Here is a 54,999-nt window from a genome sequence, read left to right on the forward strand (position 1 = left end):
GATCGCTGGCAAGTCCAGCTCCCACAGACCCGCGATGAGGGCCTCAGAAACTCACAGAAGCCGAAACCCGCGCTGTCCGTGGCGCCCCCTGAAACAGATAACCATCCCCCAGATACTCGCCGGCATCGCGCCAGTAGCGCTTGTCGAAGACGTTATCCACCATCAGCCGCAGCACCGTGTCATAGCCGCCAACCTTGGTGCTGTAGCGGCTCCCCAGATCGACAACCGCATAGCTGCCGACCTCCACCGTACCGGCCTGGTTGGCGTATTTGCTGGCGCTGTAGCGGGCGCCTCCGAGCAGGGCCAGGCCCGGGATCGGCAGGCTGTAGTCGGCCTGAATGGCGGCGCGAAAATTCGGCACGTTCAGCGCCTGATGGTCTTCGTAGTCAGCCGTGCCGCTGTTCTTGACCCGTGCACGGATTGCCGCAGCGCTGGCATTGATCTGCAGGTTGGAGGTGAGCCAACCGCTGGCGCCCAGTTCCAGGCCGATGTTCTTTTGCTGGCCTTGCTGTACATAAGTGAAGTTGCCTGCGCCGTCAGGTTGCGAATACTGGTAGGCCTGACGCAGCTGGAACAAGGCTGCGCTCAGGCTCAGGCGTTGCCAGTCGCGCTTGATGCCGACTTCCAGTTGGTGGGACAGGGTCGGCGCAAGAATCTCGGCAGTGTTTGTGGCGAACCACGGCGCCGTGCCACCGGATGACAGGCCCTTGCTATAGCTGGTGTACAGGGAGATATCCGGGCGCGGCTTGTAGATCAGCGCGGCATTGGGCAGCAGTTGATAGTCGCGGGTATGGCGGCCTGGGCTGCCATCTTCGGCAAAGGTCTTCTCATCCAGACGCACCAGGCGCGCGCCCAGCACGGTCTGCCATTGTTCGTTGAAGCTGATCCGGTCGCTGGCGAATATCCCATACTGGCGGCTGTCGAGCCTGCGGGTGCTGTGGCCCGGGGTCTTCTCGGACGGCTCCAGCGCCGGCGTTTGTTGATAGATGTTGCCGCTGCCGATCCACTCGTTGAAGTAAGGGCGCTGGTCGAGCGTACGGCGCTGGGCGCTGGCGCCGATGGTCAGCTCATGCCCCATGCCCAGGGTATCGAAGCGGCCATTGAGCGCCCCCTGTGCCTCATCTGTGCGGCGGGTATCGTCAGGGCTGCGGTAGTCGTAGATGTCATAGTCGCCTGCCTCGCTGAAGTAGGCGCCTTCGCTGGAGCCCCAGGCAAACGAACTGTAGTCATCGATCACCACCTTGCTGCGCGAAGCACTGACGCTGCCCGTCCAGTTGTCGCTGAAGCGATACTCGAAGCGCCCGCCAAGGTTCAGCGAGTCGATCGTTACCGGGTTGGCCCAGTGCTGGTAGGCCAGGCGGTCATGCGGGTCGATGCCGTGGGGCAGGCTGTTGCCACCCAGCAACTGATAGCCCGGCACCGAACGCTGTTCACGCTGCTGGTACTCGGCATCCAGTTGCAGCACCGCATCGGGGTTGATTTGCCAGTCGAAGGCCAGGGACGCGAAGTCGCGCTTGCCGTCAGCGTGATCGACGTAGGAGCGGATGTCTTCGTGGGCCAGGTTGGCGCGCAGGCCGAACTGGCGTTCGCTGCCGAACCAGCCGCCCAGGTCGGTCGCAATGTAGCGTTCACCCTGCTCGTTGCTCGACACCGTGACCGTGCGCACATCCTCCGGGCGCTTGGTCACGTAGTTGATCAGCCCGCCCGGTTCCGACACGCCGCTCTGCAAGCCCGAGAGGCCCTTGAGCAACTCGACCTGCTGCTTGTTCTCCAGTGCCACGTTCTGCTCACCGGCGATGGTCTGGCCGTTGATCTTGTAGCTGCTGGCGGCATTGAGTTCAAAGCCGCGTACATTGAAGTTCTCGTAGTAGCCGATCGGTGCGTAGCTTTCGCCCACCGAGGCATCGCTTTGCAGCACTTCGCTGAGCTTGCGCACCTGACGATCAGCCAGCAATTGCTCGCTGAACACTGCAATCGATGCCGGAGTATCCAGGAGCGGCGCTGGCTGCCAGCCGCCGACCGCGGCTTCCCGGGCCTGATAGCCCTCGCTGTAGGCCTCCGATACCTGCACCGGCGCCAGGGTGATGCTGTCCTGGGCCAGGCTGTGCAAGGCCGGCATTGCCAGGCTCAGGCCGAGCAGGTGCAGGGACAGGCGAGGGCGGGGCAAGGTCATGCAGGAGCTCCTTGAAGGCGAACGCGGACGCGCCGTTATTGATCGGCTGCTGTCCGATAGGGCTTTTTGCCCGATGGGTAGAGGGGGACTAGCCCGGGCACTGGTAACCCGCCCGGTATTGCGCCGGGCAGGCGGGGGCGCAATCTTAGCAGGGGCGACCGGCTGGCGGTGCCCCTGTTTTCAATCGGCTTCTACTGCTCTGTACGAGCGAGGGCGGCGCGGATTCACCCGTTCGCCGCCGTCTGGGCGTGTCGCCGCCAGTTGCCGTCGATTTTCGACCAGGTCTTCTTGTCGGTGATGGCCATCAGCTTGCGACCATCTTTGAACGTGGCCAGGAAGGTCACCTCTTCTTCCTTGCCACCTAGCCAGAGGCCGGCGATCAGTCCGACCGGACCCGCCACCAGGGCGCCGGCCATGCCCCAGCCAAGCGCACTGCTGAGGCTGCGACTGGATTCCTGATTGGCAACGATCAGATCGGAAATGCGGGTAAGGGCGATCTTCTCGCCGGGTGAAGGGCTGCGGGCGGTCTTGAGTGTGAGCGATCCGTTGCGGTACTCGCCTTCACCTTGCAAGAAATCGCCGGATTGAACCGTGAGTCTTGTCATAGTGGCGTCCAGGTTGAAAGGGCTATTGACCAATCCCTACTCAGCGCCAGGGTTCGGCACAAGTCAATGGCCAGGCGACGGAGGGTCACCGCCGAGTTGTCGCAAAAAAGTAAAGACGTAGATCCGCTGAAGGATAACGGAATGTCGCATTCTTATAATTAAAGTTCGGTTTCTCAACTAAAGCTGCTCGGTCGATTTTCGTCTATGGGCGCGATTTTAGTTGGGCTCGATATATCACCGTTTGCGCAAATTGTTGCGGAGGGCGCTAAATCAAGGCTTCTGAATTGTAGGACAATAAACAAGTAGTGTTATTGAAAATTGGCGTCAAAAAAAGCTGGACAGTTCAATTCCTGGTGTGTCAGTTTTTCCCCGCCTCATTCAGGCGAGTGATGGGACGATCTCGCCGCGGGAGCGTCCTGTCGGACAACAACTGCTTTTTTGTAAACAAGGAAGTGTCTGTATGTCGAAAGTCAAAGAAAGCGCTATTGTTTCAGCTGGCTCTGTATTGCAACCGCACGGTGCAAGTTCCGCTTACAGCCTGATCAATAGTTTCGGCCATCAATATGATCGCGGCGGCAGTGCGACAGTCAATGGCAAACCTTCGTTCTCGGTCGACCAGGCCGCTACCCAGTTGCTGCGCGATGGCGCCGCCTGGAAGGACCTGAACAAGGACGGCACCATCAACCTGACCTATACCTTCCTGACCAAGGCACCTGTTGGCTTCGACAGTCAGGAACTGGGCTCGTTCAGCGCCTTTTCCGGCCAGCAGAAGGCTCAGGCCAAACTGTCCATGCAGTCCTGGGCAGACGTGGCCAAGGTGACCTTCAAGGAAGGTGCGTCAGGCGGCGACGGTCACATGACCTTCGGCAACTACAGCGACGGCAGCACCGGTGGCGCGGCATTTGCCTATCTGCCGTTCGACCGCCCGGGTTCGCACAAGGGTGAATCCTGGTACCTGATCAACAACCAGTACCAGGCCAACGTCAACCCGGAGAACGGCAACTACGGCCGCCAGACCCTGACCCACGAGATCGGCCACGTGCTCGGTCTGTCCCACCCGGGCGACTACAACGCCGGGGAAGGCTACCCAACCTACGCCGATGCAACCTACGGCCAGGATACCCGTGGCTACAGCGTCATGAGCTACTGGGGCGAGAGCAACACCAGCCAGAACTTCACCAAGGGCGGCGTGCAGGTGTACTCCTCGGCGCCACTGATGGATGACATCGCGGCGATCCAGAAACTCTACGGTGCCAACTACGCGACCCGCTCCGGCGATACCGTATACGGCTTCAACTCCACCGCCGACCGCGATTTCTACTCGGCCACCTCGGCCTCGTCGAAAATCGTCTTCTCGGTGTGGGACGGTGGCGGCAACGATACCCTGGACTTCTCCGGTTTTACCCAAAACCAGAAGATCAACCTCAATGACGCGTCGTTCTCCGACGTTGGCGGCATGATTGGCAACATTTCCATTGCCAAGGGCGCGATTGTCGAGAACGCCATCGGCGGTTCGGGCAATGACCTGCTGATCGGCAACGCCGTGGCCAACGAGCTCAAGGGTGGTGCCGGCAACGACATCATCTACGGCGCCGGTGGTGGCGACAAACTCTGGGGTGGTGCCGGTTCCGACACCTTCGTCTTCGCTGCCAGCAGCGATTCGACCCCGAGCAATCCCGACCGGATCATGGATTTTGTCAGCGGTCAGGACAAGATCGATCTGTCGGCCATCTCGGCCTTTGCTGTCAACAAGCTGCCGCTGCAGTTCGTTGATGCCTTTACCGGGCATGCCGGCGAGGCGGTACTGAGCTTCGATCAGGCAAGCAACCTCGGTAGCCTGTCGATCGACTTCACCGGCAACAGCCTGTCTGATTTCCTGGTGACTACTGTAGGTCAGGCAGTCGCCACGGATATCGTGGTCTGATAGCAACCTGAAAGGGCGGCGCTCATGCGCCGCTTTTTCTGAGGCGGGCAGATGATGGCTTTCAAGCGAATGATCGCGCTCGGCGCGATTCCCCTGATGTTGATGACCGAGGTCGGTATGGCAAGCAGCCTGATACTCCCCACTCCTGCGCAACTGGCCGGTGAATGGACGCTTTACCCCGAAGCAGATCCGGCAGCGGGTTGCGAGCTGCACCTGGAAGAAACGCAAACCTTGCACGGCGATCTGGATTGCGTGGAAGGGCTGATCGGCGCGCGTCCCGGCGGCTGGCTGCCGACTCCCGATACCCTGGCCTTGATGGGCGGCAGCGGCACTGCATTGGTGCACTTCAACCGTTATAAGCCCGGTATCTTCAAATGGACTTCAGCGAGCGGAAAGACACTGTTATTGGAACGTAAGAATAAATAATAAAACCTTGTAGGCAATTGCCGATTTTTCAGGGATAGAAAGGCGGACAATGAACAGGCCGACTAATAAGGCCGGTGCGCCCTTGTGGGCAGCACTGGCAGATCACAAGTCCACGCTTCTGAGTGTGGGTTGTTTTACCGCGTTGATTAATCTCCTCATGCTGGTGCCCTCGATTTATATGCTGCAAGTGTATGATCGGGTACTTTCTTCGCAAAACGAAACAACCCTGTGGATGCTGACCTTGATGGTGGTCGGTTTCTTTGTGTTTATTGGTGCGCTGGAAGCAATCCGCAGTTTCATTGTTATCCGTGTTGGCAACCAGCTGGAACAGGGCTTCAACCTGAACGTGTACCGGGCCGCCTTCGAGCGCAACTTGCGTCAGGGCGATGGCCAGGCAGGGCAAGCACTTAACGACCTGACCCAGGTGAGGCAATTTGTCACCGGCCCGGCGTTGTTCGCCTTCTTTGACGCGCCCTGGTTTCCGATTTATCTGGCGGTGATTTTTCTGTTCAACGTCTGGCTGGGCGTCATGGCCTGTGCCGGGGCGTTGCTGTTGATTGCCCTGGCGGTGCTCAACGAACGCCTGACCCACAAGCCGCTGGTCGAAGCCAGCGGTTTCCAGCAGCAGTCCACACACCTGGCCAGCAGCCAGTTGCACAACGCCGAGAGCATCCAGGCCATGGGCATGCTCGGTGCCTTGCGCCAGCGCTGGTTCGCCTTGCATTCGCGCTTTCTGACCTTGCAGAACCAGGCCAGCGATACGTCGGCAGTGATCACCGCGGTCAGCAAGTCGCTGCGCCTGTGCCTGCAATCGCTGGTGCTGGGGCTGGGCGCCTTGCTGGTGATCGAGGGGCAGATGACCCCGGGCATGATGATCGCCGGCTCTATCCTCATGGGGCGGGTACTTAGCCCGATCGATCAGTTGATTGCGGTGTGGAAGCAGTGGAGCGGGGCGCACATGGCCTATCAGCGTCTCGATGGTCTGTTGCGCGAGTTTCCTGAACCGCCAGCACCGATGGCCTTGCCGGCGCCAAGCGGGCGCCTGGGTTTCGAGCAGGTCAGCGCCGGGCCGCCCGGCAAGCGTGTGGCCACCTTGCAGCAGATCAGTTTCAACCTTGGCGCCGGGGAAGTGCTCGGCGTTTTGGGAACCTCCGGCTCGGGCAAGTCGACCCTGGCCAAGGTGCTGGTTGGCGTCTGGCCGACCCTGGGCGGTACCGTGCGCCTGGACGGCGCCGACCTGCACCGCTGGGATCGCGAGGCCCTGGGCCCGCATATCGGTTACCTGCCACAGAACATCGAACTGCTGCGCGGCAGCATTGCCGAGAACATTGCCCGGTTTGCCGATCTGGATGGCCACAAGGTGGTCGAGGCCGCGCGCCAGGCCGGCGTGCATGAGCTGATCCTGCGCCTGCCGCAAGGCTATGACACGCGTCTGGGCGAAGACGGCGGCGACCTGTCCGGCGGGCAGAAACAGCGCATCGCCCTGGCCCGAGCCCTCTACGGCGGGCCGAGCCTGATCGTGCTCGACGAACCCAATTCCAACCTCGACACCAGTGGCGAGGCGGCGCTGGCCACCGCCATTGCGCAGATGAAAGCCCAGGGCCGCACCGTGGTACTGGTCACCCACCGCTCGGCAGCCCTTGCCCAGGCCGACAAGCTGCTGGTGCTCAGCGAGGGGCGGATGCAGGCCTTTGGGCCGGCGCATGACGTGATGCAGGCCCTGAGCCGCGCCCAGGAACAGGCCCAACGTCAACCCGCCAATGCCGCGTTGGCAACCGGAGGTGGCGTATGAGTCAGGTAGATAAAGGCCGCGGCGCGCGTTTTTACGTGCGACTGGGCTGGCTGCTGACCCTGGTCGGCTTTGGCGGTTTCATTGCCTGGGCAACCCTGGCACCGCTCGATCAAGGCATCGCCGTGCAGGGCACGGTGGTGGTATCCGGCAAGCGCAAGGCGGTGCAGTCCCTGGCCGGTGGCGTGGTCAGCCGCATCCTGGTCAGTGAAGGCCAGATTGTTAAGCAGGGGCAGCCGCTGTTTCGCCTCGACCAGACCCAGGTCCAGGCCGATGTGCAATCGCTGCAGGCCCAGTACCGACTGGCCTGGGCCAGCCTGGCGCGCTGGCAGAGCGAGCGCGATAACCTCGGCGAAATCGTCTTCCCGGCCGAGCTCAGCAACAATCCCGACCCGCAGTTGAGCCTGGTGTTGGAGAGCCAGCGTCAGCTATTCAGCAGCCGCCGTGATGCCCTGGCCCGCGAACAGGCGGGGCTGACCGCGAGTATCGACGGTGCAGTCGCCCAGTTGGCCGGCATGCGCCGCGCCCGTGGCGACCTGCAGGCCCAGGCCGATTCATTGCGTGAGCAACTGGAGAACCTCAAGCCGCTGGCCAGCCAGGGTTACATTCCGCGCAACCGCTTGCTGGAGTATCAGCGGCAGTTGTCCCAGGTCCAGCGTGACCTGGCGCAGAACAGCGGCGATAGCGCACGGCTTGAGCAGGGCATCGTCGAGTCGCGGCTCAACCTGCAGCAACGCCGCGAGGAATACCAGAAAGAGGTGCGCAGCCAGCTGGCCGAGGCGCAACTGAAAAGCGTGACCTTGGAGCAGCAACTGACCTCGGCTGGTTTCGACCTGCAGCACAGCGAGATTCTTGCCCCGGCCGACGGCATCGCGGTCAACCTCGGCGTGCATACCGAGGGCGCAGTGGTGCGCGCCGGTGAAACCTTGCTTGAGGTGGTCCCCCAGGGCACTGCCCTGGAAGTCGAAGGGCGCCTGCCGGTCAACCTTGTGGATAAAGTCGCGGTGCAGCTGCCTGTGGATATCCTCTTCACCGCCTTCAACCAGAGCAGCACGCCGCGGGTAGCGGGCGAGGTGGCGCTGATTTCCGCCGACCAGCTGCTCGACGACAAGACCGGCCAGCCGTACTACGTCCTGCGCAGCACGGTCAGCGAACAGGCACTGGCGCGCCTCAACGGCTTGGTAATCAAACCGGGCATGCCCGCCGAACTGTTCGTGCGTACCGGCGAGCGCTCGATGCTCAATTACCTGTTCAAACCCCTGCTCGACCGGGCAGGCACCGCGTTGACCGAACAATAAGGAAGCCCGTGCATGAAAAGCTTGATGACCGGGCTGCTGGCGGCGTTCGCCCTGACAACAGGGGCGGGCGCGCAGGCCATGGGACCGTTTCAGGTGTATGAACAAGCGCTGCGCAAGGACCCGGTGTTCCTCGGTGCGCTCAAGGCCCGCGAAGCCGGGCAGGAAAACCGCGCCATCGGCCGCGCCGGCTTGCTGCCGAGCCTGTCGTACAACTACAACAAGGGCCGCAACGACTCCAAGGCTCGCTATCTGGGCGATTCGCGGCGCGAGGATGAAGACCGCCACTACAACAGCTACGGTTCCACCTTCATCCTCCAGCAGCCGTTGCTCGACTACGAGGCCTATGCCAGTTACCGCAAGGGGGTGGCCCAGGCGCTGTTTGCCGATGAGGAGTTTCGTGGCAAAAGCCAGGAGCTGCTGGTCCGGGTGATGACCAGTTATACCCAGGCGCTGTTCGCCGAAGACCAGATCAGCATCAGCGTGGCCAGCAAGCAGGCCTATCAACAGCAGTTCCAGCAGAACCAGCAACTGTTCCAGCAGGGTGAGGGCACCCGTACCGATATTCTCGAAGCCCAGGCCCGCTTTGAGCTGGCCGACGCCGAGGAGATCCAGGCACGCAACGATCAGGATGCGGCCCTGCGCGAGTTGGGTGCGCTGATTGGCGAGCCATCAGCGCGCATCGACGAACTGGCGCCGCTCAACGACGGTTTTGCCCTGTTGACGCTGCAACCGGCGACCTATGAGGCTTGGCATGAGCTGGCCCTGGCCAACAACCCGCAACTGGCGTCCCAGCGTCAGGCCCTGGAAGTGGCCGAGTATGAAGTGGAGCGCAACCGCGCCGGGCATCTGCCCAAGGTGACGGCCTACGCCACGTCGCGACAAATGCAGTCCGACAGTGGCAACACCTACAACCAGCGCTACGACACCAACACCATCGGCATCGAAGTCAGCCTGCCGTTGTTTGCCGGCGGCGGGGTGTCGGCGGCCACCCGTCAGGCCAGCCGCAACCTGGAGCAGGCCGAGTACGAACTGGACGGCAACACCCGGACAACCCTGATCGAGCTGCGCCGTCAGTACAACGCCTGTCAGTCCGGCGTCAGCCGCCTGCGTGCCTATCAGCGGGCGCTGACATCGGCCGAGGCGCTGGTGCAATCGACCCGCCAGAGTGTGCTCGGTGGCGAACGGGTCAACCTCGATGTGCTCAATGCCGAGCAGCAACTGGCGACCACCCGCCGCGACCTGGCCCAGGCCCGCTACGACTACCTGCTGGCCTGGATCAAACTGCATTACTACGCCGGGACCTTGCGCGAAGAGCACCTGGCCCGGGTCGATGAAGCGTTCGTCCGCCGTTAGGCGGTGCGCAGGCGCAAGACGCGCTGGCGTTCTGCCAGGCCCCAGACCAGCAGGGCCAGGGCGCCGATGCTCAGGCCGGCGATGACGATGCCGTCCCAGCCATGACGCTGGAACAGTTGCGTACCGAGCAGCGAGCCAAGGGCGCCGCCGATGAAATAGCAGGTGATATAGCCGGCATTCAGGCGGTTGCGGGCTTCCGGGCGCAGGACAATCACGGCGTTCTGGTTGCTCACGTGCACCAGTTGAACTGCCAGGTCGAGCAACAGGACGCCGATCAGCAATGCCGCCAGCGAAGACTGGGCGTAAGCCAGCGGCACCCACGACAGCAGCAGTGCCAGCAAACCGACCGTGGTACCCAGCGGGCCTTTGCCCCGATCGGCCAGGCGCCCGGCCCAGTTGGCCGCCAGGGCACCGGCGGCGCCGGCCAGGCCGAACAGGCCGATCACCGCATCGGAGTAGTGGTATGGCTCGACTGACAGCAGGAAGGCCAGCGGCGTCCAGAACAAGGCGAACAGGCTGAAGGACAACAGGCCCAGCAACGAGCGCAGGCGCAGGATCGGCTCGTCCACGAACAGGCGGAACACCGAACCGAGCAGCGCCGGATAGCTGAGCCCGGCATGCTGATGACGCTCGGGCAGGGCGCGGAACAAGGCGATCGCCGACAGCCCCATCAGTGCCGCTGCCAGCAGGTAGATGCTGCGCCAGCTGCCGAGCTCGGCCATGAACCCGGCGGCGGTGCGCGCCAGCAGGATGCCCAGCAGCAATCCGCTCATCAGGGTGCCAACCACCCGCCCTCGTTGCGACGGCTCGCTGAGGCCTGCAGCCATGGGCACCAGCACCTGGGCGACTACCGAGAACAGGCCGGTGAGGGTGGTACCGATCAGCAGCCACGCCAGGTTTGGCGAAAACGCGCTGATCAGCAGGCCCAGGGTGCTGATGGCAATCATGCTGACGATCAGTTTGCGTTGTTCGAACAGGTCGCCCAGTGGTGCCAGCAGCAACAGGCCGGCGCCATAGCTCAGTTGTGCAGCGATGACGATGGCCCCGGCGCTGGCGGTGGTCAGGCCAAAATGTTCGGCGATGCTGTGCAGCAAGGGTTGTGCGTAGTAGTTGCTGGCGACGGCAAGGCCCGTGGCGGTCGCCATCAGCAGAATCAGGCCGCGGCTCAGGGAATGGGTGGCAGAGGTCATGGACCGTCTCGATCAGTGGCAGTTGGGAAGTGACAGTATCGGAAATGCGCTAGCATGACGCCAATGCATCGTTTTCATTCTATCCATCTTGAAAATAGATCAACCCATGAACCTCAAGCAGATTGAGTATGCCCTGGCGGTGGTCGACACCGGCAGCTTCACCCGAGCCGCCGAACGCTGCCATGTGGTGCAGTCGGCCTTGAGTCATCAGATTGCCCGGCTGGAAGAGACCCTCGGCGTCAGCCTGTTCGAGCGCAGTTCGCGGCGCGTGCGCCTGACGCCGGCTGGCGAAGCTTTCGTGCAGAGCGCTCGGCCAGCACTGGAGGCCACCCGGCGAATTGCCGAAGATGTTGCCGCGGCCTGTGGTGAAGTGCGGGGGCAATTGTCCATCGGCGAGATCACCTCGCTGACCGAGTTGGACCTGGTCGACCTGCTGGCCGATTTTCATGCTCAGCACCCGTCGGTGGATATCCGCTGGCTGATGGCCAAGAGCGAATTGCTGACTGCCGATGTGCGCGAGCGGCGGCTGGACGTAGGATTTATCGGAGTCTGGCCGGGCGAGCGGCTGGAGGGCGTTGAGTACCGCCTGCTGGCCGAAGAAGAGCTGGTGGCGGTCATGGCCGTCGAGCATCCGTTGGCGGGCGCGGCGCGCGTGTCCCTGGCCGATCTCGAAGCGCAGCCGCTGGTGGATTTCCCGGCTGGTAGCGGCGCCCGCCGGCAAACCGACGAGGCCTTTGCCGCTGCAGGGGTGCGCCATCGGGTGCAGTTTGAAGTGACCAATATTCGCCTGGTGGAAAAGTTCGCCAAGCGCGGCCTGGCGGTTGGCCTGGTGCCGGCGCGGATCGCCCGCTGCTTCAACGGCGTGGTGTCGGTGGCGGTCGAGGATGCGCCGGTGCGTCACGTGTATGCGATCTGGTCGACGCACCCGACCCCGGCCGCCAAGGCCTTTGTCCAGTTGATTGAGCAGCGCCTGGCGGGCAGGGACAGTCATTGACGTGCCTCAGGCGGCAAAGCCGCCATCGATGCTCAGGCTGGCGCCGGTAATGTAGGCCGCCTCCGGGCCGGCCAGGTAGGCGACGAAGCTGGCGATTTCGTCGACGTGGCCATAACGACCCACCGCCATGAAGCCCATCAGGCTTTCGGCGAACTCGCCCTGGGCCGGGTTCATATCGGTATCCACCGGGCCAGGCTGGACGTTGTTGATGGTGATGCCCAGTGGCCCCAGGTCACGGGCCAGGCCCCGGGTCAGGCCAACCAGCGCCGACTTGCTCATGGCATAGGGGCCGCCGCCGGCGAAGGGCATGCGCTCGGCATTGGTGCTGCCGATGTTGATGATCCGCCCGCCCTGGCCCATGTGCCGCGCGGCCGCTTGCGTGGCAACGAAGACGCTGCGCACGTTCACCGCCAGGGTGCGGTCGAAGTCCTCCAGGCTGAACTCCGCAAGCGGCCCCACCGCCAGTACTCCGGCGTTGTTGACCAGGATGTCCAGGCCACCGAAGGCTTCTGCAGTGCTTTGCACCGCCTGCTGCACGGCGCTGGCATCGGCGCTGTCGGCCTTGATGGCCAGGGCCTTGCCGCCGGCGGCGATGATGCTTTGCTGCAGGGCTTCGGCCTGGGCCGTGGCGTTGGCGTAGGTGAAGGCGACACTGGCGCCTTCGGCGGCCAGGCGTTTGACGATGGCCGCGCCGATACCGCGGGAACCGCCCTGGATCAGGGCTACTTTGCCGTGGAGGCTGGATTGGGTCGACATGCTGTGCTCCCGAAAGAACAAGGCCGGATGCCTTGGATGGGCTTCAGTATCGGCCGCTGATTACCCTGTCGGTAGCCAGTAATCGCTATAGTCTGTGTAAACCAGAAGTATGGAATCAACGGTATGGAATCCTTCAGCAGCATCGAGTGTTTTGTCCGCAGCGCCGAAGTCGGCAGCTTCGCCGAAGCGGCGCGGCGCCTGAGCCTGACCCCGGCGGCGGTGGGCAAGAACGTCGCGCGGCTGGAGGCGCGCCTGGGCGTGCGCTTGTTCCAGCGCAGCACCCGACGCCTGACCCTGACTGAGGCCGGGCAGCGTTTTCTTGAAGAGGTGGCGGCGAGTTTCCAGACCATCCAGTATGCCGTGGCTAACCTGGCCAGTGCCGAAGGGCAACCGGCCGGCACCCTGAAAGTGAGCATGGGCACGGTGTTCGGTCGCCTGTATGTCGTGCCGCTGTTGGCCGAGTTCTTGCGGCGCTACCCGGCGATCAGCCCCGATTGGCATTTCGATAACCGTCAGGTCGACCTGATCGGCCAGGGTTTCGATGCCGCCATTGGTGGCGGCTTCGATCTGCCCCAGGGCGTGGTGGCGCGCAAGCTGACCCCTGCGCACCGGATTCTGGTGGCGGCGCCGACGTATCTGCAGCAGCATCGGCCAATCACCCAGCCTGCCGATTTGCACGAGCTGGATGGCATTCTTATTCGTTCACCGCAGACCGGGCGCGTGCGCTCCTGGCCGCTGACCAGTCGCGAGCAAGAGCAGAGCCCGTTGGACCTGCGCTTGCGCATGACCATGAGTGATTCGGAGGCAGCCTGCGCGGCAGCGGAGCAGGGCCTGGGCGTAGCGCTGGTGAGCATGCCGTTTGCCGTGCCGTACCTGCAGGCCGGCCGGCTGTTGCGGGTGTTGCCGGACTGGTACGTGGATGACGGCAATATTTCGCTGTACTACGCCGAACACAAGTTGCTGCCGGGCAAGACACGGGTGTTTGTCGATTTTGTCATCGAGCAGTTTGCCCGGCAGGGGTTGGCGCAGCGCTTTGATGCGTTGGGCGCTTTATGAGGGGGCTGCTGTGCAGCCCATCGCCGGCAAGGCCGGCTCCCACAGTAAGGGCTCCTGCAGACCCCACACTGGATCAGGGCACGCCGAACCTGTGGGAGCTGGCCTTGCCAGCGATGGAAGGCGCAGCCTTCCTGATCACAGAACCTTGAGGATGGAGTAATTCTGGGGTACCCCGCCAAGCACCAGGCTGACCTCATCCTCTTCAACCTTGCCGAGCAAACACTGACCCAGTGGCGAGCGCGGGGTGATCACCGTTACCAGTTGCTCGCCCTGGCCAATTTTCAGCCCCGCGCCTTCCGGGCCGAGGAACAACTGCTGGCAACTGCCGTTCTCAGCCTCGAGGGTCACCAGGTTGCTGACCTGAATGCCGCGTTGCGGGTCATAGTCGCGCAGCAACAACTGCTGGTACGCCGCCCGCGCCTGGCGGATTTCCTCCATGCGCCGGGCTTGCCCGGTGGCCAGGTACGAAGCTTCGAGGCCCAGGGTGTCGTACTTGTTCTCGGCGATGTTCTCTTCGGCGGTGGCCGCCTCATAGGCGGTTTGCGCCGCGCGCTGGGCGACGTCCAGGTCAAAGCTCAGTGTGTCGATGATGCGTTGCAGCAGGTCGGCTTTGGTCATGGGTTCAGTTACAGAATTCGAGAACGAGGGCGCGGCTTTTTTCTGTCGGCGCGGTGCGGTTCTGTTGCAGCCAGAACTGGCACTTGGGGTTGGACAGGTTGCGCAGGCTGCCTTGCGCCTGCTCTTCGGCCTGCTGTACTTCCTGGTTACGAAGGATTTGTTTGTATTGTTCGAACATCTGGTTTTGCGGGTCTGCCGTCGCCGGGGACGCCGGAGCATTGGCTGGCGGCGCAAGCACCTGGCCGATCGGCTGCAGCGTCGCTGGCAACAGGCGCCCGGCAAGCCACAGGCTCAGGGCAATGGCCACAGCGCCAAGCCACAGGCCCAGGGCAATGCACAGGATCAGTTGCAGCGGCTTTAGAGTGATCTTCAATTCGCGAGGGCGGGGCATGATGGCCTCCTGGCCAGGACACGGGCAGCCATTGTCGCATGGTGCAACGGGTTTTTTTCGTGCCACGCTTTTGTCTGCGATGATTTACCCGGACAATCGGCGCTTTTTCCAAGGGACCAGCGATGAAAACGCACTGGGACATCTTCTGTTGTGTCGTCGATAACTACGGCGACATCGGCGTGACCTGGCGCCTGGCCCGGCAGTTGGTGGCTGAGCAGGGCCTGGCGGTGCGCCTGTGGGTAGATGACCTGAAGGCGTTCGTGCGTATCTGTCCCGAAGCCCAGGCCGACGTTGCCCAGCAATGGCAGCAGGGCGTGGATGTGCGCCAATGGCCATCTGAATGGCAGGACACGGCGGTAGCCGATGTGGTGATTGGCGCTTTCGCCTGTCAGCTGCCACCTGCCTATGTGCAGGCCATGCTCGAACAACCCCGTGCGCCATTGTGGCTGAACCTGGACTACCTCAGCGCCGAAGACTGGGTCGAAGGTTGCCATGGCTTGCCGTCGCCCCAGGCCAATGGCTTGCGCAAGGTGTTTTTCTTTCCGGGCTTTAGCGCGAAAACCGGCGGCTTGCTGCGTGAGGCAAACCTGCTGTCACAGCGCGACGCGCTCCAGCAGGACCCGGCTGCACTCAAGGCATTTCTGCAGGGCCTGGGCGTAACGCCAGAAAACAATGCCCGGCTGATTTCGCTGTTCGCCTACGAAAACCCCGGCGTGGCCAGTTGGCTGGACGTGCTGGCCGCCGACAGCCGCCCCAACCACCTGTTGGTACCCGAAGGGCGCGTGCTGGGTGACGTTCAGGCCTGGCTTGGCGAACAGGCGCTGAGCGTGGGCAATATTGCCCGGCGCGGTGCGCTGACCGTGCAGATCCTGCCCTTCGTCAGCCAGGACGATTACGACCGGCTGCTCTGGTGCTGCGATTTCAACGCGGTGCGTGGCGAAGATTCTTTCGTCCGTGCGCAGTGGGCGGCACGGCCGCTGCTCTGGCATATCTATGTGCAGGAAGAATACGCCCACTGGGAAAAACTCGAGGCGTTTCTCGACCTGTACATCCTGGAATTGTCCGCCCCGGCGGGGGCTGCGCTGGTGCAATTGTGGCGAGCCTGGAACATGGACAGCGACATGGGCCAGGCCTGGCAACAGGTGCTGGCGCACTGGGACGAACTGGACCGGCATGCCCGCCGCTGGAGCGCGGTACAGGCCGCTCAGCCGGACCTTGCCGCGGCGCTGGTACAGTTTTACCGAAATTGGCTATGATATGCGGCCTCGATTTTTGTAAATCCATCCAAATTCGGATATATCGCAATGAAAACTGGTAAAGAACTGAAACCCGGTACCGTGATCCGTATCGACAACGATCCATGGCTGGTTCAGAAGGCTGAGTTCACCAAGTCGGGCCGTAACAGCGCGATCATGAAGACCAAGCTGAAGAACCTGCTGACCGGCTACAAGACTGAAACCGTCTACTCGGCCGACGACAAGCTGGACGACGTGATCCTGGATCGCAAAGAAGCGACCCTGTCGTTCATCAACGGCGACACCTACACGTTCATGGACACCACTGACTACACCATGTACGAGCTGAACGCCGAAGACATCGAGGCCGTTCTGCCGTTCATCGAAGAAGGCATGGAAGACGTCTGCGAAGCAGTGTTCTTCGAAGAGCGCCTGGTTTCGGTTGACCTGCCAACCACCATCGTGCGTCAGGTTGACTACACCGAAGGTTCCGCTCGCGGCGACACTTCGGGCAAGGTCATGAAGCCAGCCAAGCTGAAGAACGGTACCGAGCTGAGCGTTGCTGACTTCATCGAAATCGGCGACTGGATCGAAATCGATACTCGCGAAGGTGGTTCCTACAAGGGCCGTGCCAAGGTCTAAGCCTGGCGTACCTGCGAAATCGAAAAACCCGGCCTTGGCCGGGTTTTTTTATGCCTGGAACTTGTCGATCAAACCGTCACATTCAGGCGCACGTCGACGTTGCCACGGGTGGCATTGGAGTACGGGCAGACCTGGTGGGCAGCTTCGACCAGCGTTTGCGCCTCAGCCTGTTCCAGGCCTGGCAGGTTGATGTTCAGGTCGATATCCAGGCCGAAACCACCCGGAATCTGGCCGATGCCAACCTTGGCGGTGATCGAGCTGTCTGCGGGCAGGGCTTTTTTCTGCTGGCCGGCGACGAACTTCAGGGCGCCGATAAAGCAGGCCGAGTAGCCGGCGGCAAACAGCTGCTCGGGGTTGGTGCCGTCACCACCCGCGCCGCCCAGTTCCTTGGGGGTGCTCAGCTTGACTTCCAGCTTGCCGTCGCTGGAACGCGAACCGCCGTCGCGGCCACCGGTGGATTTGGCTTCAGCAATGTACAGCGGAGTGACCTTTTGCATGTTGAGCCTCGCTTGTGAGTTGCGCCGTGGCGCTGAGTGGGTACGGAAATTAAATTAGCGCGCAATTATTTAGTGCGCAAGATAATTTTTCGGTCGACCTACGAACGGTCATTTCTCAGCATAGCGCTCAGAGGCTTTTTTGCAGGTTGGCGCGCAGCGCCAGCAAGTCGGCCTGCAGCTGTTGCAGGCGTTCGAGGTTCTCGCCGCTAGCGGCGAGGATGCAGTGCGGTACATCCTTTGCCCGGGCTTGCAGGGCGTGACCCTGTTCGGTCAACTGCACCAGTACTACCCGCTCATCTTCGCGGCTGCGGGTGCGCTTGAGCAGGCCTTCGGCTTCCAGGCGTTTGAGCAAAGGTGTAAGCGAGCCTGGATCGGTCAGCAGACGCTGGCTGATCTCTCCGACTGTCAAACCATCCTGTTCCCACAGCACTAGCATCGCCAGGTACTGTGGATAAGTCAGCCCGAGCTTGTGCAGCAGTGGCTTGTAGACCTTGGTCATCAGCAGCGAGGTCGAGTGCAGGGCAAAGCACACCTGGTTATCCAGGAGCAGTTCGTCGCAGGGAACAGGCGCTTTCGGGTCGGCGTTCATGCACATCCTTTATTTCGTTAAGTCCTTTAAATTTAGCACGCAGGTCATTAGCGCACTTACTGCCAGCGCAGCTCGCTTTGCAGCGCCAGGTCCCAGGGCGGAATCGGGCTGAAGCGGCTCTTGAGGAATTCGAGCAACAAACGGCTGCGAGAGTTCGTTTCATGTTCCAGGCGCAGGGCATAGATACCGCTGCTTTCGGCGCTGGGCAGGCCGTTGTCACAGAATAGCGGTAGTAATTCCCCACGCAGCAGGTATTCGCTGATCAGCCAGGTGGGCAGGTGAGCGATACCCAAGCCGGCGAGGGCGCCGAACAGCAGGGTTTCGGCATTGTTGGCGCTCATGCGCATGCGCGTCGGGCGGTACAGGCGCATTTGCCCGTCGACCGCGAAGCGCCAGGCGAAGGGCGGGGCCAGGCCGTCCCAGTCCAGGCCGTCATGTTCGGGCAATTCAGCCGGGCTGGCGGGAATGCCGCGCTGGGCCAGGTAGGCGGGGCTGGCGCAGGCAATACGGACCATGTAGGCCAATGGCGTGGCGACCAGGCGGGTGTCTGCCAGAGGGCCGGCGCGCAACACCAGGTCGACTTCGCCCAGGTGCGAGCCGTGCAGGTCGACAAAGCTGTCGATCAGGCGCAATTGCACGTCCAGCCCGGGATAGGCTACGAGAAAATCGGCGATGGCCGGGGCCAGGTGGCGGCGACCGAACGCGGCCGGCGCGTCGATGCGGATCAGGCCTTCCGGGGCGTTGCTCAGCGATACCGCTTCCGCGCGGGCCAGGCGCAGCTCTTCGACGATCCGTCGGGCGCGTTCGGCAAAGGCATTGCCGGCCGGAGTTGGCCGTACCGCATGGGTGCTGCGCACGAACAGGCGGCTGCCGACTGCGCTTTCCAGGGTGTCGATACGCCGCGCCACCGCCGAAGGCGTCAACGGATGACGCCGGGCGGTGGCGGAGAAGCTGCCGGTTTCCAGAACATCAAGAAACAGGCTGAGTTGTTCGGTCAGGGCATTGGGGTTCATGCTGCGAATCTGCTTTTGCGTAAATGGCACAGCCATTGTGCGTTGCTGTGCGTTTCCCCGCTAGCGCCAGCTCGGTAGCATGCAGCGATTGGCAATTCAGAGAGGCGGCAATGATTGAGTGGGCGATGTACATAGCGCTGGGCGCGGCACTGGGCACGGTGGGTGGGTTGTTCGGCATCGGTGGCGGGCTGATCGCGATTCCGGCGCTGGGGGTGCTGTTCGGTCTCGACCAGCAATTGGCCCAGGGGACGGCGCTGGTGATGGTGGTGCCCAATGTGCTGCTGGCGCTGTGGCGGTATCACCAGCGTAATCGCATCGAACTCAAGCATGCGTTGCCCCTGGCCACGACCGGCTTTGTCTTCGCCTGGCTCGGTTCGATCTGGGCCGTGGGCGTCGATACCCAAGCCATGCGCTTTGGCTTTGTGCTGTTTCTGGGGGCGCTGGCGGCCTGGAACCTGGCGCGGATGTTCATGCGCACTGCCCAGCCCGCCAGTGAGCTGCGCCAGCCCTGGCCGTGGCTGGGCGTGCTGGGCAGCGGTGCCGGGGTGCTGGGCGGTTTGTTCGGCGTCGGTGGGGCCGTGGTGGCAACGCCGGTACTGACCAGCGTGTTCGGCACCACCCAGGTGGTTGCCCAAGGTTTGTCACTGGCCTTGGCTGCCCCCAGCACGGCCGTCACTTTGCTGACCTACGGCCTGCATCAGCATGTGCAGTGGAGCATGGGCATACCGCTGGCTGTCGGGGGCCTGCTGAGCATCAGTTGGGGCGTGAAACTGGCTCACGCCTTGCCGGAAAAAGCACTACGTTCGCTGTTCTGCGGCTTTTTGGTGCTGTGCGCGGTAATGCTGGCCTTCAAGATCTGAAGCCTTCGATGATGTATTCGGCCAGGCAGTCGGTCATTTCCGACTGCGTTGTGCGATTGCGCAGCAGCATGATGCTGGCTGTGGGCAAAGGCGGCAGGCCTTCGGCTTCGCCAATGATCTGCAAGTCGCTGGTTATCAGGCTCTGCAACTGCGCGGTAACGGCCAGGCCGGCACTGACCACGGCCATGATCGCCGCGGTGCTGGCACTGGTGTAGGCGATCCGGTACTCCTTCTCGATGGCATCCAGGGCATTGCAGGCCCAGGTCCGGCAATAGCAATCGCAGTTGAACATCGCCAGCGGCAGAGGATTGTGCTCATGCGGGCAGAAACCCTGGGCCTGCACCCACACCGCGCGCTCGCGACGCAGCAACTGACCGATTTCGTTGCCCGGTTCACGGGTGATGATGGTCAGGTCCAGGTCCTGGCGCTGCATCAACTGCCGCGAACTTTCGCAATGGACCTCGACCTGAACCAGCGGATAGGCCTGGGCGAAGCTTGAAAGGATGCCTGGCAGAAAGCGCATGGCGTAGTCGTCCGGAGTGCCGATGCGCACCACGCCGACCATGTGCGGCATGCGCAGGGTATTGAACACCTCGCCGTGCAACTTGAGGATGCGCCGGGCATAGCCGAGCAGCACCTGGCCCTCGGCGGTCAGGCGCACCTGGCGGCCATCGCGCTCGAACAGCTGGCGCTGGATGATGTCCTCCTCCAGGCGCTTCATCTGCATGCTCACCGCCGACTGGGTACGGTTGACTACTTCGCCAGCGCGGGTGAAGCCGCCGTGTTCGGCGATGGCGACAAAGGTGCGCAGGACGTCGGAATCGATACTCTGGTACTGGGACAAGGCATCAATCTCCTAAATGTATGACATAAGAAACATTCGTTGGATTGATCTTATGCCGGGTCTGACACTGTCGTCATCCCAACAGGAGGGTAAGACGATGAAAGGTCAGAAATCGCTTGTTCTGCAGTACTCAACGTCCCGGCACAGCTGGTTCCACCAATTCACCCAAGGCTTCAGTCAGCAACTGACGCGCTGGCGGCAATTGCACCGCGAGCGCCGCGAACTGGCGCGCCTGAGTGATGCGGCGCTGGATGATATCGGCCTGAGCCGGGCGGATATTCTGCGCGAGGTGGAGCGTCCATTCTGGGATGACCCGCTGAGAAAATGAGTCGCGTCATCGAAGTGCCACGACTAATGTAAGTGGGCTTGTTCACAAGGAGCCGGGCATGCCCACCACACAGTCCTTTTCCCAGGCCCAGGCGCGCCGCCTGGCGTTGTCCGCCCAAGGCTTCAACAACCGGCAGGCGAACAGGTCGATCGGTGCCGCGCAGCTGAACCGGATGATCGAACGCCTCGGTGTGGTGCAGATCGACTCGGTCAATGCCCTGGTGCGTTCACACTACCTTCCCCTGTTTTCCCGTCTCGGCAGTTATCCACAGGCGTTGCTCGATCAACTGGCCTGGGGGCGCAACCGGCAACGCAAACTTTTCGAATACTGGGGGCATGAGGCCTCGCTGCTGCCGCTGGAGCTGTATCCGCTGCTGCGTTGGCGCATGGACCGAGCGCGCCAGGGCCAGGGCATTTATCAACAGTTGGCGCGCTTCGGCCGCGAACAACAACCGACCATCGCCCGGGTGCTGGCGGCGGTGACCGAACAGGGCGCCCTGGGCGCTGGCAGCCTGTCGACCCGCCAGGAGCGCGCCGGCCCCTGATGGGACTGGAGTGCCGAGAAACACGCGCTGGAATGGCTGTTTGCCGCCGGGCTGGTAAATGTCGCCGGCCGCCGCGGTTTCGAGCGCCTGTACGATTTGCCGCAGCGGGTGCTGCCGGCTGCACTGCTTGAGCAACCGCCCATGGATGAGGCCGCCGCTCAACGCGGGCTTTTACTGCATGCCGCAGGTGCGTTGGGAGTGGCCACCGAGAAGGACCTGCGTGACTATTTTCGCCTGGCCCCCGGCGACAGCCGTGCGCGGTTGGCCGAGTTGCTCGAGGAGGGCGCTTTGCAGGCCTGTACGGTGCAGGCCTGGCCGCAACCGGCGTACTGCCTGGCGTCGCTGCGGGTGCCGCGCACAGTGAGCAGCAGCGCGTTGCTTTCGCCCTTTGACTCATTGGTGTGGGAGCGCGAGCGCACCGAGCGTCTTTTTGATTTCCGTTACCGGCTGGAGATCTACACGCCGGCGCACAAACGCGTCTACGGCTATTACGTGCTGCCGTTCCTGCACAACGAACGCATTGCCGCCCGTGTAGACCTGCGTGCCGAGCGTGCCCATGAGCGCCTGACGGTACACGCGGTGCATGAGGAACAGCCAGGGCTGGATGAAGCGGGCATGCAGGCCCTGGCCGAGAGCCTGCAACGCATGGCCGCCTGGCTGGGCCTGGCCGAAGTGCAGTTGAATTGCCCGCGGGCCAGCGCCGCACGCTTGCGCGTGGCACTGGCCAGCAGCCGCTTTAGCGACGTACCTGCTTGAGGGTCTCGGCGATCAAGAACGCCAGTTCCAGCGATTGATCGGCGTTCATCCGTGGATCGCAATGGGTGTGGTAGCGGTCGGAGAGGGAGTCTTCGGTGATCGGTCGCGCGCCACCGATGCACTCGGTGACGTTTTGTCCGGTCATCTCGATATGGATGCCACCGGCGTGACTGCCTTCGGCCTGATGGACCTGGAAGAATTGCTTGACCTCGCTGAGAATCTGGGCGAAATCGCGAGTCTTGTAACCGCTGCTGGCCTTGATGGTGTTGCCGTGCATCGGGTCGGAACTCCACAGCACCTGGCGACCTTCGCGTTCGACGCTGCGAATCAGCGCTGGCAGATGCTCGCCGACCTTGTTCGCGCCCATGCGCACGATCAGGTTGAGGCGACCCGGGTCGTTGTCCGGGTTGAGCACATCGATCAGGCGGATGAGCTCGTCGGTATTCATGCTGGGTCCGACCTTGACCCCGATCGGGTTGTTCACCCCGCGCAGGAACTCGACATGGGCGCCGTCGAGCTGGCGGGTGCGGTCGCCGATCCAGAGCATATGCGCCGAGCAGTCGTAATAGTCGTTGGTCAGGCTGTCCCGGCGCACGAAAGCTTCTTCGTAGTTCAGCAGCAGCGCCTCATGGGCGGTGAAGAAACTGGTTTCGCGCAGTTGCGGCGAGCTGTCCAGGCCGCAGGCGCGCATGAAGGCCAGGGTTTCATCGATGCGGTCAGCCAGCTGGCTGTACTTTTCAGCCAGCGCCGAGTTGGCGATGAAGTCCAGGTTCCATTTATGCACCTGGTGCAGATCGGCAAACCCGCCCTGGGCAAAGGCGCGCAGCAGGTTAAGGCTGGCGGTGGACTGATGGTAGGCCTGCAGCAGGCGCTCCGGGTCCGGCACCCGGCTCTTCTGGTCGAAGCCGATGCCGTTGACGATATCGCCACGGTAGGCCGGCAAGGTGACCCCACCGATGGTTTCATCGCCGGCTGAGCGCGGCTTGGCGAACTGCCCGGCCATGCGACCGACCTTGACCACCGGGCAGCCGGCGGCAAAGGTCATGACGATGGCCATCTGCAGCAGTACCTTGAAGGTGTCACGGATCTTGGCTGCCGAGAACTCGGCGAAGCTCTCGGCGCAATCGCCGCCTTGCAACAGGAACGCGCGGCCCTGGGTAACCTCGGCGAACTGACGGCGCAGTTCCCGGGCCTCGCCGGCAAATACCAGCGGCGGATAGCTGGCCAGGGTCTGCTCGACATTGAGCAGGCGGGCAGCATCAGGGTAGCTCGGTTGTTGCTGGATCGGCAGGGCGCGCCAGCTGTCAGGACTCCAGGGGTGGTTCATCACGGGCTCGATCTGGTCGGAAAAGGGCTGTCTGCCATGTTAACAGTTGCGGCGCGCCTTGTTGCACTGGCGCCATTGACGGACAATGGCGGTTTTTTGCGTGGTACAGCGGCGCCTGCCGGGAGACAGCATGACAGAGGAACGGGTAGAGCGGCTGCTGGCCCAGGTGCATGACCAGTACGGCACTATCAGCGTGCTGGAAGTCGAGGACTATCGCTTCCTCGAGTTCGGCGAGGCGATCGAGCAGAGCTGCGTGTTCACCGCCGACCCGAGCTGGCTTGAGTACGACTATACCCGTGCCATGCTGATTGGTGCGCTGGCCCACCCTGAACCGGAAAGCGCGCTGTTTCTGGGCCTGGGTGCCGGCACCCTGACTCAGGCCTGCCTGAAGTTCCTGCCGCTGGAAGACGTCGAGGCCATTGAACTGCGCCCGGATGTGCCGCGCCTGGCCATCGAGTACATGGGCCTGGATGATGACCCGCGCCTGTATATCCGCATCGGTGATGCGATGGAGTTGCTGGAGACGGCCGAATGCGCCGACCTGATCTTCGTCGACCTGTATACCGACCATGGTCCGGGCGTCGCGCACCTGGCCTGGAGTTTTCTGGAAAACTGTCAGAAGCGCCTGAACCCCGGGGGCTGGCTGGTGATCAATCAATGGGCCGGTGACGACGGCAAGCCATTGGGTGCGGCGTTGCTGCGTGGCCTCTATCACCGTCATTACTGGGAGCTGCCGGTCAAGGAGGGCAACGTGATCCTCATGGTACCGGCTGACCTGGATCAGCAGCTCGATCTGCCAGGCCTGACCGCCCGGGCCGAGGCCCTGGCGCCACAACTGGGCTACTCGTTGCAACCGCTGATCGGCGCGATTCGCCCGGCGTCCTGAGGCGCGTCACTGTGTCACTGGCGGAAAATCGATTCAGCCGCCAGCCTCGTTAACTTCCCGGGCCCGCCGCAACGTGGCCTGGCGCTGGCGTGTTTCATTAAAAAAATCTCCCGTGAACGGCTAATTCAGGTATAGTACGCGCCGGTCTTTCACCGGACCTCGTTTAAGGTAGTGCAATTCCCCGAAGCCAGCTTCGGCTGCGCGTCCGCATCGCGGACTCTCCTTGACGTTCCTTTTTTTCTTCAATCGTTTTCGCAAATCCCCGCCGACAAAGCTGCCAGGGTGACCTTCGGGTCTTACAAGGCATGTGCAGCTTTGGAGCATGGGTCTTTGCGGATGCACTTAGAGGCAGACCCATGACCCAGGAAACCGGCGGCTTCGCCGCTCTCGATCTTCATCCAAGTATTGTTGCCGCCGTTGTGGCTACTGGCTACGAAGAGCCATCGGCCATTCAGCAGCAATCGATCCCGATTATTCTTGCCGGTCACGACATGATTGGTCAGGCGCAGACAGGTACCGGTAAAACCGCCGCCTTCGCTCTGCCAATCCTGCACCGCATCGACCCGAGCAAGCGCGAGCCGCAAGCCCTGATCCTGGCGCCAACCCGTGAGTTGGCGCTGCAAGTAGCCACCGCTTTTGAAACCTACGCCAAGCAGATGCCGGGCGTTACCGTGGTGGCTGTATACGGTGGTGCCCCGATGGGCCCACAACTGAAAGCAATCCGTAACGGCGCGCAAATCGTCGTTGCTACCCCTGGCCGTCTGTGCGACCACCTGCGTCGCGACGAGAAGGTCCTGGCAACCGTCAACCACCTGGTGCTCGACGAAGCCGACGAAATGCTCAAGCTGGGCTTCATGGATGACCTCGAAGTAATCTTCAAGGCCATGCCGGAAAGCCGTCAGACCGTACTGTTCTCGGCCACTCTGCCAGCCTCGATCCGTGCCATCGCCGAGCGCCACCTGCGCGAGCCGAAGCACGTCAAGATCCAGACCAAGACCCAGACCGTTACCGCGATCGAACAAGCCCACCTGATGGTCCACGCCGACCAGAAGGTTTCCGCTGTCCTGCGTCTGCTGGAAGTGGAAGAGTTCGACGCGCTGATCGCCTTCGTGCGTACCAAGCAAGCCACCCTGGACCTGGCCAGCGCCCTGGAAGCCAAAGGCTACAAAGCCGCTGCGCTGAACGGTGACATTGCCCAGAACCAGCGCGAGCGCGTCATCGACTCGCTCAAGGATGGCCGCCTGGACATCGTCGTCGCTACCGACGTCGCTGCTCGTGGCCTGGACGTACCGCGCATCACTCACGTGTTCAACGTTGACATGCCGTACGACCCTGAGTCCTACGTTCACCGTATCGGCCGTACTGGCCGTGCCGGTCGCGAAGGCCGTGCGCTGCTGCTGGTTACCCCGCGCGAGCGTCGCATGCTGCAGGTGATCGAGCGTGTTACCGGTCAGAAGGTGGCTGAAGTTCGCCTGCCTAACGCCCAGGCCGTTCTCGATGCCCGCATCAAGAAGCTGACCAACAGCCTGGCGCCGCTGGTTGCTGACGCCGAGTCGACCCACGGTGATCTGCTTGATCGCCTGACTGCCGACATCGGTTGCAGCCCACGTGCCCTGGCCGCCGCTCTGCTGCGCAAGGCTACCAACGGTCAGGCCCTGACCCTGGATGCGGTCGAGAAAGAGCAGCCGCTGGTTCCGACCTACACTCCGCGTGAGCGCACTGGCGATCGTCCAGAGCGTGGCGAGCGTGAGCGTCGTGCACCGATGCCGCTGGGTGAAGGTCGTGCCCGTTGCCGTACCGCGCTGGGTGCGCGTGACGGTATCGCCGCCAAGAACCTGCTGGGCGCCATCCTCAACGAAGGCGGCCTGGCCCGCGAAGCCATCGGCCGCATCCAGGTGCGCGACAGCTTCAGCCTGGTCGAGCTGCCGGAGGAAGGTCTGGAGCGTCTGCTGACCAAGCTCAAGGACACCCGTGTTGCCGGCAAGCAGCTGAAGCTGCGCCGCTACCGCGAAGACTGATCCGCGAGCGATAAAAAAATCCCCGACTGGTTCGGGGATTTTTTTTGCCTGTGCCGGTCTGTGGAGCTGTCCGTGGGGGTGTATCCACCCTGTGGGAGCTGGTCTTGCCAGCGATCGAGCGCGCAGCGGTCGTAATCCAGGCGCCGTCTGATGTGCTGGCGGGACTGGCCTCATCGCTGGCAAGCCAGTTCCCACAGGTCCGGCACCGCTCCCAAGAGCGGCGCCAATTCTGTGGGCGGGACTTGCCAGCGCTCCTACAGGTCTTGCGCCAATTCTGTGGGAGCTGGTCTTGCCAGCGATCGAGCGCGCAGCGGTCGTAATCCAGGCGCCGTCTGATGTGCTGGTGGGACTGGCCTCATCGCTGGCAAGCCAGCTCCCACAGGTCCGGCACCGCTCTCAAGAGCGGCGCCAATTCTGTGGGCGGGACTTACCAGCGCTCCTACAGGTCTTGCGCCAATTCTGTGGGAGCTGGTCTTGCCAGCGATCGAGCGCGCAGCGGTCGTAATCCAGGCGCCGTCTGATGTGCTGGCGGGGCTGGCCTCATCGCTGGCAAGCCAGCTCCCACAGGTCCGGCACCGCTCTCAAGAGCGGCGCCAATTCTGTGGGCGGGACTTGCCAGCGCTCCTACAGGTCTTGCGCCAATCCTGTGGGAGCTGGTCTTGCCAGCGATCGAGCGCGCAGGATCAGTCGAACCGGTAGATATCCATCCCCAGCGCCCCCAGCGTAAACCCCTGGTGGGCAATCCCGAAGCGCCCACCCGCACCCCGGGCGAAGTACAGCGGCAACAAGTGCTCATCACTTGGATGGTTGCGCACTGCAAACGGCGCTTGCTGGCGGTAGTCGTGCAGGGCAGGGGTGTCATCGGCTGCCAGCTTGTCGATCATCCAGTCACGAAATGCCAGGGCCCAGGGCTCGACGCTTTCCGGGCCGGCATGCCAGTCCAGTTCGCGCAGGTTGTGGGTAATGCTGCCGGAGCCGATCAACAGGATGTCTTCCTCGCGCAGTTGCGCCAGGGCCTTGCCCACCCGTTCCTGCAACTGCGGGCCCATCTGGCTGGGGAGAGAGACCTGTACCACGGGGATGTCGGCCGCTGGATACATCAGTGACAGCGGAACCCACACGCCATGGTCAAAAGGGCGTTTGGGGTCAAGGCGCGCGGGTAGTCCGGCATCGCACAACAGGCTCGTCAGTCGCTCGGCCAGCGCCGGTTCGCCGGGGGCGGGATACTGCACGGCATACAGGGCGGCAGGAAAACCGCCGAAGTCATGCCAGGTTTCGGGGTGGGGGTGGCCGGACACCCACAGCTCACGGCTCTCCCAGTGCGCCGAGACCACCACGATGGCCTTGGGTCGCGCCAGCTCTGCGGCCAGGCGTGCCAAGGCCGGACCGCTGGCGCCAGGTTCAAGGGCGAGCATGGGCGAGCCGTGAGAAATAAACAGGCTAGGCAGCATGGAAAGGGTTCCTGGCGGTTAAGATGAGTCCATCTTCCGGCAGATCATTGATCTGATTCCAATATAAGTTTTCGCATAAACCCATCGAATAATTCGAGGTATGCCATGCAGGCAGAGTTCTGGCACAAACGCTGGGCGGACAATCAGATCGGCTTTCATCAGGGCCGGGTCAACAGCTACCTGCAGCAGTTCTGGCCGACGCTGGGCCTGGCGCCCGGTAGCAAGGTGCTGGTGCCCTTGTGTGGCAAGAGCCTGGACCTGGCCTGGCTGGCCGGGCAGGGCCATCAGGTGCTCGGTGTCGAGCTTTCCCAGCGTGCGGTGGAGGACTTTTTCAGCGAGCAGCAGTTGCAGCCCGAGGTCGGCCAGCGGGGCGCGTTCAAGACCTATCGAAGCGGCCCTTTGGAGGTGTGGTGTGGTGACTTCTTCGCCTTGCAGGTCGAAGATATCGCCGACTGCAGTGCACTGTATGACCGGGCGGCGGTGATTGCCTTGCCGCCGGCGTCGCGCGAGCGCTATGCAGCGCTGCTGACTGGATACCTGTCGCAAGATTGCCAAGGCCTGCTGATCACCATGGATTACGACCAGGCCCTGCTGGAGGGGCCGCCCTTTGCGGTGGTCGATGCAGAGGTGCGGCAGCTGTTCGCTGGCTGGCAGCCGCAGGCGCTGGAGGCGCGGGACATTCTCGCCGAGAGTCCCAAGTTCGTTCAGGCCGGGGTGCCGCTGCTGTTCGAGCGGGTGTACCGGCTGCAGCGCTGAAATGCAAAAGGGCGACCGAAGTCGCCCTTTTTTGTAGCGGGTGTCCGATCAGCCTCGACGACGCAGGGCTTCGATACGGTCTTCCAGCGGCGGGTGGCTCATCAGCAGGCCGGCCAGGCCCTGCTTGAGGCCGCCGTTGATGCCGAAGGCGTTCAGGGTGTCGGGCATGTGCACCGGTACACCTTGCTCCGAGCGCAGGCGCTGCAGGGCGCCGATCATTGCGTTGGTGCCGGCCAGGCGGGCACCGGCTTCGTCGGCGCGGAACTCGCGTTTGCGCGAGAACCACATGACGATGATGCTGGCCAGGATGCCCAGTACCAGTTCGGCGACGATGGTCGCGATATAGTAGGCGATACCCTGGCCTTCTTCGTTCTTGAAGATCACCTTGTCGACGAAGTTGCCGATGATGCGGGCAAAGAACATCACGAAGGTGTTGACCACCCCTTGCACCAGGGCGAGGGTGACCATGTCGCCGTTGGCTACGTGGCCAATCTCGTGGGCCAGTACAGCGCGTACTTCATCGGGCGAAAAACGCTCCAGCAGTCCCTGGCTGACCGCTACCAGTGCATCGTTGCGGTTCCAGCCGGTGGCGAAGGCATTGGCCTCGTAGGCCGGGAAGATACCCACTTCCGGCATCTTGATGCCGGCTTCGCGGGACAGTTCCTCGACGGTCTGCAGCAGCCATTGTTCGTGGCGGGTGCGCGGCTGGCTGATGATTTGCGTGCCAGTGCTCATCTTCGCCATCCACTTGGAGATGAACAGCGAGATCAGCGAGCCGGCAAAGCCGAACACCGCACAGAAAATCAGCAGCTGGTCGAGTTTGAGGTCAACCCCGTTGGCCGCCATGAACCCGTTGAAGCCAAACAGGCTCAAGGTAATGCTGGCAATCAGCACAACCGCGAGGTTGGTGGCCACAAACAGTAAGATGCGCATCATGGTTGTTACGTTCTCCTGACGGATAAAAGTGTCACGTATGCGGGGTATATAAGGTGCGCGCTGCGGTGATTCAACAGGGCGACTATTTCAAACTGTGTACTTGCCTGTATTACAGACGAATTCCAGCAACCCGCACGCCAGAGCGGCGGGTGATGTCAGGGCTGAACGCTTGCTCTGTAAGGTCTGCGCCGGGAGTGGCGCAGACGATTCGATATCAACTGTAGGTTACTGCTGATATGTCTTCAGGAAGTTTCCGATACGGCCGATGGCCTGCTCCAGGTCGTCGACCCGTGGCAGGGTCACCACGCGGAAGTGGTCCGGCCATGGCCAGTTGAAGGCGGTACCCTGGACGATCAGAAGCTTTTCCGAGAGCAGCAGGTCGAGGACGAACTTCTCGTCGTTGTGGATTGGACAGACTTTCGGGTCGATGCGCGGGAACGCATACAGCGCACCCATCGGCTTGACGCAGCTGACCCCGGGAATGCTGTTGAGCAGTTCCCAGGTGCGGTTGCGCTGTTCCAGCAGGCGGCCCTGCGGCAGCACCAGGTCGTTGATGCTCTGGTAGCCGCCGAGGGCGGTCTGGATGGCGTGCTGGCTCGGTACGTTGGCGCACAGGCGCATGTTGGCCAGCATGTCGATGCCTTCGATGTAGCTCTGGGCGTGGTGCTTGGGCCCCGAGATGGCCAGCCAGCCGGAGCGGAAGCCCGCTACCCGGTAGGATTTGGACAGGCCGTTGAAGGTCAGGCAGAGCAGGTCCGGGGCCAGCGAAGCGGTGCTGATGTGCACGGCTTCGTCATAGAGGATCTTGTCGTAGATCTCGTCGGAAAACACCACCAGGTTATGTTGGCGGGCCAGCTCAAGCATGCCCAGCAGCAGCTCGCGCGAGTACACGGCACCGGTCGGGTTGTTCGGGTTGATGATCACCAGGGCCTTGGTGTTGGAGGTGATCTTGGCCTTGATGTCGTCAAGGTCCGGGAACCAGTCGGCCTGCTCATCGCACAGGTAATGCACCGGGTTACCGCCGGCCAGGCTGACTGCGGCGGTCCACAGCGGGTAGTCCGGGGCCGGGATCAGCACTTCGTCGCCGTTGTTGAGCAGCGCCTGCATCGACATCACGATCAGTTCGGAGACGCCGTTGCCCAGGTAGATGTCTTCGATGCCGACACCTTCGACCTGCTTTTGCTGGTAGTACTGCATCACCGCCTTGCGCGCGCTGAACAGGCCTTTGGAGTCGCTGTAGCCCTGGGCGGTCGGCAGGTTGCGTATCACATCCTGGAGGATCTCGTCCGGCGCCTCGAAACCAAAGGGTGCCGGGTTGCCAATGTTCAGCTTGAGGATGCGATGACCTTCCTCTTCCAGGCGTTTGGCGTGCTTGAGCACCGGGCCGCGAATGTCATAGCAGACATTGGCGAGCTTGTTCGATTTGCTGACCTGCATGATGTGATCCCGATTAGAAAAGATCGCCGCGCATTGCGCTGTGAAAACGTTTGAAATGCGTATGACGCGGGTGCCAGACTGATGTCTGATGAGGCGCAATAATATACGTGCCACCCGCTCTGTGGAAAAGCCATGGCGCGGGGTTTTTGGACAGATGAGGCCTGATGATGGAAAAACTCGAGAAAACCCTGGAAGAATGGCGCGCCATGCTCGACCCCGAGCAGTACAACGTGTGCCGCCTGAAGGGCACCGAGCGGCCGTTCAGTGGCAAATACAATGGCACCAAGACCGATGGCGTCTACCATTGTATCTGCTGCGGCGAAGCGCTGTTCGATTCGCAAGCCAAATTTGATTCCGGTTGTGGCTGGCCCAGCTTCTATGAGCCGATTGCCGACAGCGCGATGATCGAGATTCGCGACACTTCCCACGGCATGATCCGCACCGAGGTCACCTGCGCCAAATGTGATGCCCACCTGGGGCATGTGTTCCCTGACGGTCCGCCGCCGACCGGGCTGCGTTATTGCATCAACTCGGTCTGCCTGGACCTGGTTCCCCGCTGATAAAGGAGAAAGGTCATGGCCGACGCACTGCTGAAGATTCCCTGCATTACCCTTACCGGTGAGCAAAAAGCCCTGGCCGATTACCCTGCCAAGGCGCTGCTGGTGGTCAACACTGCCAGCCAGTGCGGTTTTACCCCGCAGTACAAAGGCCTTGAACAGCTCTGGCAGCGTTATCGCGAGCAGGGGCTGGTGGTGCTGGGCTTCCCCTGCAACCAGTTCGGCAAGCAGGAGCCGGGCGATGCGCACGAAATTGCGCAGTTCTGCGAGCTGAACTTCGGCGTCAGTTTCCCGTTGTTTCGCAAGATCGAGGTCAATGGCGCCGGCGCCCATCCACTGTTTGTCGAGTTGAAAAAGCGCGCCCCCGGCTTTTTCGGCTCGCAAGGGGTCAAGTGGAACTTCACCAAGTTTCTGCTCGACCCGGCCACCGGCAAAGTCACCCGCTATGCGCCGAGCACCAAGCCGGACGCCTTGACCGGCTCAATCGAAAAACTGCTCAGGTAGTCGTCAACGGCACCCAGTGATCGATCAGTGCCAGCAGCTCTTCGCGGCGAAACGGCTTGGCCAGGTAGTCGCTCATTCCCGCCGCCCGGCAGCGTTCGCGCTCTTCGGGCATGGCGTTGGCGGTCAGGGCGACGATCGGCAGGTCTGGCCAGCGTCCGCTCTGGCGGATCCGCCGGCTGGCTTCATAACCGTCCATCACTGGCATGTTGCAGTCCATCAGTACCAGGTCGAAGGGTGACTGCTCCAGCTGTTCAAGCGCGTCGGCACCATGGGCGGCGACGCTGACCTCGCAGCCGAGCTTGGCCAGCATGCCCTTGGCCACCAGTTGATTTACCGGGTTGTCCTCGACCAGCAGAATGCGCGCACGGCGCTCGCTGTACTGGGCGCCGCTGAGTGGTGACTGGTTGATACTGTCGGCCCCGTGCAACGTGCGCCGCAGGGTCTGGTACAGGGCGTTGCGCGCCAGCGGCCGTGCCTGCTGCTGTAGAGGGGCCAGGTGTGCTGCCTGTTCACCGGGCAGGAAGTTGCCATAGGCGGTAACCAGCAGAATCGGTGCGCTGATCAGTGGACGCAGGTTGAACAGGCAGTCCAGGTCATCGGTGATCAGCAGGTCTGGCGTTGCCTTCTTGAGTTGCTCGGGGCTGTCGTAACGTTGGTAGTCCAGGCCCCAGCCGGGCAGCAGCGTCTGTAGCAATTCGGCGAGGCCGCTGCTGGCATTGCTGATTGCCGCAACACTGCCGCGCAAGGCTTGCGCAGGTACCGCCGCCGTATGGCTGGGCAAGGGCAGTTCGGCGCTGAACTGGCTGCCGAAGCCGGCTTCGGAGCTGATGCTCAGGCGCCCCTGCATGGCCTCGCAGAGGTTATTGGTCAGCGCCAGGCCCAGGCCGGTACCGCCGTACTGGCGAGTGATGCCGGCACCTGCCTGGGTGAAGGGCTGGAAGATCCTTACCTGGGCTTCGCTGGGGATGCCGATGCCGGTATCGCAGACCTCCAGACGAACGCCGCCGGGGTAACTGCTCAGGCGCACATCGACACGGCCGAAGCGAGTGAATTTCAAGGCATTGGACAGCAGGTTGCTGACGATCTGCCGCACCCGGGTTGGGTCGCCGAGCACCATCGAAGGGAACTGCGGGTCGATCAGGCAGGTCAGCTCGACGCTGGGTGCGGCGTTCTGCGACAGCAGGTTGGCGGTATCTTCGACCAGGGCGCCAAGGTCGAAGGGGATGCGTTCTAGCTCCAGCTGCCCGGCATCGAACTTGGACAGGTCGAGAACATCGTTGAGCAGTTCCACCAACACCTTGCCCGAGTCGTGGGCAATCGACAGCTGCTGGCGTTGTTCGGCATTGAGCGGGCTGTCCAGGGAAAGCGCGATCATGCCCAAGAGGCCATTGAGCGGTGTGCGGATTTCATGGCTCATGTTGGCCAGAAAGGCGGCGCGGGCCTGAGCCATGTCCAGGGCGCGGCGCCGGGCTTCTTCGAGCTCTTCATTGGACTGGCTCAGGCGGGTGTTGCTGGCCTTGAGCTCGTTGGTGCGCGCCGAGACGATGTTTTCCAGTTCGTTGAGGTAATCGGTCAGGCGGTTCTCGGCATTGCGCCGTTGCTGGATCTCGGTGGCCATGCTGACGAACTGCTGGTTGGCAACCTTGACCAGCACGCCGATCTCGTCGTGTTCGTGACCGGGCGGGAACGACAGCTTGGACTGCGCCGGATTGCGCGAGTCGCTGTTGCTCAGGGCGCTGATCACCCGCACCAGCGGCTGGGTCAGCATGATGTAGAACAGACCCAGGAGAATGCCGGTAAGGATCAGGCTGCGCATGAAACCGTTGAGCAGGGTGACCTCGGCACGCTTGAGAAAGCGGCTGCCGAAGGTGAAGGTGTCGACTTCCAGGAACAGCGTGCCGAGGTAATCATCGGGCATGTGGCTGAGAAACAGCCGGTCCTGGAATTCACGATTGTCGCCGAACAAAAAATCGCTCATCAGGCGATAACCGCTTTCCTGGCGCGGGCGCTGCACGTCGGCGAGTACTGTTTGGTTATTGTCGATCAGCCGGGCGCGGGTGATGGCCGGTGATTGCAGCAGGCCACGGGTCAGTTCCTGGGCGAGCTCGGCATCGATGTTGTAGGCGATGCGCGAGGCCGGGTTATGGCTGATTTGCAGCAACGCCTGCATCTCGCGGTTGATGGAGGCGTCTTCACTGGCATAATCGATACCGATCTGGATGAGACTGAGCAATGTACCCAGGATGAAGCCGACCAGGACCGTCAGCCGGGCTTGCTTGTAGGACAGGCGATTGGTGAACTTGATATCCATGAGTCCCGAGCCAGTTTCACGTTCCGTGCGCTGCGCAAGCATAGCCGATCAGTCCCGGCTGCTGGCACGCCCTGTCACACATTCAGCTGTGCTTTTGTCCTTGCACCTGTCTAGAGGAAGTCTTGTGGACTCTCGTTTGAACGCTTTTCTGGAGCGCGCCGAAACCGTGCTCGCCCGCCTTGAACCCTTGTTGCCGGCACCGCGCCAGAGCATCGACTGGTCGCAGTGCCTGGCCGCGCGCTGGCAGCGCGATGGCCGTAGCGGTTATCTGTTGCCGCTGGAGGTCAGCCTCGACATGCGTCTGTCCGACCTGATCGGTGTCGATCAGCAGCGCGAACAACTGGGGCGCAACACCCGCCAGTTTCTCGATGGCATGCCGGCCAACCATGCGCTGCTGTGGGGCTCGCGTGGTACCGGCAAGTCGTCGCTGGTGCGGGCGTTATTGGCCGAGCATGCCAAGGCCGGCCTGCGTCTGATCGAAATCGAGCGTGATCACCTGGCCGACCTGCCGCGGGTGGTCGAGCAACTGCAGAAGCTGCCGCAACGCTTTGTGCTGTTTTGCGATGATCTCTCGTTCGAAGCCGGGGAGGGTGACTACCGGGTGCTCAAGAGCGTGCTCGACGGCTCGCTGGAGCAGGCGCCGGACAACGTGCTGCTGTACGCCACCTCGAACCGCCGGCACCTGGTGCCGGAAAAGCAGAGCGACAACGAAAACTGGAAGATGGTCGACGGCGAACTGCACCCCAACGAGGCGGTGGAGGACAAGATTGCCCTGTCTGACCGCTTCGGCCTGTGGCTGTCGTTCTACCCCTTCACCCAGGAGCATTTCCTCAACGTGGTCGAGCACTGGATCACCCAGTTGGCCGAAAGCGCGGGCCTGGCCTGGAGCCGCGATGCAGAGCTGGACATACTCGCTGTGCGCTGGGCCACCGGCCGCGGCAACCGTAACGGCCGTTGTGCCTACCAGTTCGCCCGCTATTGGGTCGGGCTGAAACTGTTGGAGCAAAAACCATGATCGATCTCAACGCTACCGGCGCCGGCCTTGAAGGTTATGGCCTGCTGGCGGCACAGCTGGAAGCCCTGCTTGCCGATGAGCGCGACTTCATTGCCAACGCCGCGCAGTTTTCGGCGTTTCTCTACAGCCAGGTCGAAGACCTGAACTGGGCCGGCTTCTACCTCAATCGTAACGAGCAGTTGGTCCTCGGGCCGTTCCAGGGGCAGGTGGCCTGCGTGCGCATCCCTTTCGGCCGTGGAGTATGCGGGGCGGCAGCGGCCAGCCAGGAAACCCAGCGGGTGGAAGATGTGCACGCGTTTCCCGGGCACATTGCCTGCGACAGTGCGTCGAACAGCGAGCTGGTGATTCCGCTGGTCAAGGACGGGCGGTTGCTTGGCGTGCTGGACCTGGACAGCCCGAAGCTTGCGCGTTTCAGTGAGGCGGATCAGGTGGGGCTGGAGCGTTTGGCGGGGATTTTTCTGCGTTTGACTGATTGCTGACGAGTGAACTTTGATCGCGGGGCAAGCCCGCTCCTACAAGTGCGAATCCTGTAGGAGCGGCGGTGCGACGCCTCGACTTGCCCCGCGAAGCTTGTCAGTCGTAAATGACCTTTTTCTTCCAGTCTTCGGTGGTGTCGGTCTTCAAGCCTTCGGTCAGGGCGTTGGTTTCGTCCTCGGCCGGTTCCAGCTGGCTCAGCACCTGGGCATTGGCCCGGGCCAGAAGCTTCTCCATGTATTCCAACTGCTCGCGGTAAACCGCCGGGTCAGGCTGTTTGCGCAGGTACTGCACGCCACGCTCGAACGCCAGGCGCGCATGCCCCGGCTGGTTCTGTTGCAGCGCCTGCTGGCCGAGGTTGTTGAAGAACTCGATGTGCAACAACACCAGAATGTGACGGACTTCCTTGACCCAGTACTTGGCTTCGTTGGTCGGCAGGAAGCCTTCCTGGGCGGCGCGGGTGATCTGGTTGTGCATGCCCTCGAGCAGGAAGCGCACATCCTTGGCCCGGGCTTCGGTCTGGATCGGCATTGGCGGGTTGTTCACCGGCAGTGCTTCGCCTTTGGCGATCAAGCCTTCGAGTTCGGCAATCCGCGCCTTGATATCCCGGCTGTGCTTGTCCAGGGTCAGCCGACGCTGGTTGAGGTTGAGCTCCAGGCGGGTCAGCAGCAGCTTGAGCGCTGGAGTCATCAACTGGCCGGGGAAGGTTTCGGTGATTTCGCCACAACGGCGCAAGCGCTCGGCCAGCTCGATCTTCAGCCGGGCACGCTCGAGCTTGTTGTTCTCGACCACATTGTTCAGGTAGCCGATCACGATCAATAATGCGATCCCCGCTACTATAAGCAGGGTGATCAGAAGTGGTGTCACCGTTAACGCCTCATACAGGATGATTTACTGTTTGAGTGTAGTGGCTAAGCTTTTAGCCGGATAGAGCTGTTTGGCGGTTGCTCGTGGGCAATTGATGGCCTTTTGCTTGTAGATTGCCGTGGCTGCTGGGCCGCAGGCGGGTAGGGGTGTCAGAAAATAATCGTCAAGACCCCGGCGCGCAAAGTCATGGTTCAACAGCGCTAGGCGCCGCGAAGTCATTGATTTAAATAAATTTATACAGAGGGGTTGACGACTTATCAAAGCATCCCTAGAATGCGCGCCACTTGCAGCGTAAAGCACACAGCGAAACGCGGCAGGGAGTGAATGTTGTAGCGTGTCCCCTTCGTCTAGTGGCCTAGGACACCGCCCTTTCACGGCGGTAACAGGGGTTCGAGTCCCCTAGGGGACGCCAATGCGGGAATAGCTCAGTTGGTAGAGCACGACCTTGCCAAGGTCGGGGTCGCGAGTTCGAGTCTCGTTTCCCGCTCCAGTTTACAAAGGCTTTGCTTAACGGCAGGGCTTGTAAAAACCCAGCGTCAAATCGTTATGGTTTGAGTTGGTAACTGAAGCATGCATTGCATGTTTCGGGCGTCGTCCCCTTCGTCTAGTGGCCTAGGACACCGCCCTTTCACGGCGGTAACAGGGGTTCGAGTCCCCTAGGGGACGCCATTTTTTGCGGGAATAGCTCAGTTGGTAGAGCACGACCTTGCCAAGGTCGGGGTCGCGAGTTCGAGTCTCGTTTCCCGCTCCAAATATGGTGCTCCAGCGTTTGATAACGCTGTAGTGATGGAGCAAGTGCAACAGCGCTTGTTCTTGCCGGGTTTACCGGTCGCTACAAAATTTGCGGGAATAGCTCAGTTGGTAGAGCACGACCTTGCCAAGGTCGGGGTCGCGAGTTCGAGTCTCGTTTCCCGCTCCAAATAAAGAAACGCCGTTCGTTTGAACGGCGTTTTTTTTCGTCTCGATTATTTAATCGCTGGCTGTGGGCGGCAGGGCTGTTTGTCAGCCCTGCACACCTTCATCGCTTAATGCTTGCTGTCGTCGTCCGACATGCTCAGCAGCTGTTTTTCCTGGTTCCAGTCGAAGGGTTCGTCATTCTGCTCGGCTTCGAAGCGGCGCTCTTCCAGTTCCTGGTACATGTCCAGTTCGTTCTCCGGCATGAAGTGCAGGCAGTCGCCGCCAAAGAACCACAGCAGGTCGCGTGGCACCAGGTGCGCGACCTGTGGATAGCGCTGGATGACCTGGCACATCAGGTCCTGGCCAAGATAGGTGCTTTCCGGGTCGACGGGCAGTTGCAGCATCAGATCGTCGAAGCGCTCCAGAAACAGCGCGTGGCTTTCTTCCGGCACCTGCTCGGCTTCGCCCAGGGCAACCAGGATGGTGCGCAGGTGGGTGAGCAGGGCGAGATGGTATTCCAGGCGATCGGTAGCCATGCAGGCAGTCCTCTTGAGCAAAAACGGGCGCGGGAGTATACGGCTCCCGGCGCCCGATGTCCCGGCCCTTAGCGAATCTTGCCGTCAGCCGGTAGCAGTTGCTCCTTGTCGAAGGCATCGACGTCGATCACCCGCCGGCGTGCCGACTCAGCGGCATGCAGGCTTTGCGCCTCGCTGGCCTGGAGTACGCCGGCATGCAGGGCCGCGTCGATTACCGACTCGCCCGGAGCAGGGACAACCTGGCCGCTCTTGAGTGCCTGATGCAATTTTTTGCGCAGTGGCTCACCTGCACTGAGTTGATCGTAAGCCTGTTGCAGGGCGGCAACCGGGTCACCGTCCGCTTGTGGCCGGTAACAACCGGCAAGCAGCTCTTCCAGGGCCGGGTCGCCCTTGGCCCGGCCGATCAGCTCGGCGATTTCGGCGTCCAGTTCATCGCCTGGCCCGGTGTGACGGCGGCCGAAGGGGAATACCACCAGGCGCAGGGCGCAGCCGAGGAAGCGGTTTGGGAAGTTGTCGAGCAGCCGGTCCAGGGCTTTTTCAGCCTGGCCGAGGCTCTCTTCCAGGGCCCAGCGCAGCAATGGTTGCAGGTGCTCGGGCGAATTCAGGTCGTGGTAACGCTTGAGCGCCGCCGAGCTCAGGTACAGGTGGCTGAGCACATCGCCCAGGCGTGCCGACAAACGCTCGCGACGCTTGAGCTCGCCACCGAGGAGCATCATGCACAGGTCGGCGAGCAGGGCGAAGGCCGCCGCCTGGCGGTTGAGCGCGCGGAAGTAGCCCTGGCTCAAGGCGTCGCCTGGGACTTTCTCGAAGTGACCCAGGCCCAGGCCGAGCACCAGGGTGCTGGCGGCGTTACCCACGGCGAAGCCGATGTGCTGCATCAGCAGGTGATCGAACTCCTTGAGCGCCTGGTCGTGGTCTTCGCGACCGGCCAGGGCCATTTCCTTGAGCACGAACGGATGGCAGCGAATTGCCCCCTGGCCGAAGATCATCAGGTTGCGCGAGAGGATGTTGGCGCCCTCGACGGTGATGAAGATCGGCGCTCCCTGCCAATTGCGCCCCAGGTAGTTGTTCGGGCCCATGATGATGCCCTTGCCGCCGTGCACATCCATGGCGTGCTGGATGCATTCGCGGCCGCGCTCGGTAAGGTGGTACTTGAGAATCGCCGAGAGTACCGAAGGCTTCTCGCCCAGGTCCACGGCCTTGGCGGTGAGCAGGCGCGCGCTATCCATCAGGAAGGCGTTGCCGCCGATCCGGGCCAGGGATTCCTGGATGCCTTCGAAGGCTGCCAGCGGCACATTGAACTGCTCGCGGATGCGGGCGTACTGGCCGGTGACCAGGCTGGTGTACTTGGCTGCGCCGGTACCCACGGCCGGCAGGGAAATCGAGCGGCCAACCGACAGGCAGTTCATCAGCATCATCCAGCCCTTGCCGAGCATGTCCTGGCCGCCGATGAGGAAGTCCAGCGGCACAAATACATCCTTGCCGCTGTTGGGACCGTTCATGAAAGCGGCCCCCAGGGGCAGGTGGCGCTTGCCGATCTCGACACCGGGGGTGTCGGTGGGAATCAGTGCCAGGCTGATGCCCAGCTCTTCCTTGTCGCCCAGCAGGTGCTCAGGGTCGTAGGCCTTGAACGCCAGGCCGAGCAGGGTGGCGACCGGGCCGAGGGTGATGTAGCGCTTTTCCCAGTTCAGGCGCAGGCCGATAACTTCCTCGCCTTGCCATTGGCCTTTGCAGATGATCCCGGTATCGGGCATGGCGCCGGCGTCGGAGCCGGCCAGCGGGCCGGTGAGGGCGAAGCAGGGGATCTCGTCGCCGCGGGCCAGGCGTGGCAGGTAATGATTGCGTTGCTCGTCGGTGCCGTAGTGCAGCAACAGTTCGGCCGGGCCCAGGGAGTTGGGCACCATCACGGTCGAGGCGAGGTCACCGCTACGGGTTGCAAGCTTCATCGCCACCTGCGAGTGGGCGTAGGCCGAGAAGCCCTTGCCGCCGTATTCCCTGGGAATGATCAGGGCGAAGAAACCGTGGCTCTTGATGTGCTCCCAGGCGGCTGGCGGCAGGTCCAGGTCCTGGCCGATCTGCCAGTCGCTGACCATCGCGCAGAGTTCTTCGGTGGGGCCATCGATGAACGCCTGTTCTTCTTCCGTGAGTTCGGCCTTGGAGTAGCCGAGCAAGGTGTTCCAGTCCGGGCGGCCGCTGAACAGCTCGCCGTCCCACCACACGGTGCCGGCGTCGATGGCTTCGCGTTCGGTCTGCGACATCGGCGGCAGGGTGCGCTGGAACCAGCCGAACAGCGGTGCGGTAAGTACTTTGCGGCGCAGGTCGGGGAGCAGCAGGGGGGCAGCCACTGCGGCCAGCAGCAGCCAGAAAATCGTCAGCAGCCAGCCTGGCGCGTGGCTGAAAATGCCCATCGCCAGCAGGTACAGGGCAACGATGCCCAGCGCCGGCAAGGCGGCGATGCGACGGTGGGCCAGGTACGCCACGCCGATCACCAGGACCACTAACCACAACAGCAACATAGGAATTCCTCCGTGAAACATTGGGGCATTTCGCCATCCATCGAAGCTTAGACCGCATCCGCTAAACGGCTTGTCTGAACAGTGACAGGACATGAACTCAGGAGTTCGCCTGGATGCCAAACGATTGCCAGCGCGACCGCCTGGAGTAGACTGGGCGACCAGCCAAATCATCAGGGAAATATCATGCTCAAGATCTGGGGCAGGAAGAATTCGTCGAATGTCAGGAAAGCACTGTGGTGCGCCGAAGAGCTGGGTCTTGAATATGAGTCGATCGATGCCGGTGGCGCCTTCGGCCTGGTGAACGAACCGCAGTACCGGGCACTGAACCCCAACGGCCTGGTGCCGATGATCGAAGACAATGGCCTGGTGCTCTGGGAGTCCAATGCCATCGTGCGTTACCTGTCGGCGCAGTATGGCAGCGCGTCTGGCTGGTATGAGGCGGATGCGCGCAAGCGCGCCGAGGCCGACAAGTGGATGGACTGGGTCACTTCTTCCCTGGCCACACCGTTCCGCCCGTTGTTCTGGGGCATCCTGCGTACGCCTGCCGAGCAGCAAGACTGGGTGGCCATCAATGCCGCGCACAAGACCTGCGCGCAGTTGCTGTCGATTGCTGACCAGGCCCTGGCGCATAAGCCGTACCTGTCCGGCAGCGTCCTGGGCATGGGCGATATCCCCCTGGGCTGCTTTGCCTACGCCTGGTTCGAGATGCCCATCGAGCGCCCCGAGATGCGCCACTTGCGTGCCTGGTACGAGCGCTTGCAGGAGCGTCCGGCCTACCAGGCGGCGGTGATGACCGCGCTGACCTGATCAAGGCGGTCAACCTGATAGTTATTATCGATATACATGACTGTACTTGTCTGGCACGGACAAGCACCATGATCATATTCACTGCGGCTGGCCTTGCCCGGCTGCGTCTAGAGCCTTCCAAACTGGTACGCGACCCGCTATGAGTTCTGCTCTGTCCATAAGGCAGCTAACCAAAACCTACGGCAACGGTTTCCAGGCCCTCAAGGGTATTGACCTGGATGTCGCCGAAGGTGACTTCTTCGCCTTGCTCGGCCCCAATGGCGCCGGCAAGTCCACCACCATCGGCATCCTCTCTACCCTGGTCAACAAAACCAGTGGCAGCGTGAACATCTTCGGTCACGACCTCGATCGCCAACCCGCCGCGCTCAAGCGCTGCATCGGCGTGGTGCCGCAGGAATTCAACTTCAACCAGTTCGAAAAGACCTTCGACATCGTCGTGACCCAGGCCGGTTACTACGGCATCCCGGCCAAAGTGGCCAGGGAGCGTGCCGAGCAGTACCTGACCCAGCTCGGTCTGTGGGACAAGCGCGATGTACCGTCGCGTTCGCTGTCCGGCGGCATGAAGCGCCGGTTGATGATCGCCCGCGCCCTGATCCACGAGCCGCGCCTGTTGATTCTCGACGAGCCGACCGCGGGCGTCGATATCGAGCTGCGCCGTTCGATGTGGAGCTTTCTTACCGAGCTCAACCAGAAAGGCATCACCATCATCCTCACCACCCATTACCTGGAAGAGGCTGAACAGCTGTGCCGTCACATCGGCATCATCGACCACGGCACCATCGTCGAGAACACCAGCATGCGGGCATTGCTCAGCAAGCTGCACGTCGAGACCTTCCTGCTCGACCTCAAGCAGGACCTGCCCCAGGCGCCAAGCCTGGTCGGTTATCCGTGCCGGTTGATCACCCCGCACACCCTGGAAGTGCAAGTCGACAAGGAAGTGGGCATCACTGCGCTGTTCGGCCAGCTGGCACTACAGAACATCGAGGTGCAGAGCCTGCGCAACAAGACCAATCGTCTCGAGGAGCTGTTCGTGTCCCTGGTTGAGAAAAACCTGGCAAAGGTGGCGGTATGAGTTCGGAACTGAGCGCCAACCTGGTCGCCCTCAACACCATCGTCTACCGCGAAGTGCGTCGTTTCACCCGGATCTGGCCGCAGACCCTGCTGCCCCCGGCGATCACCATGGTCCTGTACTTCGTGATCTTTGGTAACCTGATCGGCCGTCAGATCGGCGACATGGGCGGCTTTACCTACATGGAGTACATCGTGCCGGGGCTGATCATGATGTCGGTGATCACCAACTCCTACGGCAACGTGGTGTCGAGCTTTTTCGGGAGCAAGTTCCAGCGCTCGATCGAGGAGTTGATGGTGTCGCCGGTGTCGCCGCACACCATCCTCGTCGGCTACACCCTGGGCGGCGTGTTGCGCGGCCTGGCGGTGGGGGTGATCGTGACCTTGCTGTCGTTGTTCTTCACCGACCTGCAGGTGCATCACCTGGGCGTGACCATAGTCGTGGTGCTGCTGACGGCGACGATTTTCTCGCTGTTGGGCTTCATCAACGCCGTGTTCGCACGCAATTTCGATGATATCTCGATCATTCCGACCTTCGTGCTCACGCCGTTGACCTACCTGGGTGGGGTGTTCTACTCGATTACCCTGCTGCCGCCATTCTGGCAGACCGTGTCGATGGCCAACCCGGTGCTGCACATGGTCAACTCGTTCCGCTATGGCATTCTCGGCGTGTCGGATATCCGTATTGGCGTCGCCATCAGCTTCATGCTGGTCGCCACTGCGGTACTGTACGTCGGATGCGCGCGCCTACTGGTCAGCGGGCGAGGAATGCGCACCTGATTGCTTGACCTTGCGCCGGCGCCACTGCCGGCCTACCCACCAGCGCCAGTAGAGCATGGTCAGGCAGTAGGCGAGGGCGCCGAGCAACACGCCACACACCACCGAACCGAGCAAGAACGGCTGCCACAAGGTCGACAGCTGGTCGGTGATCCATTCGAAGGTCAGTTCTTCAGGCAGGGTGCGCGGCGGGATCTGCATCAGCCAGGCGCCCATCTGGTAGGTGCAGAAGAACACCGGCGGCATGGTGATCGGGTTGGTCAGCCACACCAGGCTGACCGCGATCGGCATGTTGCCGCGCACCATGATCGCCAGGCTGGCGGCCAGCAGCATCTGCATCGGAATCGGAATGAAGGCGGCGAACAGGCCGACGGCCATGGCGCGCGCAACCGAATGCCGGTTGAGGTGCCAGAGGTTGGGGTCGTGCAACAGCCGGCCGAGAAAGCGTAAGGATTTGTGTTCCCTGATGCTGGTCGGATCGGGCATGTAGCGTTTGAAGAGACGACGCGGCATGTGGGGTCTCGGCAATCTGAAGGGTGCCAGTATGCACGGATTCTAAAACTGCCTTATTCAGACTTTGTGACAATTATTTAGCGAGCTGTTGCTGTCGCTGATCTAAGCCTCAGGGGGTGGTTTACTTCTGGAGCTTCACGCTTATGCGCACAGGGATGTTGGCGCTTGCACTCGGGCTGATCAGCCTCGGGTTCCTACCGGTCTTGCCGTCCGTCTGGACACTTGTCCTGCTGACATTTATCGGGCTTTCCAGTCTGCCTTCAAGGCTCTGGCCAATCGGGCTGTTTCTGTTGGGACTGAGCTGGGCCTGTGTCTCGGCGCAATCGGCGCTGGATGAGCGCCTGGCACCGCAGCTCGATGGCCGTACCCTGTGGATAGAAGGCCGGGTCACCGGCTTGCCGGAGCAGGGGGCGCGCTCGGTGCGGTTCGAGTTGAGCGACGCCGAGTCGCGTCGCGGACAATTGCCGCCACGGCTGCAGCTCAGCTGGTTCGGTGGGCCAGCGGTCAACAGCGGTGAATATTGGCGATTGGCCGTCAGCCTCAAACGCCCCTCTGGCTTGCTCAATCCTCACGGCCCGGATCAGGAAGCCAGCCTGTTGGCGCGACGTATCGGCGCGACCGGTAGTGTCAAGGCCGGGGAACGTCTGCTGCCAGCGACAGCGGCATGGCGTGATGGCCTGCGCCAGCGCTTGCTGGCGGTCGATGCCCAGGGCCGAGAGGCGACGCTGGTGGCGTTGATTCTGGGCGATGGTGGCGGGTTGGCGCGGCAAGACTGGCAAGTGCTGCAGGCTACCGGCACGGTGCACTTGCTGGTGATATCTGGTCAGCACGTGGGCCTGCTGGCCGGGCTGGTGTACGCCTTGATTGCCGGGCTTGCGCGCCTGGGCTGGTGGCCGCAAAGGCTGCCCTGGCTGCCTTGGGCGTGTGCGCTGGCATTTGCCGCGGCGCTGGCCTACGGCTTGCTGGCCGGTTTTCAGGTGCCGGTGCAGCGGGCGTGCATGATGCTAGCCATGGTGCTGCTCTGGCGCCTGCGTTTTCGCCACCTGGGCGTTGGCTTACCGCTGTTGCTGGCGCTGAATGCGGTGCTGCTGTGGGAGCCACTGGCCAGCTTGCAGCCAGGTTTCTGGCTGTCATTCATGGCCGTGGCCATTCTGATCTTCACCTTCAGCGGCCGCCTTGGCGCCTGGAACCCCTGGCTGGCCTGGAGTCGCGCCCAGTGGTTGATCGCCATCGGCTTGTTGCCGGTGTTGCTGGCGCAAGGTTTGCCGGTGAGCCTGACGGCACCACTGATCAACCTGCTGGCAGTACCGTGGATCAGTCTTGCTGTCTTGCCCTTGGCGTTGCTCGGCACCCTGTTGCTGCCCGTGCCGTATCTGGGGGAGGGGCTGCTATGGCTGGCTGGTGGCGTGCTCGATGGCTTGTTCCGCTTGCTGGCTGAAGTCGCTTTATGGCGACCGGCATGGCTACCTCAACCGCTGCCTTTCTGGGCCTGGTTATTGGTGTGCCTGGGGGCGTTCCTGCTGCTGTTGCCGCGCGGCTTGCCTATGCGGGTGCTCGGCTGGCCATTGCTACTGCTGGTAGTGTTTGCGCCGAGAGAGCGCGTGCCGGTGGGGCAGGTCGAGGTTTGGCAGCTCGATGTCGGCCAGGGGCTGGCTTTTGTTTTGCGCACCCGTCACCACGCCATGCTCTATGACGCGGGCCCCGCCATGGGCGATTTCGATCTGGGTGAGAGGGTGGTGTTGCCCAGCTTGCGCAAGCTGGGTGTGCGCAAGCTTGACCTGATGTTGCTCAGTCATGCTGACGCCGACCATGCCGGTGGTGCCCGCGCCGTGCAGCGCGGCTTGCCGGTGTTGCGGGTGCTTGGCGGGGAAGCCGCGGCCTTGCCTGAGGTGCTGAAGGCGCAGCCTTGCAGCAGTGGCGAACACTGGCAGTGGGACGGGGTGGGTTTTTCCCTCTGGCAATGGCATGAGGCCGGCGACAGCAACCAGGACTCCTGTGTGCTGCTGGTCGAGGCGCAAGGCGAGAAGCTGCTGCTGACCGGCGATCTCGATGCCCGTGGCGAGCGGGCGTGGGCGCGGGACTGGCAGGCGGGCCGGATCGACTGGCTGCAATCGCCCCATCACGGCAGCCGCAGCTCATCCAGCGAGGCCTTGTTGAAGGCGACTGCGCCGCGTGGCGTGCTGATCTCCCGCGGGCGTTACAACGCCTTCGGTCACCCTCACCCGGAGGTGATGGCACGCTATCGGACGCACGGTATCCAGGCCTACGACAATGTCGAGCACGGTGCGCTGCGCCTGCAACTGGGGGCGTTCGGCGAGCCGCAGGGCCTGCGCGCACAACGGCGTTTCTGGCGCGAACCGAGATGACGACCTTCGGCAGATGAGCCCCCTGGGGTCCTATGGTAAAGTGGCGGACTTTTTTGAGGGGATGCTTACTGTGTGGGAATTGGTCAAGTCCGGTGGCTGGATGATGCTGCCGATCATTCTGAGCTCCATCGCTGCCATGGCGATCGTCGCCGAGCGTCTCTGGACCTTGCGCGCCAGCCGGGTCACGCCACCGCACCTGCTTGGCCAGGTGTGGATGTGGATCAAGGACAAACAGCTCACCAGTGACAAGCTCAAGGCCCTGCGCGCCGACTCGCCGCTGGGTGAGATCCTTGCCGCGGGCCTGGCCAACTCGCGCCATGGCCGCGAAATCATGAAGGAATGCATCGAAGAGGCCGCCGCCCGGGTCATCCACGAACTGGAACGCTACATCAATGCCCTGGGCACCATCGCCGCCATGGCGCCGTTGCTCGGCCTGCTCGGCACCGTGCTGGGCATGATCGATATCTTCAGTGCCTTCATGGGCACCGGCATGTCCACCAACGCCGCAGTACTGGCCGGTGGTATCTCCAAGGCGCTGATCACCACGGCAGCCGGCCTGATGGTCGGTATCCCGGCGGTGTTCTTCCACCGTTTCCTGCAACGCCGTATCGATGAGCTGGTGGTTGGCATGGAGCAGGAAGCGATCAAGCTGGTCGAAGTGGTGCAGGGCGACCGCGATGTCGACCTGGCCGAGGGCAAGGCGTGAAATTCCGGCGCAAGCCACGGGAGACCGTGGACATCAACCTGGCCTCGTTGATCGACGTGGTGTTCATCCTGCTGTTGTTCTTCGTGGTCACCACCACCTTCACCCGCGAAACCCAGCTGCGCGTCGAACTGCCGGAGTCGGTAAGCGGCGCGCCGGCACCGGATTCGGAGCTCAAGCAACTGGACATCACCATCAGCGCCGATGGCGTCTACTCGGTGAACAACCACCTGTTGCCCAAGAGCGACCTGGCGACCCTGACCGAAGCCCTGCAGCAGGAATCCGCAGGTGATACCAAACTGCCGTTGTCGATCAGCGCCGACGGCAAGACCCCGCATCAGGCGGTGGTGACTGCCATGGATGCGGCCGGCAAGCTCGGTTTCAGCCAGTTGCGCATGACCACGGTCGAGGCGGCTCAGGGGACACCCTGATGGCTTTTGCCGATCGCCTGCTCGATGCCTGGTACGCCGGGCATCCGGCCCTGGGGCTGCTGCGTCCGCTCGAAGCCCTCTATCGGCGGGTGGTGCTGGGCAAGCGCGCGCGTTTTCTCAGCGGTGAAAGCCAGAGTTACCGTGCGCCAGTGCCGGTGATCGTGGTGGGAAACATCACCGTCGGCGGTACCGGCAAGACCCCGATGATCCTCTGGTTGATCGAGCATTGCCGCCAGCAAGGCCTGCGCGTCGGCGTGGTCAGCCGTGGTTATGGCGCCAAGCCGCCGCAGCTGCCGTGGCGCGTGCGTGCCGAGCAGAGCGCGGCCGAGGCGGGCGATGAGCCTTTGCTGATCGTTCAGCGCAGCGGCGTGCCGCTGATGATCGACCCGGACCGTTCGCGTGCGGTGCAAGCCTTGCTGGCCAGCGAGCCGCTGGACCTGATCCTCTGTGATGACGGCATGCAGCACTACCGTCTGGCCCGTGATCTGGAGCTGGTGCTGATCGACGCCGCCCGCGGCCTGGGCAATCGCCGCTGCCTGCCGGCCGGCCCCTTGCGCGAGCCGGTGGAGCGCTTGCAGGACGTCGATGCGGTGCTCTACAACGGCGCCACGGCGGACCGGGCAGATGGTTTTGCCTTTGCCCTGCAGCCCACCGCGCTGGTCAATCTGCGCAGTGGCGAGCGTCACGGCCTCGACTGTTTTCCGCCCGGCCAGGCCCTGCACGCAGTGGCCGGCATTGGTAACCCGCAACGTTTCTTCAATACCCTGCAGGGGCTAAACTGGCGGCCTGTGCCACACCCTTTTGCCGATCATGCCGAGTACAGCGAGCAGGCCCTGAGCTTCACCCCTGCGCTGCCTTTGGTCATGACCGAGAAGGACGCGGTCAAATGCCGCGCCTTCGCTGCCGACGACTGGTGGTACCTTGCGGTCGATGCTGTGCCTTCGCCAGCCTTCCAGGCCTGGTTCGATGCTCAGCTTGCACGCTTGCTGCCCGGGTCGCGGCCCTCCTGATTCGTTTCTTTTTCCGGCCACTGGCCTGAGGAATTTCCATGGACACCAAATTGCTCGATATCCTTGCCTGCCCGATCTGCAAGGGCCCGCTCAAGCTCAGCGCCGACAAGACCGAGCTGATCAGCAAGGGTGCCGGTCTCGCCTACCCGATCCGCGACGGCATCCCGGTGATGCTTGAAAGCGAAGCCCGCACCCTGACCGATGACGAGCGTCTGGACAAATGAGCCTGGCCTTTACCGTTGTGATTCCGGCGCGGCTGCGCTCCACGCGCTTGCCGGGCAAGCCATTGCTGCCGATCGCCGGCAAGCCGATGATCCAGCACGTCTGGGAACAGGCGCGCAGAAGCAGTGCCAGCCGCGTGGTAATTGCCACCGATGACGCGGGCATCTTCAAGGTCTGCGAGGCCTTCGGCGCCGAAGTGCTGATGACCCGCGAAGACCATGACTCCGGTACCGACCGCCTGGCCGAAGTGGCTGCCAAGCTGGGCCTGGCTGCCGATGCCATCGTGGTCAACGTCCAGGGTGACGAGCCGCTGATTCCGCCGGTGATCATCGATCAGGTGGCGGCCAACCTGGCTGCCCATCCGGAGGCGGGTATCGCCACCCTGGCCGAACCGATCAGCGACGTCGAAGCGCTGTTCAACCCCAATGCGGTCAAGGTGGTCAGCGATTGCAACGGTCTGGCCCTGACCTTCAGCCGCGCACCGTTGCCCTGGGCGCGGGATGCCCTGGCGCAGAGCCGCGAGCAACTGCCGCAAGGTGTGCCGTACCGCCGTCATATCGGCATGTACGCCTACCGGGCCGGCTTCCTGCAGGATTTCGTCGCCTGGGGTCCGTGCTGGCTGGAGAAGACCGAATCGCTGGAACAACTGCGGGCCCTCTGGCATGGCGTGCGTATTCACGTTGCCGATGCCATCGATGCGCCGCCGGTGGGGGTCGACACCCCTGAAGACCTGGAGCGCGTACGGCGCTTGCTGGAGGCCTGATGCGGGTTTTGTTCGTGTGCCTGGGCAATATCTGCCGCTCGCCCACCGCCGAAGGCGTGCTGCGTCAACAATTGCAGGCTGAAGGTCTGGGTGAGTTGATCGAAGTGGCGTCGGCCGGTACCGGTGACTGGCATGTCGGCAAGCAGCCGGATACCCGCACCTGCCGCACTGCGCGCATGCGTGGCTATGACTTGTCGCAACAGCGTGCGCAGCAGATCAAGGCCGCGCACTTCAATGAATGCGACCTGATCCTGGCCATGGACAAGAGCAATCTTGGCCATCTGCAGGCCATGCGCCCGGCCGGGGCCAAGGCCGAGCTGGACCTGTTCCTGCGCCGCTATGAAGGCGCGCTGGACGAGGTGCCGGATCCTTACTACGGCGCCGAGCAGGATTTCGAAGAGGTCCTCGACCTGATCGAAGCCGCCTGCAGTCGTTTGGTCATCGAACTCAAGGGTCGTCTATGAGCGTGCAGTGGCAGCAACAGGTATCGCTCAAGCCGTATAACACCTTTGGCATCGATGTGAGGGCTCGGTACTTCACCGAAGCCCACAACGACGATGAGGTGCGTCAGGCGTTGGCCCAGGCGGGTGAGCAGGGTGTGCCGGTGCTGGTGGTGGGTGGCGGTAGCAACCTGCTGCTGACCGCCGATATCCAGGCGCTGGTGCTGCGCATGGCCAGCCGTGGCCTGCGCATCCTGACTGAGCACGGCGAGCGGGTTGTGGTCGAGGCCGAAGCTGGCGAACCCTGGCATCCGTTCGTGCAGTGGAGCTTGTCCCAGGGGCTGGCCGGGCTGGAGAACCTCAGTTTGATCCCCGGCACGGTGGGCGCTGCGCCGATGCAGAACATTGGCGCCTACGGTGTCGAGATCAAGGATGTGTTCGCCGGGCTTACCGCGCTGGATCGCCAGACCGGTGAACTGCGCGACTTCAGCCTGGAAGAGTGCGCCTTTGCCTACCGTGACAGCCTGTTCAAGCGTAATCCGGGGCGCTGGGTGATCCTGCGTGTGCGCTTTGCCTTGAGTCGGGTCATGCATGCCCATCTGGATTACGGCCCGGTGCGTCAGCGCCTGAGCGAGCAGGGCGTCAGTCAGCCGACCGCGCAAAACGTCAGTGATGCGATTTGCAGCATTCGGCGAGAGAAACTGCCCGATCCGCTTGAGCTGGGTAATGCCGGGAGTTTCTTCAAGAACCCGGTGGTGGCTGCAGTGCTGGCCGACAGGATCCGTTTGCAGTATCCGGGGCTGGTGGCTTATCCACAGGCTGATGGCCAGTTCAAGCTGGCTGCCGGTTGGTTGATCGAGCAGGCGGGCTGGAAGGGCCATCGTGAAGGCGATGCCGGGGTGCACCGCTTGCAGTCGTTGGTGCTGGTCAATTATGGCCAGGCGACCGGGGTGCAGTTGCATCAGCTGGCGCAGAAAATCCAGGCCGATATCCTTGAGCGCTTCGGGGTTGAGCTGGAAATGGAGCCGAACCTGTACTGAATACGCTGTGTTGTTCTGTGGGAGCGGGCTTGCCTCGCGATTGAGGTACAGGTGTTGCCTGCTGTGCTGGCTACACTGGCAATATCGCGGGGCAAGCCCGCTCCCACAGGCCATAAAAAAAGCCCCGCCAGTTACCTGGCGGGGCTTTTTTTCAGCCTGGATGATCAGACGAGCGGTTTATGCTCTTCTGCGGTTTCCAGTTTCTCTTCGAGCACTTGTTCAGCCGGTGCAGCAGGCGCTTCTTCAGCGACTACGGCAGCGCTGGCTTCGGCGGCGACCGCTGCAGCGGCGGCTGCGGCAGCTTCGGCTTCACGCTTGCGACGGCGTACTTCACGTGGATCGTTCGGCGCGCGACCGCTGCTGGTCAGGGCGCTGGCCGGTGCTTCGACAGCAGGTGCCGGCTCTTCAACCGGTGCTGGCTCGACAACTGGCGCAGGCGCTTCGACTGCTTCGACGGCAACCACTGGCTCGGCCACAACCGGTGCCTGGACTTCAGGCTCTGGCTCGACCGCGGCAACAGGCTCGACCACTTCAGCTGGCGCAGCAACAGGGGCTTCGACTACTGGAGCGATACTGGCTTCTACTGCTGCTGGTGCTTCGACCGGGGCAGTAAAGGGTTGCTCGACAACCGGTGCGGCAGCGACTTCAGCAGCCTGAGCGGTTTCAACCACTTCGGCGACTTCAGAGGCTTCAACCACTGGCTGAGCAGCTTCGACGACGACGGTTTCGCTGGTAGCAACTTCAACAACAGCCGGCTCTTCGATTGTGGCAGTGGCGCGTTCGGCCTGCTGGTTGGCTTCGGCTTCGGCAGCGGCGCTGATGTTGCTGGTGGCAACAGCGGCAGTCACGGCCAGGCCAGCGGCCAGTTCAGCACCCAGCTCGGTGGCTTGCGGCTGCTCTTCGCTGCCTTCTTCCGAACCTTCTACCAGGTTGCCGTTGGCATCGCGTTGACGCTCGCGACGGTTGCTGCGGCGACGCTGGCCACGGGAGCGGCGGCGAGGGCGTTCGCCTTCGGTGCCTTCCAGGTTGTCATCCTGCAGCAGCTCTTCGTTCGGCAGTTGCTCTTCAGCAGCTTCAGCAGCCTGTTCGGCTGGGCGAGGCTGACGCTCTTCACGCGGCGGACGCGGTTGGCGCTCTTCACGTGGGGCACGTTCTTCACGCGGAGCACGTTCTTCGCGCGGTGCGCGCTCTTCACGTGGTGCGCGTTCTTCGCGTGGGGCGCGTTCTTCACGAGGCTGACGCTCTTCGCGCGGGGCGCGTTCAGGGCGTTCTTCGCTTACGGCCGGGGTGGCTGCGTCCAGTGGCTCGCGCAGTTCGCGGACCGGACGGTCCTCGCGGGGGCGGCGTTCTTCACGTGGTGCGCGTGGTTGACGCTCTTCACGCGGTTGACGTGGTGCGCGCTCTTCACGGGCAGGTGCTTCTTCGCGGGCTTCGCGTGGCTGACGCTCTTCACGTGGGGCGCGCTCGGCACGTTCTTCACGCGGTTTGCGGTCTTCATCACGGCGGCCGTTGCGGTTGCGGCTCTGCTGGCGACCGTTGCGGCGTTCTTCGTTGCGCTGCGGGCGTTCGGTGGCAGGCTTCTCGGCAACCACAGGCGCTGCGGCGGCAGGTTCGTCCTTGCCGGCGAACAGGCTGACCAGCGACTTCACCAGACCTTTGAACAGGCTTGGCTCAGGTGTGTGCTGGACTGGAGCGGCCACTGGTGCGGCAGCTTCGGCAGGTACCGGGGCGTTGGCGCGGGCCGGAGCGGTCTTGACGGCGGCTTCCTGGCGCACCAGGGTGCGGGTGGCGGCAGTCGGCTGGACTTCTTCGGTCTCGGCGGCGGTGATTTCGTAGCTGGACTGGCCGCTAAGGGCTTCCGGGCTGTCGTCGCGCAGGCGCTGGACTTCGAAATGCGGGGTTTCCAGGTGATCGTTCGGCAGAATGACGATACGGGCCCGGGTGCGCAGCTCGATCTTGGTGATCGAATTGCGTTTTTCGTTGAGCAGGAAGGCTGCAACCGGAATCGGCACTTGGGCGCGGACTTCGGCGGTGCGGTCTTTCAGGGCTTCTTCTTCGATCAGGCGCAGGATGGCCAGCGACAGCGATTCGACGTCACGGATGATGCCGGTGCCGCTGCAGCGTGGGCAGACGATGCCGCTGCTTTCGCCAAGCGATGGGCGCAGGCGCTGACGGGACATTTCCAGCAGGCCGAAGCGCGAGATGCGGCCAACCTGTACACGGGCACGGTCGGCTTCCAGGCATTCGCGGACTTTTTCTTCCACGGCGCGCTGGTTCTTGGCCGGGGTCATGTCGATGAAGTCGATCACGATCAGGCCGCCGATGTCACGCAGACGCAGCTGGCGGGCGATTTCCTCAGCCGCTTCCAGGTTGGTCTGCAGGGCGGTTTCCTCGATGTCGCTGCCTTTGGTGGCGCGCGCCGAGTTGATGTCGATGGAGACCAGGGCTTCGGTCGGGTCGATGACGATCGAGCCGCCGGACGGCAGGTCGACGACGCGCTGGAAGGCGGTTTCGATCTGGCTTTCGATCTGGAAACGGTTGAACAGCGGCACGCTGTCTTCGTACAGCTTGATCTTGCTGGCGTACTGCGGCATCACCTGGCGGATGAAGGTCAGGGCTTCTTCCTGGGCGTCGATGCTGTCGATCAGTACTTCGCCGATATCCTGACGCAGGTAGTCACGGATGGCGCGGATGATGACGTTGCTTTCCTGGTAGATCAGGAATGGCGCGGCGCGGTCCTGGGAGGCTTCCTTGATCGCGGTCCACAGCTGCAGCAGGTAGTCGAGGTCCCACTGCATTTCTTCGCTGCTGCGGCCAAGGCCGGCAGTGCGCACGATCAGGCCCATGTCGGCAGGGGCGACCAGGCCGTTGAGGGCCTCGCGCAGTTCGTTGCGCTCTTCGCCTTCGATGCGACGGGAGATGCCACCGGCACGCGGGTTGTTCGGCATCAGTACCAGGTAACGACCGGCCAGGCTGATGAAGGTGGTCAGGGCAGCGCCCTTGTTGCCGCGCTCTTCTTTCTCGACCTGGACGATGACTTCCTGGCCTTCGCTGAGCACTTCCTTGATGTTCACCCGGCCTTCGGGCGACTTCTTGAAGTATTCGCGGGAGATTTCCTTCAGCGGCAGGAAGCCGTGACGCTCGGAGCCGAAGTCGACGAAAGCGGCTTCAAGGCTAGGTTCGATCCGGGTGATCCGGCCTTTGTAGATGTTGGCCTTCTTCTGCTCACGCGCGCCGGACTCGATGTCCAGGTCGTAGAGACGTTGGCCGTCCACCAGAGCTACACGCAACTCTTCGGGTTGAGTCGCGTTAATCAGCATTCTTTTCATGTAATACCGTCGGTTTCCGGGCTGCCGGAAACGGCGTTCGGCACACACGACTTCTCACGGTCTGTGTCAGGTGCGCAAGGGGTGGCGGGCCACCCCCGTGTCCAGCAACTTTCGAGTCCGACTGGTCACCCAGTACTGCCGAAGTCGCGACGACGCGTCCTGCTTGCTGTGGTGTCAAATGCACTCAGTCAGGAGGAGGAATCAGCCTTCGGCCGTGGACGCCCGTGGGGCATCTTGATCAAGACCGGGTCCGGTCGCCTGGCCAATAGGCCGGTGGACTGGACGCAGTGCTACACGGTCCGACGGTTGTGCATCTCCACCCTACACGTATCCCTGATAATTCGGGTGCTGCCGCGCGCTGAATCCGCAACGGGTTGCATTTTCGCCAGCTCCATACGGGAGCCCGCGCCTTTTATGTCCAAGGCTGGTATTTCCGAAGCCGTCGCCATGACTGCGTGAAATTGACGGCACTGACAGAGTGGCAGCGAAAAAAAACGTGGGGGAGGGTGAAATACCGCTCTTGTAGTTTTTTATCGGTCTTCTCTGCGCGGCGCTGGTGGCGATTCCAGGCATTTCTGTAAACTGGCGAAAGCCCCGTCGGACGGCCTCGCGTCCTCGAGAATTGCGTCGGTCAGGGCCGGCTATAAGCCGTGAGTCCGCTGGCCAGCCGCTTTTGGCGGCGTTCGCGACTATAGCAGCAATCATTAAGTGCTTCAAATCCATAAAAAATTGTTATGATTGGCAAATGACGACTAATGCCCCTCCGACCTCCGGCGTCCAGCTGATCGAGGTCGCGCCGGAACTTGCCGGCCAACGAATCGATAATTTTCTCATCACTGCGCTCAAGGGTGTTCCCAAGACCTTGATTTACCGCATTTTGCGTAAAGGCGAAGTGCGCGTGAACAAGGGCCGGATCAAGCCCGAGTACAAGTTGCAGGCCGGTGACATCGTGCGCGTGCCGCCCGTTCGTCTGCCTGAGCGCGACGAACCGGTGCCGGTGGCCCAGGGTTTGCTTCAACGTCTCGAGGCGGCGATCGTCTACGAAGACAAGGCCCTGATTGTGCTCAACAAGCCCGCCGGCATTGCCGTGCATGGTGGCAGCGGCCTGAATTTTGGTGTGATCGAAGCCTTTCGTCAGATGCGTCCGGATGCCAAGGAGCT

General features: G+C 62.5%; 50 protein-coding genes, 5 tRNA genes and 1 pseudogene (1 of these 56 running past the window's edge). 36 read left to right on the forward strand and 20 right to left on the reverse strand.

Annotation, left to right across the window (positions count from 1 at the left end; genetic code table 11):
• Positions 1-43: 43 nt before the first annotated feature.
• Positions 44-2,173, reverse strand: a complete 2,130-nt coding sequence (locus tag CCOS864_RS08285; protein ID WP_115085879.1) for a TonB-dependent siderophore receptor — start codon at positions 2,171-2,173, stop codon at positions 44-46.
• A gap of 224 nt (positions 2,174-2,397) precedes the next feature.
• Entirely contained in the window at positions 2,398-2,778 is a 381-nt protein-coding gene (locus CCOS864_RS08290; protein ID WP_115085880.1) for a hypothetical protein, read from the reverse strand.
• A gap of 460 nt (positions 2,779-3,238) precedes the next feature.
• Here CCOS864_RS08290 and CCOS864_RS08295 point away from each other — a divergent pair, with 460 nt between their 5' ends.
• The 5 genes from CCOS864_RS08295 to CCOS864_RS08315 are packed head-to-tail and all read left to right on the forward strand — an operon-like array spanning position 3,239 to position 9,568.
• Complete coding sequence (locus CCOS864_RS08295) at positions 3,239-4,702, forward strand: serralysin family metalloprotease (RefSeq protein ID WP_115085881.1); 1,464 nt, start codon at positions 3,239-3,241, stop codon at positions 4,700-4,702.
• Between the two features lie 51 nt (positions 4,703-4,753).
• Complete coding sequence (locus CCOS864_RS08300; protein ID WP_115085882.1) at positions 4,754-5,128, forward strand: AprI/Inh family metalloprotease inhibitor; 375 nt, start codon at positions 4,754-4,756, stop codon at positions 5,126-5,128.
• A 49-nt stretch (positions 5,129-5,177) separates the two neighbouring features.
• Positions 5,178-6,920, forward strand: a complete 1,743-nt coding sequence (locus tag CCOS864_RS08305) for a type I secretion system permease/ATPase (RefSeq protein WP_115085883.1) — start codon at positions 5,178-5,180, stop codon at positions 6,918-6,920.
• A complete protein-coding gene (locus CCOS864_RS08310; protein ID WP_115085884.1) occupies positions 6,917-8,215 on the forward strand; it encodes an HlyD family type I secretion periplasmic adaptor subunit in 1,299 nt (432 codons plus the stop codon). The genes CCOS864_RS08305 and CCOS864_RS08310 overlap by 4 nt, the downstream gene beginning before the upstream one ends.
• A 12-nt stretch (positions 8,216-8,227) precedes the next feature.
• Positions 8,228-9,568 carry a TolC family outer membrane protein gene (locus tag CCOS864_RS08315; RefSeq protein WP_115085885.1) on the forward strand — a complete coding sequence of 447 codons (1,341 nt, stop codon included), beginning with the start codon at positions 8,228-8,230 and terminating at the stop codon, positions 9,566-9,568.
• Here the strand turns inward: CCOS864_RS08315 and CCOS864_RS08320 are convergent.
• Positions 9,565-10,758, reverse strand: coding sequence for an MFS transporter (locus CCOS864_RS08320; protein WP_115085886.1), 1,194 nt, complete (start codon positions 10,756-10,758; stop codon positions 9,565-9,567). The two genes, CCOS864_RS08315 and CCOS864_RS08320, sit on opposite strands and share 4 nt — an antisense overlap.
• A 106-nt stretch (positions 10,759-10,864) precedes the next feature.
• Here CCOS864_RS08320 and CCOS864_RS08325 point away from each other — a divergent pair, with 106 nt between their 5' ends.
• On the forward strand, positions 10,865-11,752 hold the full coding sequence (locus tag CCOS864_RS08325) for a LysR family transcriptional regulator (protein ID WP_115085887.1): 888 nt from the start codon (positions 10,865-10,867) through the stop codon (positions 11,750-11,752).
• 6 nt (positions 11,753-11,758) lie between these two features.
• On the opposite strand, the gene CCOS864_RS08330 is transcribed toward CCOS864_RS08325, so the two are convergent.
• Positions 11,759-12,508 carry a 3-oxoacyl-ACP reductase family protein gene (locus tag CCOS864_RS08330; protein WP_115085888.1) on the reverse strand — a complete coding sequence of 250 codons (750 nt, stop codon included), beginning with the start codon at positions 12,506-12,508 and terminating at the stop codon, positions 11,759-11,761.
• A gap of 123 nt (positions 12,509-12,631) precedes the next feature.
• On the opposite strand from CCOS864_RS08330, the gene CCOS864_RS08335 reads away from it, so the two are divergent.
• On the forward strand, positions 12,632-13,564 hold the full coding sequence (locus CCOS864_RS08335) for a LysR family transcriptional regulator (protein ID WP_115085889.1): 933 nt from the start codon (positions 12,632-12,634) through the stop codon (positions 13,562-13,564).
• Positions 13,565-13,699: 135 nt separating this feature from the next.
• On the opposite strand, the gene CCOS864_RS08340 is transcribed toward CCOS864_RS08335, so the two are convergent.
• On the reverse strand, positions 13,700-14,182 hold the full coding sequence (locus CCOS864_RS08340) for a GreA/GreB family elongation factor (protein WP_115085890.1): 483 nt from the start codon (positions 14,180-14,182) through the stop codon (positions 13,700-13,702).
• A 4-nt stretch (positions 14,183-14,186) separates the two neighbouring features.
• Positions 14,187-14,573 (reverse strand): hypothetical protein, encoded by a 387-nt coding sequence (locus tag CCOS864_RS08345; protein ID WP_115085891.1) that lies wholly within the window; start codon positions 14,571-14,573, stop codon positions 14,187-14,189.
• A 122-nt stretch (positions 14,574-14,695) separates the two neighbouring features.
• On the opposite strand from CCOS864_RS08345, the gene earP reads away from it, so the two are divergent.
• Together earP and CCOS864_RS08355 are read left to right on the forward strand one after the other, a co-directional pair.
• On the forward strand, positions 14,696-15,829 hold the full coding sequence (gene earP, locus CCOS864_RS08350) for an elongation factor P maturation arginine rhamnosyltransferase EarP (protein WP_115085892.1): 1,134 nt from the start codon (positions 14,696-14,698) through the stop codon (positions 15,827-15,829).
• Positions 15,830-15,877: 48 nt separating this feature from the next.
• Entirely contained in the window at positions 15,878-16,450 is a 573-nt protein-coding gene (locus CCOS864_RS08355; RefSeq protein ID WP_038994110.1) for an elongation factor P, read from the forward strand.
• Positions 16,451-16,518: 68 nt separating this feature from the next.
• On the opposite strand, the gene CCOS864_RS08360 is transcribed toward CCOS864_RS08355, so the two are convergent.
• The 3 genes from CCOS864_RS08360 to CCOS864_RS08370 form a co-directional block, all read right to left on the reverse strand.
• The gene (locus CCOS864_RS08360; protein ID WP_115085893.1) at positions 16,519-16,947 is read right to left on the reverse strand and encodes an organic hydroperoxide resistance protein; all 429 of its coding nucleotides are present in this window, start codon (positions 16,945-16,947) and stop codon (positions 16,519-16,521) included.
• A 127-nt stretch (positions 16,948-17,074) separates the two neighbouring features.
• Positions 17,075-17,536 carry a MarR family winged helix-turn-helix transcriptional regulator gene (locus tag CCOS864_RS08365; protein ID WP_115085894.1) on the reverse strand — a complete coding sequence of 154 codons (462 nt, stop codon included), beginning with the start codon at positions 17,534-17,536 and terminating at the stop codon, positions 17,075-17,077.
• Between the two features lie 56 nt (positions 17,537-17,592).
• Complete coding sequence (locus CCOS864_RS08370) at positions 17,593-18,549, reverse strand: LysR family transcriptional regulator (protein WP_115085974.1); 957 nt, start codon at positions 18,547-18,549, stop codon at positions 17,593-17,595.
• Between the two features lie 110 nt (positions 18,550-18,659).
• Here CCOS864_RS08370 and CCOS864_RS08375 point away from each other — a divergent pair, with 110 nt between their 5' ends.
• The gene (locus tag CCOS864_RS08375) at positions 18,660-19,409 is read left to right on the forward strand and encodes a sulfite exporter TauE/SafE family protein (RefSeq protein WP_115085895.1); all 750 of its coding nucleotides are present in this window, start codon (positions 18,660-18,662) and stop codon (positions 19,407-19,409) included.
• Here the strand turns inward: CCOS864_RS08375 and CCOS864_RS08380 are convergent.
• Positions 19,399-20,253 (reverse strand): LysR family transcriptional regulator, encoded by an 855-nt coding sequence (locus tag CCOS864_RS08380; protein ID WP_115085896.1) that lies wholly within the window; start codon positions 20,251-20,253, stop codon positions 19,399-19,401. The two genes, CCOS864_RS08375 and CCOS864_RS08380, sit on opposite strands and share 11 nt — an antisense overlap.
• 97 nt (positions 20,254-20,350) lie before the next feature.
• Here CCOS864_RS08380 and CCOS864_RS08385 point away from each other — a divergent pair, with 97 nt between their 5' ends.
• Positions 20,351-20,581 (forward strand): DUF1127 domain-containing protein, encoded by a 231-nt coding sequence (locus CCOS864_RS08385; RefSeq protein WP_325175816.1) that lies wholly within the window; start codon positions 20,351-20,353, stop codon positions 20,579-20,581.
• 58 nt (positions 20,582-20,639) lie between these two features.
• Positions 20,640-21,881 (forward strand): annotated as a pseudogene (locus CCOS864_RS08390) (winged helix-turn-helix domain-containing protein).
• Here the strand turns inward: CCOS864_RS08390 and CCOS864_RS08395 are convergent.
• On the reverse strand, positions 21,862-23,208 hold the full coding sequence (locus CCOS864_RS08395) for a class II 3-deoxy-7-phosphoheptulonate synthase (protein ID WP_115085898.1): 1,347 nt from the start codon (positions 23,206-23,208) through the stop codon (positions 21,862-21,864). The pseudogene CCOS864_RS08390 and the gene CCOS864_RS08395 sit on opposite strands and share 20 nt — an antisense overlap.
• A 130-nt stretch (positions 23,209-23,338) precedes the next feature.
• Between CCOS864_RS08395 and CCOS864_RS08400 the strand changes: the two genes are divergently transcribed.
• Positions 23,339-24,094: a spermidine synthase gene (locus tag CCOS864_RS08400; RefSeq protein WP_115085899.1), complete on the forward strand. Its 756-nt coding sequence runs from the start codon at positions 23,339-23,341 to the stop codon at positions 24,092-24,094.
• A 356-nt stretch (positions 24,095-24,450) separates the two neighbouring features.
• Positions 24,451-26,112 (forward strand): DEAD/DEAH box helicase, encoded by a 1,662-nt coding sequence (locus CCOS864_RS08405; RefSeq protein ID WP_038994122.1) that lies wholly within the window; start codon positions 24,451-24,453, stop codon positions 26,110-26,112.
• Positions 26,113-26,795: 683 nt separating this feature from the next.
• On the opposite strand, the gene CCOS864_RS08410 is transcribed toward CCOS864_RS08405, so the two are convergent.
• On the reverse strand, positions 26,796-27,563 hold the full coding sequence (locus CCOS864_RS08410) for a DODA-type extradiol aromatic ring-opening family dioxygenase (protein WP_115085900.1): 768 nt from the start codon (positions 27,561-27,563) through the stop codon (positions 26,796-26,798).
• A 105-nt stretch (positions 27,564-27,668) separates the two neighbouring features.
• Between CCOS864_RS08410 and CCOS864_RS08415 the strand changes: the two genes are divergently transcribed.
• The gene (locus CCOS864_RS08415) at positions 27,669-28,319 is read left to right on the forward strand and encodes a thiopurine S-methyltransferase (protein WP_115085901.1); all 651 of its coding nucleotides are present in this window, start codon (positions 27,669-27,671) and stop codon (positions 28,317-28,319) included.
• Positions 28,320-28,367: 48 nt separating this feature from the next.
• On the opposite strand, the gene htpX is transcribed toward CCOS864_RS08415, so the two are convergent.
• Together htpX and CCOS864_RS08425 are read right to left on the reverse strand one after the other, a co-directional pair.
• Positions 28,368-29,255, reverse strand: coding sequence for a protease HtpX (gene htpX / locus CCOS864_RS08420; protein ID WP_036996500.1), 888 nt, complete (start codon positions 29,253-29,255; stop codon positions 28,368-28,370).
• A gap of 225 nt (positions 29,256-29,480) precedes the next feature.
• On the reverse strand, positions 29,481-30,692 hold the full coding sequence (locus CCOS864_RS08425; RefSeq protein ID WP_010226289.1) for a pyridoxal phosphate-dependent aminotransferase: 1,212 nt from the start codon (positions 30,690-30,692) through the stop codon (positions 29,481-29,483).
• Between the two features lie 167 nt (positions 30,693-30,859).
• Between CCOS864_RS08425 and msrB the strand changes: the two genes are divergently transcribed.
• Together msrB and CCOS864_RS08435 are read left to right on the forward strand one after the other, a co-directional pair.
• A complete protein-coding gene (gene msrB / locus CCOS864_RS08430; protein ID WP_115085975.1) occupies positions 30,860-31,252 on the forward strand; it encodes a peptide-methionine (R)-S-oxide reductase MsrB in 393 nt (130 codons plus the stop codon).
• A gap of 15 nt (positions 31,253-31,267) precedes the next feature.
• On the forward strand, positions 31,268-31,753 hold the full coding sequence (locus CCOS864_RS08435; RefSeq protein WP_115085902.1) for a glutathione peroxidase: 486 nt from the start codon (positions 31,268-31,270) through the stop codon (positions 31,751-31,753).
• Here CCOS864_RS08435 and CCOS864_RS08440 read toward each other — a convergent pair.
• Positions 31,746-34,106 carry a response regulator gene (locus CCOS864_RS08440; RefSeq protein ID WP_115085903.1) on the reverse strand — a complete coding sequence of 787 codons (2,361 nt, stop codon included), beginning with the start codon at positions 34,104-34,106 and terminating at the stop codon, positions 31,746-31,748. The two genes, CCOS864_RS08435 and CCOS864_RS08440, sit on opposite strands and share 8 nt — an antisense overlap.
• An 82-nt stretch (positions 34,107-34,188) precedes the next feature.
• Between CCOS864_RS08440 and CCOS864_RS08445 the strand changes: the two genes are divergently transcribed.
• Together CCOS864_RS08445 and CCOS864_RS08450 are read left to right on the forward strand one after the other, a co-directional pair.
• Positions 34,189-35,079 carry an ATP-binding protein gene (locus tag CCOS864_RS08445; protein ID WP_115085904.1) on the forward strand — a complete coding sequence of 297 codons (891 nt, stop codon included), beginning with the start codon at positions 34,189-34,191 and terminating at the stop codon, positions 35,077-35,079.
• Positions 35,076-35,558 (forward strand): GAF domain-containing protein, encoded by a 483-nt coding sequence (locus CCOS864_RS08450; RefSeq protein ID WP_115085905.1) that lies wholly within the window; start codon positions 35,076-35,078, stop codon positions 35,556-35,558. The genes CCOS864_RS08445 and CCOS864_RS08450 overlap by 4 nt, the downstream gene beginning before the upstream one ends.
• A 94-nt stretch (positions 35,559-35,652) precedes the next feature.
• On the opposite strand, the gene CCOS864_RS08455 is transcribed toward CCOS864_RS08450, so the two are convergent.
• Entirely contained in the window at positions 35,653-36,420 is a 768-nt protein-coding gene (locus CCOS864_RS08455; RefSeq protein ID WP_115085906.1) for a hypothetical protein, read from the reverse strand.
• Between the two features lie 336 nt (positions 36,421-36,756).
• Here CCOS864_RS08455 and CCOS864_RS08460 point away from each other — a divergent pair.
• The 5 genes from CCOS864_RS08460 to CCOS864_RS08480 all read left to right on the forward strand — a co-directional run bounded on the left by CCOS864_RS08460 (position 36,757) and on the right by CCOS864_RS08480 (position 37,339).
• Positions 36,757-36,832, forward strand: a tRNA-Glu gene (locus CCOS864_RS08460).
• Between the two features lie 2 nt (positions 36,833-36,834).
• Positions 36,835-36,910, forward strand: a tRNA-Gly gene (locus tag CCOS864_RS08465).
• A 103-nt stretch (positions 36,911-37,013) separates the two neighbouring features.
• Positions 37,014-37,089: transfer RNA gene (locus CCOS864_RS08470), tRNA-Glu, on the forward strand.
• A 6-nt stretch (positions 37,090-37,095) separates the two neighbouring features.
• Positions 37,096-37,171, forward strand: a tRNA-Gly gene (locus CCOS864_RS08475).
• 92 nt (positions 37,172-37,263) lie between these two features.
• Positions 37,264-37,339 (forward strand) — tRNA-Gly (locus tag CCOS864_RS08480).
• Between the two features lie 106 nt (positions 37,340-37,445).
• Here CCOS864_RS08480 and CCOS864_RS08485 read toward each other — a convergent pair.
• Together CCOS864_RS08485 and CCOS864_RS08490 are read right to left on the reverse strand one after the other, a co-directional pair.
• A complete protein-coding gene (locus CCOS864_RS08485; protein ID WP_045195203.1) occupies positions 37,446-37,853 on the reverse strand; it encodes a PA2817 family protein in 408 nt (135 codons plus the stop codon).
• A 68-nt stretch (positions 37,854-37,921) separates the two neighbouring features.
• Positions 37,922-40,369, reverse strand: coding sequence for an acyl-CoA dehydrogenase (locus CCOS864_RS08490; RefSeq protein WP_115085907.1), 2,448 nt, complete (start codon positions 40,367-40,369; stop codon positions 37,922-37,924).
• 183 nt (positions 40,370-40,552) lie between these two features.
• Between CCOS864_RS08490 and CCOS864_RS08495 the strand changes: the two genes are divergently transcribed.
• The 3 genes from CCOS864_RS08495 (at position 40,553) to CCOS864_RS08505 (ending at position 43,024) form a co-directional block, all read left to right on the forward strand.
• Positions 40,553-41,176, forward strand: a complete 624-nt coding sequence (locus tag CCOS864_RS08495) for a glutathione S-transferase family protein (RefSeq protein WP_115085908.1) — start codon at positions 40,553-40,555, stop codon at positions 41,174-41,176.
• A gap of 139 nt (positions 41,177-41,315) precedes the next feature.
• The gene (locus CCOS864_RS08500; RefSeq protein WP_115085909.1) at positions 41,316-42,248 is read left to right on the forward strand and encodes an ABC transporter ATP-binding protein; all 933 of its coding nucleotides are present in this window, start codon (positions 41,316-41,318) and stop codon (positions 42,246-42,248) included.
• A complete protein-coding gene (locus CCOS864_RS08505; protein ID WP_115085910.1) occupies positions 42,245-43,024 on the forward strand; it encodes an ABC transporter permease in 780 nt (259 codons plus the stop codon). Before CCOS864_RS08500 ends, CCOS864_RS08505 begins: the two co-directional genes overlap by 4 nt.
• Here CCOS864_RS08505 and CCOS864_RS08510 read toward each other — a convergent pair.
• A complete protein-coding gene (locus tag CCOS864_RS08510) occupies positions 42,992-43,534 on the reverse strand; it encodes a DUF2062 domain-containing protein (RefSeq protein ID WP_115085911.1) in 543 nt (180 codons plus the stop codon). The genes CCOS864_RS08505 and CCOS864_RS08510 overlap by 33 nt on opposite strands.
• A 143-nt stretch (positions 43,535-43,677) precedes the next feature.
• On the opposite strand from CCOS864_RS08510, the gene CCOS864_RS08515 reads away from it, so the two are divergent.
• The 8 genes from CCOS864_RS08515 (at position 43,678) to murB (ending at position 50,509) form a co-directional block, all read left to right on the forward strand.
• Positions 43,678-45,900: a DNA internalization-related competence protein ComEC/Rec2 gene (locus CCOS864_RS08515; protein ID WP_115085912.1), complete on the forward strand. Its 2,223-nt coding sequence runs from the start codon at positions 43,678-43,680 to the stop codon at positions 45,898-45,900.
• A gap of 70 nt (positions 45,901-45,970) precedes the next feature.
• The gene (locus CCOS864_RS08520; RefSeq protein ID WP_166675661.1) at positions 45,971-46,606 is read left to right on the forward strand and encodes a MotA/TolQ/ExbB proton channel family protein; all 636 of its coding nucleotides are present in this window, start codon (positions 45,971-45,973) and stop codon (positions 46,604-46,606) included.
• On the forward strand, positions 46,603-47,034 hold the full coding sequence (locus tag CCOS864_RS08525) for an ExbD/TolR family protein (RefSeq protein ID WP_010223210.1): 432 nt from the start codon (positions 46,603-46,605) through the stop codon (positions 47,032-47,034). Before CCOS864_RS08520 ends, CCOS864_RS08525 begins: the two co-directional genes overlap by 4 nt.
• A complete protein-coding gene (gene lpxK / locus CCOS864_RS08530) occupies positions 47,034-48,044 on the forward strand; it encodes a tetraacyldisaccharide 4'-kinase (RefSeq protein WP_115085914.1) in 1,011 nt (336 codons plus the stop codon). The genes CCOS864_RS08525 and lpxK overlap by 1 nt, the downstream gene beginning before the upstream one ends.
• A 38-nt stretch (positions 48,045-48,082) precedes the next feature.
• On the forward strand, positions 48,083-48,268 hold the full coding sequence (locus CCOS864_RS08535) for a Trm112 family protein (RefSeq protein ID WP_038994143.1): 186 nt from the start codon (positions 48,083-48,085) through the stop codon (positions 48,266-48,268).
• Positions 48,265-49,029 carry a 3-deoxy-manno-octulosonate cytidylyltransferase gene (kdsB, locus tag CCOS864_RS08540; protein WP_115085915.1) on the forward strand — a complete coding sequence of 255 codons (765 nt, stop codon included), beginning with the start codon at positions 48,265-48,267 and terminating at the stop codon, positions 49,027-49,029. The genes CCOS864_RS08535 and kdsB overlap by 4 nt, the downstream gene beginning before the upstream one ends.
• A complete protein-coding gene (locus tag CCOS864_RS08545) occupies positions 49,029-49,493 on the forward strand; it encodes a low molecular weight protein-tyrosine-phosphatase (protein WP_115085916.1) in 465 nt (154 codons plus the stop codon). The genes kdsB and CCOS864_RS08545 overlap by 1 nt, the downstream gene beginning before the upstream one ends.
• A complete protein-coding gene (murB, locus tag CCOS864_RS08550; protein WP_115085917.1) occupies positions 49,490-50,509 on the forward strand; it encodes a UDP-N-acetylmuramate dehydrogenase in 1,020 nt (339 codons plus the stop codon). Before CCOS864_RS08545 ends, murB begins: the two co-directional genes overlap by 4 nt.
• A 164-nt stretch (positions 50,510-50,673) precedes the next feature.
• On the opposite strand, the gene rne is transcribed toward murB, so the two are convergent.
• Positions 50,674-53,838, reverse strand: a complete 3,165-nt coding sequence (rne, locus tag CCOS864_RS08555; RefSeq protein ID WP_244211887.1) for a ribonuclease E — start codon at positions 53,836-53,838, stop codon at positions 50,674-50,676.
• Positions 53,839-54,583: 745 nt separating this feature from the next.
• Here rne and rluC point away from each other — a divergent pair.
• Positions 54,584-54,999: the 5' portion of a 23S rRNA pseudouridine(955/2504/2580) synthase RluC gene (gene rluC / locus CCOS864_RS08560; RefSeq protein ID WP_115085919.1), read on the forward strand. Its footprint extends 541 nt past the window's final position; the window shows 416 of its 957 coding nt (coding positions 1-416); the start codon lies at positions 54,584-54,586; its stop codon lies beyond the right edge, outside the window.

It is taken from the genome of Pseudomonas wadenswilerensis, assembly GCF_900497695.1.
Taxonomy (GTDB): domain Bacteria; phylum Pseudomonadota; class Gammaproteobacteria; order Pseudomonadales; family Pseudomonadaceae; genus Aquipseudomonas; species Aquipseudomonas wadenswilerensis.

Bases quoted from the DNA above. Each gene is read 5' to 3' on its own strand.
- CCOS864_RS08405 (WP_038994122.1), top strand. From the start codon at position 24,451: ATGACCCAGGAAACCGGCGGCTTCGCCGCTCTCGATCTTCATCCAAGT.
- CCOS864_RS08410 (WP_115085900.1), bottom strand. From the start codon at position 27,563: ATGCTGCCTAGCCTGTTTATTTCTCACGGCTCGCCCATGCTCGCCCTT.
- CCOS864_RS08330 (WP_115085888.1), bottom strand. From the start codon at position 12,508: ATGTCGACCCAATCCAGCCTCCACGGCAAAGTAGCCCTGATCCAGGGC.
- CCOS864_RS08495 (WP_115085908.1), top strand. From the start codon at position 40,553: ATGCTCAAGATCTGGGGCAGGAAGAATTCGTCGAATGTCAGGAAAGCA.
- CCOS864_RS08305 (WP_115085883.1), top strand. From the start codon at position 5,178: ATGAACAGGCCGACTAATAAGGCCGGTGCGCCCTTGTGGGCAGCACTG.
- CCOS864_RS08435 (WP_115085902.1), top strand. From the start codon at position 31,268: ATGGCCGACGCACTGCTGAAGATTCCCTGCATTACCCTTACCGGTGAG.
- CCOS864_RS08545 (WP_115085916.1), top strand. From the start codon at position 49,029: ATGCGGGTTTTGTTCGTGTGCCTGGGCAATATCTGCCGCTCGCCCACC.
- CCOS864_RS08310 (WP_115085884.1), top strand. From the start codon at position 6,917: ATGAGTCAGGTAGATAAAGGCCGCGGCGCGCGTTTTTACGTGCGACTG.
- htpX (WP_036996500.1), bottom strand. From the start codon at position 29,255: ATGATGCGCATCTTACTGTTTGTGGCCACCAACCTCGCGGTTGTGCTG.
- CCOS864_RS08345 (WP_115085891.1), bottom strand. From the start codon at position 14,573: ATGCCCCGCCCTCGCGAATTGAAGATCACTCTAAAGCCGCTGCAACTG.
- CCOS864_RS08500 (WP_115085909.1), top strand. From the start codon at position 41,316: ATGAGTTCTGCTCTGTCCATAAGGCAGCTAACCAAAACCTACGGCAAC.
- CCOS864_RS08295 (WP_115085881.1), top strand. From the start codon at position 3,239: ATGTCGAAAGTCAAAGAAAGCGCTATTGTTTCAGCTGGCTCTGTATTG.
- CCOS864_RS08320 (WP_115085886.1), bottom strand. From the start codon at position 10,758: ATGACCTCTGCCACCCATTCCCTGAGCCGCGGCCTGATTCTGCTGATG.
- CCOS864_RS08440 (WP_115085903.1), bottom strand. From the start codon at position 34,106: ATGCTTGCGCAGCGCACGGAACGTGAAACTGGCTCGGGACTCATGGAT.
- CCOS864_RS08375 (WP_115085895.1), top strand. From the start codon at position 18,660: ATGATTGAGTGGGCGATGTACATAGCGCTGGGCGCGGCACTGGGCACG.
- CCOS864_RS08290 (WP_115085880.1), bottom strand. From the start codon at position 2,778: ATGACAAGACTCACGGTTCAATCCGGCGATTTCTTGCAAGGTGAAGGC.
- CCOS864_RS08505 (WP_115085910.1), top strand. From the start codon at position 42,245: ATGAGTTCGGAACTGAGCGCCAACCTGGTCGCCCTCAACACCATCGTC.
- CCOS864_RS08415 (WP_115085901.1), top strand. From the start codon at position 27,669: ATGCAGGCAGAGTTCTGGCACAAACGCTGGGCGGACAATCAGATCGGC.
- CCOS864_RS08370 (WP_115085974.1), bottom strand. From the start codon at position 18,549: ATGAACCCCAATGCCCTGACCGAACAACTCAGCCTGTTTCTTGATGTT.
- kdsB (WP_115085915.1), top strand. From the start codon at position 48,265: ATGAGCCTGGCCTTTACCGTTGTGATTCCGGCGCGGCTGCGCTCCACG.
- CCOS864_RS08325 (WP_115085887.1), top strand. From the start codon at position 10,865: ATGAACCTCAAGCAGATTGAGTATGCCCTGGCGGTGGTCGACACCGGC.
- rne (WP_244211887.1), bottom strand. From the start codon at position 53,838: ATGAAAAGAATGCTGATTAACGCGACTCAACCCGAAGAGTTGCGTGTA.
- CCOS864_RS08535 (WP_038994143.1), top strand. From the start codon at position 48,083: ATGGACACCAAATTGCTCGATATCCTTGCCTGCCCGATCTGCAAGGGC.
- CCOS864_RS08425 (WP_010226289.1), bottom strand. From the start codon at position 30,692: ATGCAGGTCAGCAAATCGAACAAGCTCGCCAATGTCTGCTATGACATT.
- earP (WP_115085892.1), top strand. From the start codon at position 14,696: ATGAAAACGCACTGGGACATCTTCTGTTGTGTCGTCGATAACTACGGC.
- CCOS864_RS08490 (WP_115085907.1), bottom strand. From the start codon at position 40,369: ATGTTGCTGTTGTGGTTAGTGGTCCTGGTGATCGGCGTGGCGTACCTG.
- CCOS864_RS08365 (WP_115085894.1), bottom strand. From the start codon at position 17,536: ATGAACGCCGACCCGAAAGCGCCTGTTCCCTGCGACGAACTGCTCCTG.
- CCOS864_RS08515 (WP_115085912.1), top strand. From the start codon at position 43,678: ATGCGCACAGGGATGTTGGCGCTTGCACTCGGGCTGATCAGCCTCGGG.
- CCOS864_RS08315 (WP_115085885.1), top strand. From the start codon at position 8,228: ATGAAAAGCTTGATGACCGGGCTGCTGGCGGCGTTCGCCCTGACAACA.
- CCOS864_RS08450 (WP_115085905.1), top strand. From the start codon at position 35,076: ATGATCGATCTCAACGCTACCGGCGCCGGCCTTGAAGGTTATGGCCTG.
- lpxK (WP_115085914.1), top strand. From the start codon at position 47,034: ATGGCTTTTGCCGATCGCCTGCTCGATGCCTGGTACGCCGGGCATCCG.
- CCOS864_RS08340 (WP_115085890.1), bottom strand. From the start codon at position 14,182: ATGACCAAAGCCGACCTGCTGCAACGCATCATCGACACACTGAGCTTT.
- CCOS864_RS08385 (WP_325175816.1), top strand. From the start codon at position 20,351: ATGAAAGGTCAGAAATCGCTTGTTCTGCAGTACTCAACGTCCCGGCAC.
- CCOS864_RS08300 (WP_115085882.1), top strand. From the start codon at position 4,754: ATGATGGCTTTCAAGCGAATGATCGCGCTCGGCGCGATTCCCCTGATG.
- CCOS864_RS08395 (WP_115085898.1), bottom strand. From the start codon at position 23,208: ATGAACCACCCCTGGAGTCCTGACAGCTGGCGCGCCCTGCCGATCCAG.
- CCOS864_RS08355 (WP_038994110.1), top strand. From the start codon at position 15,878: ATGAAAACTGGTAAAGAACTGAAACCCGGTACCGTGATCCGTATCGAC.
- CCOS864_RS08485 (WP_045195203.1), bottom strand. From the start codon at position 37,853: ATGGCTACCGATCGCCTGGAATACCATCTCGCCCTGCTCACCCACCTG.
- msrB (WP_115085975.1), top strand. From the start codon at position 30,860: ATGGAAAAACTCGAGAAAACCCTGGAAGAATGGCGCGCCATGCTCGAC.
- CCOS864_RS08360 (WP_115085893.1), bottom strand. From the start codon at position 16,947: ATGCAAAAGGTCACTCCGCTGTACATTGCTGAAGCCAAATCCACCGGT.
- CCOS864_RS08510 (WP_115085911.1), bottom strand. From the start codon at position 43,534: ATGCCGCGTCGTCTCTTCAAACGCTACATGCCCGATCCGACCAGCATC.
- CCOS864_RS08400 (WP_115085899.1), top strand. From the start codon at position 23,339: ATGACAGAGGAACGGGTAGAGCGGCTGCTGGCCCAGGTGCATGACCAG.
- CCOS864_RS08285 (WP_115085879.1), bottom strand. From the start codon at position 2,173: ATGACCTTGCCCCGCCCTCGCCTGTCCCTGCACCTGCTCGGCCTGAGC.
- murB (WP_115085917.1), top strand. From the start codon at position 49,490: ATGAGCGTGCAGTGGCAGCAACAGGTATCGCTCAAGCCGTATAACACC.
- CCOS864_RS08335 (WP_115085889.1), top strand. From the start codon at position 12,632: ATGGAATCCTTCAGCAGCATCGAGTGTTTTGTCCGCAGCGCCGAAGTC.